This window comes from Altericroceibacterium spongiae (assembly GCF_003610805.1).
Lineage (GTDB): Bacteria > Pseudomonadota > Alphaproteobacteria > Sphingomonadales > Sphingomonadaceae > Altericroceibacterium > Altericroceibacterium spongiae.
Genome location: NZ_RAPF01000006.1, coordinates 114,039 through 170,811, shown reverse-complemented (window position 1 = coordinate 170,811; position 56,773 = coordinate 114,039). Strand labels below are relative to the sequence as shown.

General features: G+C 58.9%; 55 protein-coding genes (2 of these 55 only partly in view). 21 read left to right on the top strand and 34 right to left on the bottom strand.

The window, feature by feature from the left end; all coding sequences use genetic code 11:
- The 3 genes from D6851_RS12670 to D6851_RS12660 all read left to right on the top strand — a co-directional run.
- A protein-coding gene (locus tag D6851_RS12670) for a glycosyltransferase family 4 protein (protein WP_120325247.1) crosses the window boundary here: on the top strand, positions 1 to 443 show its end. Its footprint begins 655 nt before the window's first position; only the last 443 of its 1,098 coding nucleotides appear in the window; its start codon lies off the left edge, out of view; it ends in the stop codon at positions 441 to 443.
- A 78-nt stretch (positions 444 to 521) separates the two neighbouring features.
- Complete coding sequence (gene purF / locus D6851_RS12665; protein WP_120325246.1) at positions 522 to 2,000, top strand: amidophosphoribosyltransferase; 1,479 nt, start codon at positions 522 to 524, stop codon at positions 1,998 to 2,000.
- Positions 1,993 to 2,715, top strand: coding sequence for an SDR family NAD(P)-dependent oxidoreductase (locus D6851_RS12660; RefSeq protein WP_120325245.1), 723 nt, complete (start codon positions 1,993 to 1,995; stop codon positions 2,713 to 2,715). The genes purF and D6851_RS12660 overlap by 8 nt, the downstream gene beginning before the upstream one ends.
- 15 nt (positions 2,716 to 2,730) lie before the next feature.
- Here D6851_RS12660 and D6851_RS12655 read toward each other — a convergent pair whose 3' ends face one another.
- Complete coding sequence (locus D6851_RS12655) at positions 2,731 to 4,125, bottom strand: cryptochrome/photolyase family protein (protein WP_120325244.1); 1,395 nt, start codon at positions 4,123 to 4,125, stop codon at positions 2,731 to 2,733.
- Positions 4,126 to 4,265: 140 nt separating this feature from the next.
- Between D6851_RS12655 and D6851_RS12650 the strand changes: the two genes are divergently transcribed.
- From D6851_RS12650 to D6851_RS12640, 3 genes are all read left to right on the top strand, one after another.
- Positions 4,266 to 4,937, top strand: a complete 672-nt coding sequence (locus D6851_RS12650) for a phosphatase PAP2 family protein (protein ID WP_147395475.1) — start codon at positions 4,266 to 4,268, stop codon at positions 4,935 to 4,937.
- A gap of 62 nt (positions 4,938 to 4,999) precedes the next feature.
- Entirely contained in the window at positions 5,000 to 5,938 is a 939-nt protein-coding gene (locus tag D6851_RS12645) for an alpha/beta hydrolase (RefSeq protein ID WP_120325379.1), read from the top strand.
- On the top strand, positions 5,938 to 6,420 hold the full coding sequence (locus tag D6851_RS12640; RefSeq protein ID WP_120325242.1) for an RNA pyrophosphohydrolase: 483 nt from the start codon (positions 5,938 to 5,940) through the stop codon (positions 6,418 to 6,420). Before D6851_RS12645 ends, D6851_RS12640 begins: the two co-directional genes overlap by 1 nt.
- A 66-nt stretch (positions 6,421 to 6,486) precedes the next feature.
- On the opposite strand, the gene D6851_RS12635 is transcribed toward D6851_RS12640, so the two are convergent.
- The 5 genes from D6851_RS12635 to D6851_RS12615 all read right to left on the bottom strand — a co-directional run bounded on the left by D6851_RS12635 (position 6,487) and on the right by D6851_RS12615 (position 10,806).
- Positions 6,487 to 6,990, bottom strand: a complete 504-nt coding sequence (locus tag D6851_RS12635) for a tetratricopeptide repeat protein (RefSeq protein ID WP_238474084.1) — start codon at positions 6,988 to 6,990, stop codon at positions 6,487 to 6,489.
- A gap of 64 nt (positions 6,991 to 7,054) precedes the next feature.
- Positions 7,055 to 8,233: an RsmB/NOP family class I SAM-dependent RNA methyltransferase gene (locus D6851_RS12630; RefSeq protein ID WP_120325240.1), complete on the bottom strand. Its 1,179-nt coding sequence runs from the start codon at positions 8,231 to 8,233 to the stop codon at positions 7,055 to 7,057.
- Positions 8,230 to 8,475: a hypothetical protein gene (locus D6851_RS12625; protein ID WP_120325239.1), complete on the bottom strand. Its 246-nt coding sequence runs from the start codon at positions 8,473 to 8,475 to the stop codon at positions 8,230 to 8,232. The genes D6851_RS12630 and D6851_RS12625 overlap by 4 nt, the downstream gene beginning before the upstream one ends.
- 9 nt (positions 8,476 to 8,484) lie before the next feature.
- Entirely contained in the window at positions 8,485 to 9,942 is a 1,458-nt protein-coding gene (gene guaB, locus D6851_RS12620) for an IMP dehydrogenase (RefSeq protein WP_120325238.1), read from the bottom strand.
- Between the two features lie 108 nt (positions 9,943 to 10,050).
- Positions 10,051 to 10,806: a 3-hydroxybutyrate dehydrogenase gene (locus D6851_RS12615; protein WP_120325237.1), complete on the bottom strand. Its 756-nt coding sequence runs from the start codon at positions 10,804 to 10,806 to the stop codon at positions 10,051 to 10,053.
- Between the two features lie 112 nt (positions 10,807 to 10,918).
- On the opposite strand from D6851_RS12615, the gene ypfJ reads away from it, so the two are divergent.
- Positions 10,919 to 11,794: a KPN_02809 family neutral zinc metallopeptidase gene (ypfJ, locus tag D6851_RS12610; RefSeq protein WP_120325236.1), complete on the top strand. Its 876-nt coding sequence runs from the start codon at positions 10,919 to 10,921 to the stop codon at positions 11,792 to 11,794.
- A 67-nt stretch (positions 11,795 to 11,861) separates the two neighbouring features.
- Here the strand turns inward: ypfJ and creD are convergent, their stop codons facing one another.
- The 4 genes from creD to D6851_RS12590 form a co-directional block, all read right to left on the bottom strand.
- On the bottom strand, positions 11,862 to 13,268 hold the full coding sequence (gene creD / locus D6851_RS12605; protein WP_120325235.1) for a cell envelope integrity protein CreD: 1,407 nt from the start codon (positions 13,266 to 13,268) through the stop codon (positions 11,862 to 11,864).
- Positions 13,269 to 13,424: 156 nt separating this feature from the next.
- A complete protein-coding gene (locus tag D6851_RS12600) occupies positions 13,425 to 15,101 on the bottom strand; it encodes a M56 family metallopeptidase (RefSeq protein WP_120325234.1) in 1,677 nt (558 codons plus the stop codon).
- Complete coding sequence (locus tag D6851_RS12595) at positions 15,098 to 15,487, bottom strand: BlaI/MecI/CopY family transcriptional regulator (RefSeq protein WP_120325233.1); 390 nt, start codon at positions 15,485 to 15,487, stop codon at positions 15,098 to 15,100. The genes D6851_RS12600 and D6851_RS12595 overlap by 4 nt, the downstream gene beginning before the upstream one ends.
- 114 nt (positions 15,488 to 15,601) lie before the next feature.
- On the bottom strand, positions 15,602 to 16,132 hold the full coding sequence (locus tag D6851_RS12590) for a group III truncated hemoglobin (RefSeq protein ID WP_238474083.1): 531 nt from the start codon (positions 16,130 to 16,132) through the stop codon (positions 15,602 to 15,604).
- A gap of 98 nt (positions 16,133 to 16,230) precedes the next feature.
- Between D6851_RS12590 and D6851_RS12585 the strand changes: the two genes are divergently transcribed.
- Positions 16,231 to 16,917: a peptidylprolyl isomerase gene (locus D6851_RS12585; RefSeq protein ID WP_120325232.1), complete on the top strand. Its 687-nt coding sequence runs from the start codon at positions 16,231 to 16,233 to the stop codon at positions 16,915 to 16,917.
- Positions 16,918 to 17,014: 97 nt separating this feature from the next.
- Here the strand turns inward: D6851_RS12585 and sdhA are convergent, their stop codons facing one another.
- The 3 genes from sdhA to sdhC are packed head-to-tail and all read right to left on the bottom strand — an operon-like array spanning position 17,015 to position 19,614.
- Positions 17,015 to 18,835: a succinate dehydrogenase flavoprotein subunit gene (gene sdhA / locus D6851_RS12580; protein WP_120325231.1), complete on the bottom strand. Its 1,821-nt coding sequence runs from the start codon at positions 18,833 to 18,835 to the stop codon at positions 17,015 to 17,017.
- Positions 18,835 to 19,221, bottom strand: a complete 387-nt coding sequence (gene sdhD, locus D6851_RS12575) for a succinate dehydrogenase, hydrophobic membrane anchor protein (RefSeq protein WP_120325230.1) — start codon at positions 19,219 to 19,221, stop codon at positions 18,835 to 18,837. The genes sdhA and sdhD overlap by 1 nt, the downstream gene beginning before the upstream one ends.
- A gap of 12 nt (positions 19,222 to 19,233) precedes the next feature.
- Positions 19,234 to 19,614 (bottom strand): succinate dehydrogenase, cytochrome b556 subunit, encoded by a 381-nt coding sequence (gene sdhC / locus D6851_RS12570; RefSeq protein ID WP_120325229.1) that lies wholly within the window; start codon positions 19,612 to 19,614, stop codon positions 19,234 to 19,236.
- A 132-nt stretch (positions 19,615 to 19,746) separates the two neighbouring features.
- Between sdhC and D6851_RS12565 the strand changes: the two genes are divergently transcribed.
- From D6851_RS12565 to D6851_RS12545, 5 genes are all read left to right on the top strand, one after another.
- The gene (locus tag D6851_RS12565) at positions 19,747 to 20,463 is read left to right on the top strand and encodes an SDR family NAD(P)-dependent oxidoreductase (protein ID WP_120325228.1); all 717 of its coding nucleotides are present in this window, start codon (positions 19,747 to 19,749) and stop codon (positions 20,461 to 20,463) included.
- Complete coding sequence (bla, locus tag D6851_RS12560) at positions 20,453 to 21,385, top strand: subclass B3 metallo-beta-lactamase (protein WP_120325227.1); 933 nt, start codon at positions 20,453 to 20,455, stop codon at positions 21,383 to 21,385. The genes D6851_RS12565 and bla overlap by 11 nt, the downstream gene beginning before the upstream one ends.
- 91 nt (positions 21,386 to 21,476) lie before the next feature.
- On the top strand, positions 21,477 to 22,388 hold the full coding sequence (locus tag D6851_RS12555; RefSeq protein ID WP_120325226.1) for a 50S ribosomal protein L11 methyltransferase: 912 nt from the start codon (positions 21,477 to 21,479) through the stop codon (positions 22,386 to 22,388).
- Complete coding sequence (locus tag D6851_RS12550; protein ID WP_238474082.1) at positions 22,361 to 23,059, top strand: TIGR02117 family protein; 699 nt, start codon at positions 22,361 to 22,363, stop codon at positions 23,057 to 23,059. The genes D6851_RS12555 and D6851_RS12550 overlap by 28 nt, the downstream gene beginning before the upstream one ends.
- Before the next feature lie 85 nt (positions 23,060 to 23,144).
- Positions 23,145 to 23,594: a carboxymuconolactone decarboxylase family protein gene (locus D6851_RS12545; protein WP_120325225.1), complete on the top strand. Its 450-nt coding sequence runs from the start codon at positions 23,145 to 23,147 to the stop codon at positions 23,592 to 23,594.
- A 59-nt stretch (positions 23,595 to 23,653) separates the two neighbouring features.
- Here the strand turns inward: D6851_RS12545 and ligA are convergent, their stop codons facing one another.
- From ligA to D6851_RS12520, 5 genes are all read right to left on the bottom strand, one after another.
- The gene (ligA, locus tag D6851_RS12540) at positions 23,654 to 25,837 is read right to left on the bottom strand and encodes an NAD-dependent DNA ligase LigA (protein ID WP_120325224.1); all 2,184 of its coding nucleotides are present in this window, start codon (positions 25,835 to 25,837) and stop codon (positions 23,654 to 23,656) included.
- Between the two features lie 37 nt (positions 25,838 to 25,874).
- Positions 25,875 to 26,591, bottom strand: a complete 717-nt coding sequence (locus D6851_RS12535) for a DUF4396 domain-containing protein (protein WP_120325223.1) — start codon at positions 26,589 to 26,591, stop codon at positions 25,875 to 25,877.
- Between the two features lie 81 nt (positions 26,592 to 26,672).
- Positions 26,673 to 28,337, bottom strand: coding sequence for a DNA repair protein RecN (recN, locus tag D6851_RS12530; protein WP_120325222.1), 1,665 nt, complete (start codon positions 28,335 to 28,337; stop codon positions 26,673 to 26,675).
- A 168-nt stretch (positions 28,338 to 28,505) separates the two neighbouring features.
- Positions 28,506 to 29,315: an outer membrane protein assembly factor BamD gene (locus D6851_RS12525; protein ID WP_238474081.1), complete on the bottom strand. Its 810-nt coding sequence runs from the start codon at positions 29,313 to 29,315 to the stop codon at positions 28,506 to 28,508.
- 124 nt (positions 29,316 to 29,439) lie between these two features.
- Positions 29,440 to 30,348 (bottom strand): CmcJ/NvfI family oxidoreductase, encoded by a 909-nt coding sequence (locus tag D6851_RS12520; RefSeq protein WP_120325221.1) that lies wholly within the window; start codon positions 30,346 to 30,348, stop codon positions 29,440 to 29,442.
- A 108-nt stretch (positions 30,349 to 30,456) separates the two neighbouring features.
- Between D6851_RS12520 and D6851_RS12515 the strand changes: the two genes are divergently transcribed.
- Together D6851_RS12515 and D6851_RS12510 are read left to right on the top strand one after the other, a co-directional pair.
- A complete protein-coding gene (locus D6851_RS12515) occupies positions 30,457 to 31,065 on the top strand; it encodes a TetR family transcriptional regulator (RefSeq protein WP_120325220.1) in 609 nt (202 codons plus the stop codon).
- A gap of 338 nt (positions 31,066 to 31,403) precedes the next feature.
- Positions 31,404 to 32,447 (top strand): choice-of-anchor A family protein, encoded by a 1,044-nt coding sequence (locus tag D6851_RS12510; RefSeq protein WP_120325219.1) that lies wholly within the window; start codon positions 31,404 to 31,406, stop codon positions 32,445 to 32,447.
- Between the two features lie 107 nt (positions 32,448 to 32,554).
- Here D6851_RS12510 and lepA read toward each other — a convergent pair whose 3' ends face one another.
- The 8 genes from lepA to D6851_RS12470 all read right to left on the bottom strand — a co-directional run bounded on the left by lepA (position 32,555) and on the right by D6851_RS12470 (position 42,333).
- Complete coding sequence (lepA, locus tag D6851_RS12505) at positions 32,555 to 34,357, bottom strand: translation elongation factor 4 (protein ID WP_120325218.1); 1,803 nt, start codon at positions 34,355 to 34,357, stop codon at positions 32,555 to 32,557.
- A 67-nt stretch (positions 34,358 to 34,424) separates the two neighbouring features.
- Positions 34,425 to 37,175: an EAL domain-containing protein gene (locus D6851_RS12500; protein ID WP_238474080.1), complete on the bottom strand. Its 2,751-nt coding sequence runs from the start codon at positions 37,173 to 37,175 to the stop codon at positions 34,425 to 34,427.
- 155 nt (positions 37,176 to 37,330) lie between these two features.
- Positions 37,331 to 37,795 (bottom strand): hypothetical protein, encoded by a 465-nt coding sequence (locus D6851_RS12495; RefSeq protein ID WP_120325217.1) that lies wholly within the window; start codon positions 37,793 to 37,795, stop codon positions 37,331 to 37,333.
- A gap of 43 nt (positions 37,796 to 37,838) precedes the next feature.
- Positions 37,839 to 38,966: a DNA polymerase III subunit beta gene (gene dnaN, locus D6851_RS12490; RefSeq protein ID WP_120325216.1), complete on the bottom strand. Its 1,128-nt coding sequence runs from the start codon at positions 38,964 to 38,966 to the stop codon at positions 37,839 to 37,841.
- Positions 38,967 to 39,147: 181 nt separating this feature from the next.
- Positions 39,148 to 39,900: a 3-oxoacyl-[acyl-carrier-protein] reductase gene (gene fabG, locus D6851_RS12485; protein ID WP_120325215.1), complete on the bottom strand. Its 753-nt coding sequence runs from the start codon at positions 39,898 to 39,900 to the stop codon at positions 39,148 to 39,150.
- Positions 39,901 to 39,905: 5 nt separating this feature from the next.
- Entirely contained in the window at positions 39,906 to 40,505 is a 600-nt protein-coding gene (locus D6851_RS12480) for a class I SAM-dependent methyltransferase (protein WP_120325214.1), read from the bottom strand.
- Between the two features lie 38 nt (positions 40,506 to 40,543).
- Positions 40,544 to 41,479 (bottom strand): ACP S-malonyltransferase, encoded by a 936-nt coding sequence (gene fabD / locus D6851_RS12475; RefSeq protein ID WP_120325374.1) that lies wholly within the window; start codon positions 41,477 to 41,479, stop codon positions 40,544 to 40,546.
- A 26-nt stretch (positions 41,480 to 41,505) separates the two neighbouring features.
- The gene (locus D6851_RS12470; protein ID WP_120325213.1) at positions 41,506 to 42,333 is read right to left on the bottom strand and encodes an LD-carboxypeptidase; all 828 of its coding nucleotides are present in this window, start codon (positions 42,331 to 42,333) and stop codon (positions 41,506 to 41,508) included.
- Between the two features lie 85 nt (positions 42,334 to 42,418).
- Here D6851_RS12470 and D6851_RS12465 point away from each other — a divergent pair, with 85 nt between their 5' ends.
- The 6 genes from D6851_RS12465 to D6851_RS12440 all read left to right on the top strand — a co-directional run bounded on the left by D6851_RS12465 (position 42,419) and on the right by D6851_RS12440 (position 47,567).
- A complete protein-coding gene (locus D6851_RS12465; RefSeq protein ID WP_120325212.1) occupies positions 42,419 to 43,843 on the top strand; it encodes a glutamate ligase domain-containing protein in 1,425 nt (474 codons plus the stop codon).
- A 194-nt stretch (positions 43,844 to 44,037) separates the two neighbouring features.
- Positions 44,038 to 44,535: a hypothetical protein gene (locus tag D6851_RS12460; protein WP_238474079.1), complete on the top strand. Its 498-nt coding sequence runs from the start codon at positions 44,038 to 44,040 to the stop codon at positions 44,533 to 44,535.
- A 226-nt stretch (positions 44,536 to 44,761) separates the two neighbouring features.
- On the top strand, positions 44,762 to 45,118 hold the full coding sequence (gene rpsF / locus D6851_RS12455) for a 30S ribosomal protein S6 (RefSeq protein WP_120325211.1): 357 nt from the start codon (positions 44,762 to 44,764) through the stop codon (positions 45,116 to 45,118).
- Between the two features lies 1 nt (position 45,119).
- A complete protein-coding gene (gene rpsR, locus D6851_RS12450; RefSeq protein ID WP_120325210.1) occupies positions 45,120 to 45,344 on the top strand; it encodes a 30S ribosomal protein S18 in 225 nt (74 codons plus the stop codon).
- A gap of 12 nt (positions 45,345 to 45,356) precedes the next feature.
- Entirely contained in the window at positions 45,357 to 45,971 is a 615-nt protein-coding gene (rplI, locus tag D6851_RS12445) for a 50S ribosomal protein L9 (protein WP_120325209.1), read from the top strand.
- 156 nt (positions 45,972 to 46,127) lie between these two features.
- Entirely contained in the window at positions 46,128 to 47,567 is a 1,440-nt protein-coding gene (locus D6851_RS12440; RefSeq protein WP_120325208.1) for an AMP nucleosidase, read from the top strand.
- Between the two features lie 54 nt (positions 47,568 to 47,621).
- On the opposite strand, the gene D6851_RS12435 is transcribed toward D6851_RS12440, so the two are convergent.
- From D6851_RS12435 to D6851_RS12400, 8 genes are all read right to left on the bottom strand, one after another.
- On the bottom strand, positions 47,622 to 48,458 hold the full coding sequence (locus D6851_RS12435; protein ID WP_120325207.1) for an HpcH/HpaI aldolase/citrate lyase family protein: 837 nt from the start codon (positions 48,456 to 48,458) through the stop codon (positions 47,622 to 47,624).
- Positions 48,455 to 48,907 (bottom strand): MaoC family dehydratase, encoded by a 453-nt coding sequence (locus D6851_RS12430; RefSeq protein ID WP_120325372.1) that lies wholly within the window; start codon positions 48,905 to 48,907, stop codon positions 48,455 to 48,457. Before D6851_RS12430 ends, D6851_RS12435 begins: the two co-directional genes overlap by 4 nt.
- The gene (locus D6851_RS12425) at positions 48,907 to 50,784 is read right to left on the bottom strand and encodes an acetyl/propionyl/methylcrotonyl-CoA carboxylase subunit alpha (protein ID WP_120325206.1); all 1,878 of its coding nucleotides are present in this window, start codon (positions 50,782 to 50,784) and stop codon (positions 48,907 to 48,909) included. Before D6851_RS12425 ends, D6851_RS12430 begins: the two co-directional genes overlap by 1 nt.
- On the bottom strand, positions 50,781 to 52,394 hold the full coding sequence (locus tag D6851_RS12420) for a carboxyl transferase domain-containing protein (RefSeq protein WP_120325205.1): 1,614 nt from the start codon (positions 52,392 to 52,394) through the stop codon (positions 50,781 to 50,783). Before D6851_RS12420 ends, D6851_RS12425 begins: the two co-directional genes overlap by 4 nt.
- Positions 52,395 to 52,396: 2 nt before the next feature.
- On the bottom strand, positions 52,397 to 53,509 hold the full coding sequence (locus tag D6851_RS12415) for an acyl-CoA dehydrogenase family protein (protein WP_210210355.1): 1,113 nt from the start codon (positions 53,507 to 53,509) through the stop codon (positions 52,397 to 52,399).
- 264 nt (positions 53,510 to 53,773) lie between these two features.
- Positions 53,774 to 54,187, bottom strand: coding sequence for a Cu(I)-responsive transcriptional regulator (gene cueR, locus D6851_RS12410; protein WP_120325203.1), 414 nt, complete (start codon positions 54,185 to 54,187; stop codon positions 53,774 to 53,776).
- Entirely contained in the window at positions 54,184 to 56,556 is a 2,373-nt protein-coding gene (locus tag D6851_RS12405) for a heavy metal translocating P-type ATPase (RefSeq protein WP_120325202.1), read from the bottom strand. The genes cueR and D6851_RS12405 overlap by 4 nt, the downstream gene beginning before the upstream one ends.
- Before the next feature lie 104 nt (positions 56,557 to 56,660).
- Positions 56,661 to 56,773 carry the final stretch of an alpha/beta fold hydrolase gene (locus tag D6851_RS12400; protein ID WP_120325201.1) on the bottom strand. The gene runs 655 nt beyond the window's last position, so only the last 113 of its 768 coding nucleotides appear in the window; the start codon falls outside the window, past its right edge; the stop codon is at positions 56,661 to 56,663.

Here is a 56,773-nt window from a genome sequence, read left to right as displayed (position 1 = left end):
GCTGCGGCCAGATCGATTATCACCCCCGCGAAACAGATGGGGAATACCGCCAGATCTCTGCAATGGACATCGCTCTGGCCCCCTTGCAGGATAGTCAGTCGGAACAGGGAAGCTGCGGCTATGCCGTTCTGCGGTATATGGCCTGCGGTATTCCCGTGATCGCTTCGCCACTAGGGGCCCAGGCCGAAATTATCGAACATGGGGTAAACGGCTTTCTCGCTTCGACCGGGGAAGAATGGCGCAAGGCATTATCCGATTTGCTCGAAAATCCCGCTTTACGGCAACGGATCGGCACAGCCGGACGGACAACAGTGGAAAACCTTTATACACCTGACCGTCTTTCCCCGAAAATGGCTTCACTCCTTACTCAGGCGGCTGGTAAAAAGTCCCGGCAAGAGCAGGAACATAGGTTTGAAAACGGCCCTGCGCTCCTCCTCAAATGACAAATCCGTTCACTGCACTTGTAATTTCACTGCAATATCGCCATTGGGAGGCCTCGTTCAGCGACCCCAGCGGGACTCATGAATCTTACCCATCCTTTTTGCGATCATGACGGCGACAAGCTGCACGAAGAGTGCGGTGTATTCGGCGTAATCGGCGCGACCGACGCGGCCGCCATCTGTGCACTTGGCCTCCACGCCCTGCAACATCGCGGGCAGGAAGCTGTCGGCATGACAAGTTTCGACGGAGCGGAATTCTATACGCGGCGTGGCATGGGCCAGGTGGCGGAGAATTTCTCCTCCGGCGAAGCGATTGCCGAACTGCCCGGCAATATGGCTGTCGGCCATGTGCGTTATGCCACAACGGGCGGCTCAGGTCTGCGTAATGTGCAGCCGCTTTATGCCGAACTGGCCAGCGGCGGTTTTGCAGTGGCGCATAACGGCAATATTTCCAACGCGATGAATTTGCGCCGCGACCTCGTGCGCAAAGGGGCGATCTTCCAGTCCACCTCGGATACGGAAGTCATCATTCACCTCACCGCGACGAGCCGCTATCCCACTATCCTCGACAAATTCGTCGATGCCCTGCGGCTGGTGGAAGGAGCCTACTCGCTTATCTGCACCACGCCCGAAGGCATGATTGCCTGCCGCGACCCGCTGGGCATCCGCCCGCTCGTCATGGGTCAGGTCGGCGATGCAATAGTTTTTGCCAGCGAAACCGTAGCGCTGGATGTGGTCGGAGCCGAATTTCTTCGTCAGGTCGATCCGGGCGAGCTGGTCAGTGTCGATTTTGACGGCAATATCACCTCCCATCGCCCTTTCGGCACCAACCCTTCACGGCCGTGCATTTTCGAACATGTCTATTTCAGCCGGCCGGATTCGATCTTCAACAAGCGCTCAGTCTATGAATCGCGCAAACAGATCGGCGTTCAGCTCGCGATAGAGAACCCGGTGGAGGCCGATCTTGTCGTGCCTGTGCCCGATAGCGGCGTGCCCGCTGCCATCGGCTATTCACAGGAATCGGGCATTCCGTTCGAACTCGGCATCATCCGTTCGCATTATGTCGGGCGGACTTTCATCCAGCCATCGGACGGTGCGCGCCATTCCAGTGTAAAACGCAAGCACAATGCCAATCGTCTGCTGGTCGAAGGCAAGCGGATCGTGCTGATCGATGATTCCATCGTACGCGGCACCACCAGCCTGAAAATCGTGCAGATGATGCGCGATGCAGGGGCCAAAGAAGTGCATTTCCGTGTAGCCAGCCCGCCTACCGGCTATGGCTGCTATTATGGCGTAGACACGCCCGAACGGTCCAAACTGCTGGCCGGACGCATGGATGTGGACGCGATGCGCGATTTCATTCAGGCGGATAGTCTCGCTTTCGTATCGATTGACGGGCTGTATCGTGCAGTTGGCCTTGAAGAACGCAATAACGGGTGTCCGCAATATTGCGATGCCTGCTTCACGGGGGATTATCCCACCCGGCTGACCGACCTGACCGAACGGGAAGAGCACGGCGCCCAGCTTACCCTTCCAGTGGGAGAGAAAGCCCATGGCTGACACATCCACATCCAGACCCTTTGAAGGCCAGATCGCTCTGGTCACCGGCGCAAGCCGCGGTATCGGTGCGGCCACGGCCAAAGCGCTGGCCACACGCGGCGCGCATGTCGTGCTCACCGCACGTAAGGCGAGCGATCTCGAAAAGGTCGAGGAAGATATTTTCAATGCCGGCGGAACGGCAACCATCGCACCGATGGACCTCACCGAAAGTGAGAGCATTGCGCGGCTGGCACAGGCGGTGGGCGAAAGGTGGGATAAGCTGGACATGCTTGTCATCAACGCTGCCAATCTGCCCGTTCTGACGCCGGTCATCCAGATCGAACCCAAAGGCTTCAATCAGGCGCTGACACTGAATGTTCTGGCGACGCAGGCTTTACTCGCTGCTTTCGATCCGCTGCTCAAGCGCGCTGAAAAGGGGCGGATCGTTGGACTGACCAGCTCGGTCGGTGCTGAGCCACGGCCCTATTGGGGCGCTTATGGTGCCACCAAGGTGGCTTTCGATACGCTGCTGTCCTGCCATGCGCAGGAAGCGGAGCGGATTTCAGATGTCCGCGTGGCGATTGTCGATCCGGGTGCCACACGCACGCAAATGCGCGCCAAAGCCTATCCCGGCGAAGACCCGGAAACGGTCAAGGACCCTGATGTAGTCGGAGAGAGAATCGCCGAAATTTTCGGGGAGGATTTCCCGACCGGCCATCGCGAACGGGTTGAATAAAGAGCGGGAGGCCGATCAGCTTTCGGTCTCTCCTTTCATATCCCGATAGGCGCTGAGCGCCCTTTCTCTGCCCTCACGATGCTCGATCAAACGTTCAGGATAATCTTCCGGCCATTTCGACGGAGGGGGATCATGAATATCGGCATCCGGCAAATGAGCCAGCTCCGGCACCCATTCGCGGATATAGTCCGCAGCCGAGAACTTCTCGCTCTGTAACAATGGCGCCATCACGCGTGTAAAGAGCTGCGTATCCACGCCTGTGCCGGACACCCATTGCCAGTTCGTGCCGTTACTGGCGTAATCGGCATCGACCAGCGTATCCCAGAACCAGCGTTCACCGTGCCGCCAGTCAATCAGGAGGTGCTTGGTCAGAAAGCTGGCAACGATCATCCGCACGCGGTTATGCATCCAGCCTGTCGCCCATAATTGCCGCATCCCGGCATCGATAATCGGATAGCCGGTGCGGCCCATCTGCCAGGCTTCCAGCTCCCCGGCGATCAGATGGCCCCGATTGGGATTGCGCCAGGGGAAATCGCGATAGGCCTGGCGATAACTTTCTTCCGGATAATATGGGAACTGACAGAGGATATTCTGCGCAAAATCGCGCCAGATCAGTTCGGAGCGGAATGCCTGAACGCCCTGCCCCCGTTTTCCTTCCAGTGCCTTCCAGATCTGCGCGGGAGAAATCTCTCCCCAATGGAGATGCGGCGATAATCGCGAGGTGCCTTCGCAGGAGGGAAAATTGCGGTCATCCTCATAAGCGCTGACCCGGTCGACAAAATCCGTCAGCCTGTCTTGTGCCGCAATTTCTCCGACATCCCATTGCTTGCGAAAGCCGTCCGCCCAGTCCGGTTTTGTCGGCAACAGGCCCCACTCGTCCAGATCGTCAGAATGGGGCCACTCATCCGGCAGAGAAAGGGCAGGCTCTTCCAGCGGATCGCGCGGTGGCATCATTCGCGACAGGGCGCGATAGAAAGGTGTGAAAATCTTATAAGGCGTGCCCGAGCCGGTCGTGACCGAACCGGGCGGCATCAGATAATTGCCGTCATACAGAGCAAGGTCGCAATGACCCGTCAGCTCCTCCTCCGCATCTTTCCACCATGGTTCGTAGTGCTGAATAGCATGAACCGTTTCGGCACCTGTTTCTTCCGCCAGCCGTGCCAGCCCGGCCACACAATCGCCGCGCAGCAAAATCAGTTTCGAGCGATGCCGCCCCAGACTTTTGCCGAGCGATTCAAGACTGTGATGGAGCCACCAGCGCGACGCACCACCCGGCTTGCGGTTTCCGGCACGCTCATCATCAAGCACATAAACGGGAATGACCGGCCCTCTTGCCGCCGCGGCACAGAGTGCCGGATGATCCTGCAAACGTAAATCCCGTCTGAACCAGACAATTTGTGGACTGGACATGAAAGCTCCCGAAAGGCGACATAGTAGCTGGCTCGCAAACGCTTCCATCACCCATTTAAACGTTCACGGTTTACAGGAACGACGGAGCCCTTTGCGCAGTTCCTCACATGAATGCCCGAACAGAACGGAAGACGGTATAATTGCCTGATCGAACAGCATCACATAGGGGATTATGGTTTACCGCCCTTACCTGTCTTGCCTTTTTCACGCTTCTTGCAGGGCTGGTTATGGCGGGACATAGCGGAGCTGTCGATGGCTGGGGGGCGCACTGGTTGCGTCCCGCTTCTGCCCCCATGCCGATCGCACAGGAGGCCATGCGCGATATAACAGCGCTCGGCGGAGTCACATTGCGCAATTTGCTGCTCCTGTGCGTGGCGGCTGCGCTTATGATAGCACATCACAAACAGATCGCCCTTTGGCTGGTCATTGTCGCACTCAGCGGCTGGCTGACCGAAAGCGTGCTGAAATATGGGGTGGCCCGGGCCAGGCCCGATATGGCGGATCACCTTGCTTATGCCGGCGGTCCCGGTTTTCCCAGCGGACACAGTTTCAACGCTACATTGATTGCACTGGCGCTCAGTTTTGCCATTCGCCCTTTCCTGCGTTCCGCAGGATTGCAATATTTTGCCTTTGCCGTCGCATTGATGGCGGGTCTGCTTGTCGCGTGGAGCCGTGTCTGGCTGGGCGTACACTATCTCAGCGATGTTCTGGCCGGATGGCTCGGTGGCACGGCCTGGGCCTTGTTCGGTGCCTTGCTGGCCCCCAGACACGTTCTGCCCCTGCCCGGTGCCGGAAACGAAACCGGTGCATGACGGATGGAAAAGCCACCCAAACCCGCCTATTCCTCCATAATCGATCGACAAGGATGCCTGCCATGACCGCCTATATCCGCCCGGACGTCGCCGAAATGCTGCGCATGCTGGAGGCGGCAGACCAGCCGCCACTGGACGAGATGCCGCTGGATGAAGCCCGCAAGGCCATGCGCGATATGCAGGATCTTGTAGAACGGCCTGCCCACGATCTGGCAGTGATAGAGGATCTGGCCTGTTCCGGCCCGACAGGAGATATTCCGCTAAGGCTTTATGACTGCCGCGATATTCGCGAGCCCGGTCCGATGATCCTGTTCATTCACGGAGGCGGTTTCGTTATCGGCGATCTCGATTCATACCACAATCTGTGCACTGAAATTGCCTTGCGGGCCGATCTGCCTGTTTTGTCGGTGGATTACCGGCTGGCTCCCGAACATCCTTTTCCGGCAGCGCCAGACGATGTGGAGGCGGCCGCTCGCTGGGCGGCCGGGAGCCCGGTGGCGCTGGGCCGGGTGGTAACCGGGCTTATCCCTATGGGAGACAGCGCAGGTGGTAATCTAACGCTGGTCACCACTCAGTCTCTGATGCTTCAGCCGGCAACCGTACCGGTTCTCATGCAGGTGCCGGTCTATCCGCTGGCCGATGACATTGCCGATCATCCTTCTTACGCCGAGTTCGGCGATGGCTATCTGCTCACGCGACGGGCGATGAAATGGTTTACCGACTGTTACAAGGCACCGCTAGACGACCGGCGCAATTATCCCATTCTCGGTCCGCTCGAAGGTACACCGCCAACCGTTCTCGCCACGGCCGGACTCGATCCGCTACGCGATTCCGGGCGCCGATTTGCGGCAAGTCTGGTTGAGGCAGGCTGCGATGTCACCTATCTGGAAATGCGCGGCAATATTCACGGTTTTGCCAATCTGCGCAAAGCCATACCCAGTGCGCAGGAAGATCTGCTGGTCATCCTGCAAGCAATGCAAACCACTTTGGAGCGCCTGTGATGAGCGACAGAAATCCTGCAGATTACCGACCCTGCGTCGGCGTGATGCTGGTGAATGAAGAAGGTCAGGTCTTTGTCGGCAAACGGATCGACAATAAGGAAGGCGACTGGTGGCAAATGCCGCAAGGTGGCATCGATGCAGGGGAGGAGCCTTCCGATGCAGCCTATCGCGAGCTGGGGGAAGAAACCGGCGCTACGCGCGACAATGTCGAACTGATTACCCGGCTGGATGAAGAGCTGTTTTACGATCTGCCGTCAGAATTGCAGGGCAAGTTATGGGGTGGCAATTATGTCGGCCAGCGTCAGACCTGGTATCTGGCGCGCTTCACCGGAACCGATGAGGACATCGATCTCAGAGCGCATAACCCGGCCGAATTCTGCGAATGGAAATGGGTTGCGCCGGACTTGCTGCCCGAACTGATCGTGCCCTTCAAACGCGATGTCTATGAAACCATTGTCCATGGTTTTCGCGACGATATCTGAATAATATGAGGCCTGCGGCGGGTCTTCATCCTGCCGCAGGCATACTGGCCTCAGCTTTGATCTGCTTCAGTTTTGAGCCACATCCTTATCGGGATCGACCGCTTCGGCTGTCATAACGGAGGGTTTGGGGCCGCGCTCAATAGCCGCAGCAAGCTGTTCTGTCTGGGTGCAACCGGTGCCGCACAGCGATTCCAGCTTGGACAGATTGCGCTTCGCTTTTTCCACCGCGCCTTTTTCGACCAGTGCTTCGCCTTCGCCCGATATGGCGGAAAGATTGTCCGGATCCTTACCCATGGCAACACGGTAATAATGGATCGCCTTGCCCTGCAAGTCCTGCTTGCGGGCCGCTTCCCCCATTTCGATATAGGCTTTGGTATAACCCGGATCGACGGCCAGAGCCGCTTCGAACATATCGATAGCACCCTGCACTTCACCCTGCTCCAGCCGGGCCTGCCCCTGTGACAGAAGCTTTTCGGCCTGCGGATCTGGCTTGTAATCTCCGGCATATCCCACGCTCGCCGTCACTGCGACAAGCAGCGAAAGGGCAATTGCAGCGGGGGTATAGCGCATCACGATCTCCTTGAAGGCGGGCAGCGATTGTTGGTGAGGGACTGCCATCGGAATGCTCAGACTATCATCTCTTTCCCAGACGCGCGATGAAAAATCCGTCCGTTTCGTCATGAAACGGGGATAATCGCCACCCTCTCTTTCTGGCACGACCCGCGGGCAAGGACAATAGCTCAGCATCCCATCCCTGATGCCTGGTCAGAAATGCGTCGATCTGATCGGCCCCTTCCTCATCCAGTAAAGAGCAGGTGACATAGACCATTCGCCCCCCCGGACGGACCAGCCGCACTGCCAGATCGAGCAAATATCGCTGTGTTTCGACATAGCGGCTCAGCTGATTTTCATCGAGCCGCCAGCGTGCTTCGGGATTGCGTCGCCATGTGCCGGTGCCCGAACAGGGTGCATCGATCAAAACCGCATCGGCCTGTTCTTCAAGAGCGGCCAGCGCTTCCATTTCCCTCCGGGGATCGAGCAGCAGCGTTTCGCTTATCAACGCCCCTGCCCGTTCGGCGCGCGGCGCCAGACGCGAGAGGCGTGAGCGATCCGTATCGGCGGCGATCAGGCGGCCTTTATTCGCCATCGCTGCCGCCAGAGCGAGCGTTTTGCCTCCGGCCCCGGCGCACAGATCAATAATCGTCTCACCCGGCGCCGCATTGACGGCTTCACAGGCGAGCTGGCTGCCACCATCCTGAATTTCAATCAGGCCTTCGCGAAAGGCAGCGCTCTGCTCTACCTGCGTCCCCGCAGCAACCCGCACACCGTGACGGGTGGCCAGCGGCATCACCTCGAAAGCCCATGCGATACTGTCTCTGTCCGCTTTGAGGCTGTTGACCCGCAGATCGAGCGGCGCGCGGCCCAGCAAGGCCTGCCCTTCTTCCCCGGCAATATCCGAGGCGCGCAATCGCTCCACCAGCCATTCCGGTGCAACACCGCCTTCTGCAGGCCGCTCATCCTCACCGACCGGAGAGGGACCATACTGAGACCCGTCAAACAACTGCCCGAGCACGGGATCATCTTCAGCCAGCCGCAGGGCGGCGGCGCGGCCACTGGCAGGAACCGGCCCGCAGGCCCGGATCGCACGATAGACAAGCTCACGAATAGCCCGCCGATCCTTCGAACCGGCAAAGCGGTGCGAGCGGAACCACTCTGCGAGCAGACGATCCGCCGGAGCGCCCTTGGTCCGAGCCGCTCCGATCACATCGTCGAGCAATTCGATTGCCGTCTGGAGACGGGCCGCCGGTGTCACTTCAACTGCTCGAAAAGAGCGTCGAAATCTTCAGAATCCGGCGCCCGGACACAGAAATAGCGGAAGCCTTCCAGCCCTTGCGAATAGGCGGCCTCTTTTTCCTGCCGGTCCATAAAAGCCATTCCCTTCGCTTCGCATGCCTCTTCACTTTCAACGAGTGTCGAGCGCATTTCCATGCTGCCTTGCGGATCGGCAGTTTCCCACCCGACAAGGATCAGCAGGAAAGGCAAAAATTCGACCATGTGCCGAGCTCAGCGGGTGGGATAATTCGGTGCTTCGCGCGTGATCGACACGTCATGGACATGGCTTTCGGCAAGGCCCGAATTGGTGATGCGGATGAAACGGGCCTTGGTCTGCAAATCCTTGATCGTTGCCGATCCGGTATACCCCATGGCCGCTTTCACACCGCCGACAAGCTGATGAACCACATCGCGCGCCGGGCCTTTGAACGGCACCTGACCTTCGATCCCTTCGGGCACCAGTTTCATCTGATCCTTGATGTCCTGCTGGAAATAGCGGTCAGCACTGCCGCGTGCCATCGCACCGACAGATCCCATGCCGCGATAAGCCTTATAGGCGCGGCCCTGATAGAGGAAAGTTTCCCCCGGCGCTTCCTCGGTACCTGCGAGCAGCGAACCGATCATAACGGTCGATGCACCGGCAGCGAGCGCCTTGGCGGCGTCGCCCGAGGTGCGCAAACCGCCATCGCCGATAACCGGAACATCGCTCTTAGCTGCCTCGGCAGCTGCGCCCATAATCGCGGTGAGTTGCGGCACACCCACACCGGCGACAATACGCGTGGTGCAGATCGAGCCCGGCCCGATGCCGACCTTGATACCATCGGCGCCCGCATCGATCAGCGCACGGGTCGCCTCGGCGGTTGCGACATTGCCGGCAACAACCTGAACCGAATTGGACAGGTTCTTCACCCGGTCGACCGCTTTGGCTACATCCTTATTATGGCCATGCGCCGTATCGATAATCACCACATCGCAACCGGCATCGACCAGCGCTTCGGTCCGGGAAAAGCCCTTATCGCCTACCGTTGTCGCCGCTGCCACGCGCAGACGTCCCTGCTCATCCTTGGTGGCATCGGGGAACAATACCGCTTTTTCGATATCCTTCACCGTGATGAGGCCGATGCACTTATAGGCATCGTCCACCACCAGCAGCTTCTCGATCCGGCGCTGATGCAGCAGACGGCGGGCTTCTTCCTGACTGACGCCTTCACGCACGGTGGCGAGATTGTCCTTCGTCATCAGCTCTTTGACCGGCTGAAGCGGATTATCGGCAAAACGCACATCGCGATGCGTCAGAATGCCGACCAGCTTGCCGCCCGCATCGACCACGGGAATACCGCTGATACGGTATTTCAGCATCATTTCCTGCGCAGTGCCCAGCGTCGCATCGGGTTCGATGGTGATCGGATTGATCACCATCCCGCTTTCGAAGCGCTTCACCCGGCGTACGGCATCGCACTGTTCTTCAATGGTGAGATTACGATGCAAAACACCGATCCCGCCCATCTGCGCCATGACGATAGCCATTTCGGCCTCGGTCACCGTATCCATGGCAGCCGAGAGAACCGGAATGTTGAGTTCGATGCCGCGAGTCAGCCGTGTGCGGGTGTTGGCCTGAGAAGGGACAATGTCACTCTCGGCCGGCCTCAGCAGGACGTCATCAAAAGTGAGGCCGGTCTCGATTTCCATAATTGCCACCTTCCTGTCCAAGACAAATTGTGGCGGCCCATGTAACCGCATGCACACAGAGTCGCTAGTGGGGTGACGAATAAATACGCACGATTTTTCGCAAGAATCTTATTCTGCGGTCCATCCACCGTCGATCGAGTAGTTCGAACCAGTGATATTGCCCGCCTCTTCACGGCACAAGAAGACAGCCAGCGCCGCCACTTCCTCGGGCTGAACGAAGCGTTTGGTCGGTTGTTTAGCGAGGAGAACATCATTCATAACTTCCTCGCGCGTCATGTTGCGGCTCTTCATCGTGTCGGGAATCTGATTTTCGACCAGCGGCGTCCAGACATAGCCGGGGCTGATGCAATTGGCCGTCACCCCGCTGCGCGCCAGTTCCAGCGCAATGGTCTTGGTAAATCCGGCAAGGCCGTGCTTCGCCGAGACATAGGCCGATTTATAGGGCGATGCCGTCAGGGAGTGGGCGCTGGCAGTGGAAATAATCCGCCCCCACCCACTTTCCTTCATGTATGGCACAGCCAGACGTGTGGTGTGAAAAGCCGCAGTGAGGTTGAGCGCCAAAATCTTGTTCCACAGATCGACCGGAAATTCCTCCACCGGCGCAACATGCTGCATCCCGGCATTATTGACGACAATATCGACATCGCCGGCCCCTGCCATCAGCTCTTCAGCCCCTTCGGCCGTGGTCAGATCGGCCCCGACATGGGTAGCACCGAGTTCCTTGCACAAAGCGGCAATTTCATTCTTATCGCCGAAACCGTTGAGGATCACTTCGGCCCCTTCGGCCGACAGTGCTCTCGCTATGGCAAGGCCGATGCCCGAGGTCGATCCGGTAACAAGGGCACGTTTTCCGGTAAGAAACATTCTCAACTCCTGAAATCTGGTGCAAGGACATGCATGGCAGGGGGCCGATCATGGTCTGTTATATGCGCCTTGCCCTGTCTGAAAAGCGCGGAAAGCAGCGGGGAGTTCCACAATGCGTCTCAAGAGGTTCGATCCCTCCAATATTCGGGTGCGAGGAAGTGGAGGCGGCGGCCTTCCCGGAGGCACAGGCGGCAAGCTGGGCTGCGGCGGGCTGGTGATCGTGCTGATCGGGGCAGTCCTGTTCGGAATCGATCCGGGGCAAATGCTCGGCACGATGGACGCCATTCAGCAGAGCAATAACGGGCAGGCTTCCATGCAGGGTCGACCGCAGGGCCAGACCACCGAAGAATTATGCACCTCCAACGATTATGCACTGGAAAGCTGCAACGCGCTGGATTCGCTCAATTCCACCTGGGAACCGCTGTTTCGGCAGGCCAATATCCGTTTCGAACAGCCAGTTTTGAATTTCTATCGCCAGCAGACCCGTTCCGGTTGCGGTGTAGCCTCCAGCGCAATGGGGCCCTTTTACTGCCCCGCCGATCAGGGGATCTATCTCGATACGAGTTTTTACGAGCAGCTTCACCGACAACTCGGTGCCGGAGGTGATTTTGCGCGCTATTACGTAGTGGCGCATGAATATGGCCATCACATTCAGCATCTGACCGGTATCGACACGCAAATTCGCCGCCTGCAACAGCAAAATCCGCCGCGCGCCAATGCAATGCAGGTCCGGATGGAATTGCAGGCCGATTGTTATGCCGGTGTCTGGGCAGGCAAAAACCGCAATCTGATCGAACCGGGCGATATGGAAGAAGGCCTCACCGCTGCCAGCGCCATTGGTGACGATACGCTGCAACGCAATGCAGGCCAGCGCGTCAGTCCGGAGAGTTTCACCCACGGCACCAGCGATCAGCGAATGCACTGGTTATCGGTCGGGCTGCAAACCGGCGATGAAGACCGGTGCGATACATTCGCCGATTTGCGATAAAGCAGTCGGGACCCTGCCCCTGAGGCCGGCCTGAGAGCCTCCGGCCGGAACCGGAGGCTCTTCTGTGTCAATTGTCGCTTTCGGCCATGTTTTCATCCTGTCTGCCCACGCTCGACCAGTCGATCCTGCGCGTCACGAACATGACTCCGGCCAGAGCGACGAAGAGCAGCACCGCACCGATCACCAGCGAAAGCGCTTCAAGGCTCAGCAGGACATAGATCAGCGCATAAAGCCCGATCAGCAGCGCTCCGATAAAGCCCGCCCTGCGCCAGCCCTTGAGAATCGCCGCGCTATAACTTGTCAGCAGACCGATAATTGCCGCGCTTGCGACGATATAAGACCAGGTGAAGCCGATCATCTCGGCAAAGGCCAGCAGCAGCACGAAAAAGAGCACCAGCCCGGCGCCGGTCAGCAAATATTCCGCTGCGGCCACACGTGCACCGCCAACAATGTCGAACATGAAGAAGGCCAGAAAGGTAAAGCCGATAAAGAGGAAACCATATTTCACCGACCGGTCAACCTGACTGTAGAGATTGACCGGTTCGAGCAGGCTGATGCTCGCCCCCATTGAAGGGCCGCCCGGCTGACTGGCCTGGCGGACATAATAGTTTTGCGAAGACACATTGCCTGAGAAGATATCCATCGGTGCTTCCGGGTCCTGCTTGAGCAGCAGCGACTGACCCAGAGCGAGATTGGTAATCGCATAATCGGCTTTGAAACCGCTATCGCTCATATCCTTGCTGTCTGGCAGGAAACTGCCGCCGAAGCTCGGATGCGGCCAGAGGGACTCCACATGCCAGGTAGTCTTGCCACCGCGTGGCACCAGCGCAATGCCATGGCTCCCGCGCAGGCTATAGGACCATGTGATGTCGAGCGTTTCAGCCCCGCTCCAGTCGACAAAGCCGAAAAAGCCCGAATTGCCGCTGCTCGCCAGCCCCTTGCCTGGTTGCAACGGCAAGGTGGTGTCGTCGATCTTTACCGTCGCACCTTCCTGCAAACCGCGGGGATCGGAGACACCGAAGCGCAATTCCGCCTGATCGAGCAGCAACTGATCGCGGCTGACACCCTGCCGCTCCAGATCCTCGGGCAAGGCGAAACGCGCCTTGCCTGACAATTCTGCGGCATAGATCACCGATTTATAAATCGAATAAGAGCGTGTCTGAGGGGAGAGGCTGGTGTGCACATCCTGCTGCTGCGGCGCGAGATAGAGCTGATCGCGTATCATCTGGGTGTGCGTAACGCTCTGCCCCTTTACCGTTTCAATCTGCGTTTCCTGATGCATATAGGGAATGACCAGAACCGGCCCGGAAATGACCTGCTCCCCGCCCCAGCCCATCGTCACGGCATCGCGTGCTCTGGTCGATTGATCCTGCCGGTCCTGAACCAGAAAATAGACCATCAGCAGCGGCACAATCAGGACGAATGCCACCAGCCCGACCATCAGCAATTTGAAACCGGGGCTTCGTTTTTTCATGATATTTCTGTCCCTGTTGCAACGAAACCGGATTTCTGCGCATGACCGCGTGAATTTCGCTTGAACATGAAAACGGGAGCAGATCAGGCTGCCCCCGTTCCGTTACACCTGCATTTCCGGCCGGGACTGTGTCGCCAGCCAGATAGCAGGCGCCGCTCAGACTTCTTTCGATAATTCGATAATCTGCCGGTCTATCTCGCTCAACGCTTTGCGCCTTTCCGAAGCAGGGATATTTCTATTCGATGCGATCGATTGGCGAGCGGTTTTCAAACCCTCCACCGCAGTGGCCATGGCACCTGACTGACAGATCGAAATCGCCGTGCCGCCATCGACAATACTGGTCTGAACGACGCTGTCTCCCTGCCCGGAGCAATTCCGGCTCACACTGACAGAATGGGCACTTGCAGCACTCGCGCTTGCAAAAGCCGTCGCTTGTCTTGCCTCAGCTCGCTCCTGCGCCTGTTCTGCACGCTCCATAGCACGTTCGGCCTGTGCTTCAGCGCGCTCTGCGGCTCGTTCACTGCGACGTTCAATAAATTCAACTTTTGCGTCCAGACGGCGCTGCATGACCTCCATATCGCGTTCGAATTTCTCTGCTTCGTCTTCGCTCCAGCCGTTACGGGCATAGGTAGCGCGCATCGCTTCGGCGGATTTGCGGCTGTTTTCCAGCAGGCGCCGTATATCCTGCTGAGTTTGCTGATCCAGCCCTTCGAAAGCCCCGTCGAAACCGTATGATGCAGGTATAGCAGGCGGAGGCGGAGGGGTGTCCGGTTCACCGGGCATCGAAGCGGGTGGCGCAGCAGGGGCTGGCGGTGCTGCCGGTACAGAGGCTGACTGCAAATCCGGCGCAAGCGGTGCAGCAGGCACCGGCGGAACAGAAGAGGCATCGGCATAGGAAATCGAAGCGGTCAGCGGCAAGGCAAGTACCCCTGCTCCGATCAGCCCGCGTGCTAGCCACCGGCGGTGGTCCGAGACATCGTCGCGCGTCAGATTGCGCAGACGATGGATAATGGACTTCTCTCCTAGCACCGGGCAGGCCATGGGCGCCGTTAGTGCGAAATGTTGCCCCTGTGGAAAACCGGCTATCACCGCGGCATAGGCGGCGCGTTCCTCACGCCCCCGCCCTTGTATCACCCGCGCATCGCAGGCCGCTTCCTGATCGCGGCGCATGGCACGCCAGCCTAACCAGGCAAGCGGGTTGAACCAGTGCAGTGCCAGCAGCGGCTGCGCCACAATATTGGCCAGAAGATCGCGCCCGCGATGATGTGCCAGCTCATGCGCAATGGCAAGATCGCGCGCCTTGCGGTCCGGATGCACCATGAAAAGTTCAGGCAAGGCCACTACCTGATCGCGCACACCGAAAGCCACCGGAGACTGTATGGCAGGCGTTTCGACCAGCCGCACCCTGCCCGCATCGCCTACCGGCCGGGCTTCAGCCAGCAACATTTCACGCATCCGGCGATAGCTGATCCAGCGCCACACCAGAAAGCCAACCGCACCCAGCAGCCAGAGCGGGATCAAAATTTCGCTGGCAGACCAGTCTGCAAGCAGGCCATGCGCACTCACCACCGGCTCCACGACCGGTATGGGATCTATCTGCCCGGTTTTTACGGGCGTAAGCGCAATATCCGCTGGCTCCGTCGCTGGAGCGAAACTTGCGGGAAGCAGAATAGGCGGCATCAAAAAACGCAGCAGCGGTATAAGCCACAAGGCATAGGCATAGGATGCGCCGAAATAACGGGCGACAGGCCGCCTCAGTACCAGCACCAGAGCGATAAGCGCCCCGGAATAAAGCAGCGTATCGAACAGGAAATCGAGCAGTTGGGCCATCATTTCCGCAACTCCTTCAAAAGCCTTTCCATTTCATCGATGTCGTCTTCGCTGAGCGCTTCGGCTTCGGCCAGATGCGCCACCAGCGGGGCAGCGCGGCCGCCAAACAGACGATCCACCAGCCGGCGGCTTTCACTGCCGGCATAATCACTGCGGGCAATCAGCGGCGAATAGAGAAAGCGCCGACCATCGGGTTCGGTCGCCACAGCCTCCTTGCTGACAAGGCGGGACAGCAGCGTCTTGACCGTAGCAATGCTCCAGCCGCGCGCCGCGCAGACTGCGTTACAGACATCGGCAGCGGAGAGCGGTGCCTTGTTCCACAAGGCCTCCATCACTGCATATTCGGCGTCGCTGATCCGTTCGGTCTGGTTCTTATCCGGCCCGCTCATAGCAACTCCCTCAGGCTATCGGCTTAATGACTACAGATGTAGTCGATTCGTTTACATCTGTAAACAGAAAAGCGCGATCACGCCGGAGCGGGAGACGGAAAACATCCGCGAAAGTCAGAAATGCGGGAGATTTCCTCCCGCTTTGACTCCGGATATGCCGAAACGCTGCACGGCAATGCCGGTGAGGAAACTGTCCGCGATAGCGCGCGCTCTGTCGCCCACCACACGGCCCCCTTCGCCGCTCAGCCCCAAGTCACGCAGATTGCGATAGAAGAGATTGAGCCAGCGATTGAAATGCGCCTCTTCGAGCCCCTCGATCACGATATGTTTTCGCATCGGCGCACCTGAATATTCACCGCTGCTGTGCAGAATCGAGCGCCAGAAACGCTTCATCTGTGCCAGATGAGCCGGCCAGTCGGCAATCCGCGCTTCGAAAATCGGACCGAGCAGCCCGTCCTCCCGGATCATACCGTAGAACCGCTCCACCATCGCATCGATGAAAGGTTCGTCCAGTCCCAGAGTTTCGGCCATGGCGCGCTTGGCCTTGCGTGCGGCTTCGGCATCGGACGAAGCGCCTGTGGAGCTTGGGGAAGAACCGGTCTTGTGCAGGCGAGCGGGGCCGCCAGAATGCGAATTGTCTGCCATGATGGCGTGTATGTCGGGTGGACGATGTGCGGAATCAATGGGGCATTTCATCCCATTTACCGGTCGACAGTCACAGACGGACTTGCCATCATCGGGCCATGCCTAAATTTGTTCTTTTCGCCGCGCCGCTGCTATTTATCGCGCATAGCGCTTTCGCGCAGGATGTGCCTGCCGAAACGCCTGCTCCCGCTCCGGAAACAGCGCATAAACCCGCCACGCAGCGCGTAATCATCGAGACGACACGCGGCGACATCACCCTCGCGCTCGAAACCGAGCGCGCACCGATCACAGCGGCCAATTTCCTGCGCTATGCCGATGAAGATCGTTTCGATGGCACGGTTTTCTATCGCGCGATGAAAGTGAACTGGGGCGATCAGCCCAACGGTCTGCTGCAAGGCGGCACGCAGAACGACCCCAAGCGCATTCTCGATCCTATCGAGCATGAACCGACCACCGACACCGGCCTCAGCCATACGCGCGGCGCCATTTCCATGGCCCGCTTCGCTCCCGGTACCGCAACAGGCGATTTTTCCATTATGCTGGGTGAGATGACAGGGCTCGACGCCCATCCCGAAGCGGATAATGACGATGCCAAAGCCGGTTTTGCCGTATTCGGTCATGTGGTCGACGGCATGGATGTGGTTGAGAATATTTTCAATTCCGCCATCGATCCGGAAAAAGGCGAAGGGTTTCTGAAAGGGCAGATGCTGGCCGAACCGGTCGAAATTCTCGATGTCCATCGGGTAGAAACCGATGAGGCGGACGAAGACCAACCCACACCCTGATCTCTCCCTTTCGCTGCCCCCCGCAATAGACTGACCCACGAAAAAGGGCCGCTCTGCACTATACAGAGCGGCCCTTTTGGTCAGCCTGGAAACCCGCTTAGTAAACGCGCTTCTTCGGCTTGATATATTCTGCATCATCGGTGAGCGTGAAGTCATGCACCGGGCGATAGCCGATGGTGACATTGCCGCCCTTGCCACCCCAGCCTTCGAACCACACCGAAGTGTGCTTCATCCATTCGGCGTCGTTCCGATCGGGATAGTCCTCATGCGCATGGGCGCCGCGGCTTTCCTTGCGGTTATGCGCGGCATGCATGGTCACCTGTGCCTGTGCCATCAGATTATCGAGTTCCAGCGTTTCGACCAGATCCGAATTCCAGATCATCGAACGGTCGGACACATGGATATCCTGCATCTGCTCATACGTATCGTGCAGCTTGGTCTTGCCTTCGGCCATCAGCTCGTCCGTGCGGAACACGGCGGCGTGGGCCGACATGGTGCGCTGCATTTCGGTGCGCAGCTGCGCCGTCGGGCGCGAACCCTTGGCGTTGCGGAAATGATCGAGACGGCCTAGCGCAAAATCGGCGCTGTCCTTGGGCAGTTCGTCATGGCTCGAATGCGGCTTGATGAGTTCCTTGAGCCGGTGGCCGGTGGCACGGCCGAACACGACAAGGTCGATCAGCGAATTGGAGCCGAGGCGGTTCGCACCATGCACCGACACACAGGCCGCTTCACCCACGGCGAAGAGACCCGGAACCACGCGTTCGGGATCGTCCGGGGTCGGGTTCACCACTTCGCCATGATAATTACAGGGGATACCACCCATATTGTAATGGACTGTCGGCACCACCGGCAAAGGCTGGCGGGTCAGGTCAACCCCGGCAAAGATCTTGCCGCTTTCGGTAATGCCCGGAAGACGTTCGGCCAGAACGGCAGGGTCGATATGGTCGAGATGCAGGAAGATGTGATCCTTATTCTCGCCTACACCGCGCCCTTCCCGGATTTCCAGCGCCATACTACGTGACACAACGTCACGGCTGGCCAAATCCTTAGCGGAAGGCGCATAGCGTTCCATGAAACGCTCACCTTCGGAATTGGTCAGATAACCACCTTCACCGCGCGCGCCTTCGGTAATCAGCACACCGGCGCCGTAAATGCCGGTCGGGTGGAACTGAACGAATTCCATATCCTGCAGGCCGATTCCGGCACGCAGAACCATGCCGCCGCCATCGCCGGTGCAGGTATGTGCGGAAGTGGCGGTGAAATAACACCGGCCATAACCGCCTGTCGCCAGCACAACGGCATGCGCGCGGAAGCGATGAATCGTACCGTCATCGAGGCACCATGCGATCACACCGCGGCACTTGCCGTCTTCCATGATGAGATCGATGGCGAAATATTCGATGAAGAAATCCGCATCATATTTCAGGCTCTGCTGATAGAGCGCATGAAGCATGGCGTGGCCGGTACGGTCCGCCGCGGCGCAGGTGCGCTGCACGGGCGGGCCTTCACCCATATTCTGCATATGGCCGCCAAAGGGGCGCTGATAGATCGTGCCGTCATCGTTACGGCTGAACGGCACACCGGCATGTTCCAGCTCGTAAACCGCCTGAGGTGCTTCGCGCACCATATATTCGATCGCGTCCTGATCGCCCAGCCAGTCCGACCCTTTGACGGTGTCATACATGTGCCAGGACCAGTGATCGGGCGTGTTATTGCCGAGCGAAGCGGCAATACCGCCCTGCGCGGCAACCGTGTGCGAGCGTGTGGGGAAAACCTTGGTAATACAGGCAGTCTTCAGACCGGCCTCTGCGGCACCCATAGTGGCACGCAGGCCCGAACCACCCGCGCCGACAACCACCACGTCATAAGTATGGTCGACGATCTTGTAAGCGGATTCGGAATTTGCGGAAGTGGCCATCAGGCGGCTCCTCCAAAAGCGAGGCGAAGAATGGAAAAGACGCCGAAAGCGGCGCCACCGAATGCGGCGAGGTTCAGTGCGGTGATTGCAGCGAAATAATTGCCGCTTTCATGAACATAATCCTCGATCATAACCTGCAGGCCGAGGCGGGCATGCCAGAAGACCGAGAGGACCAGCAGCGCCATGGCGGTCGCCGGGACGGGCCGGGCGATCCATTCGCTGACCGTGCCGTAGCTCAGATCCGGCAAAAGCAGGATCGAGACGACGAAGAAGCCCACCAGCAGAAGATTGCCGACGGCGGTGAAACGCTGCACCAGCCAGTGATCGGTGCCGCTCTTGGCAGAGCCGAGGCCGCGAACGCGGCCGATAGGAGTTCCGTTACCCATTGTGAGAGATCCTTAAAGCAGCAGCAGCGCGGCCCAGAAGGCGGCTGTCAGCACAAAGGCGATAGCAAAGGTAGCAATCGAACCGGACCGGTTGGCCTTCAGTTCGAAACCCGCACCCATGTCCAGAATGAAGTGACGGATACCCGATGCCATATGATGAAAGAAAGCCCAGCTGATCCCTACCAGCACAACATAACCGATCCATGATGTCGCCACGGCGGTGAATGTTGCATAGGCTTCGGGTCCGCTTGCCAATGCGCCGAGCCACCAGAGAAGAACCGGCAGCGCGACGAAGGACATGCCGTCCCCGGTAACGCGGTGGAAGATGGAGGCCGCCATATGCGGGCCCCATTTATAGACTTGAAGATGCGGTGAGAGCGGACGGTTCGCCATGTTTCGCCTAACCCAGAAATAAGACAACGCGCGCCAGCCACGCGCCTGATCGATGGCTCTCCCTTAACGAAATCCAGCCCTGAGGCAAGCCAACGACTTGGCGCGCGGCCACTCTGCGCCTATCCCGGTGCTATGGAACAGCCAAGAATACTGGTCACCGGAGCAAGCCGTGGAATCGGCAAGGCAACCGCAGAAATGCTGCAATTGCGAGGGGCTCAGGTGCTTCGCCATGCCAGCCGGACGCGAGGAACCGACATTATTGCAGCCGATTTCAGCGAGCCCAGCGCAGCGCAGATTCTCTGGCAGGAAGCGCTCGCGCGCAGCAATGGGCGACTCGACGTGCTGGTCAATAATGCCGGATATTTCGCCGCCAATCCCGTCGACTCGTCGGATATTGAATGGCTCGACCGGTGGGAAGAGACGCTGCGAATCAATCTGACCGCCGCGGCACAGCTCAGCCGTTTTGCGATACGACACTGGCAGGAAACCGGCACGCCGGGCCGGATCGTGCATATTGCCAGCCGCGCCGGCCATCGCGGCGACTCGCCGGACCACTGGCATTATGCCGCCGCGAAGGGAGGTATGCTGGCCATGCACAAGACCATCGCCCGCGCGTATGCCGGACAGGGCGTTATGAGCTATGCCATCACACCGGGCTTCACCGACACGTCGCTGAACGATGATTTTCTCGACAGCCGGGGCGGCCCGGCGCTGCTTAACGACATTCCACTGGGCCGCGTCGCCCGGCCCGAGGAAATTGCCAGAATAGCTGTTTTTTGCGCATTGGATGCGCCCGAAAGCATGACCGGAGCCACTCTCGACGCCAATGGAGCAAGCTATGTCCGTTAAAAGGCTTATTCCGGCTGCTGCCGCTTTATTCCTGACCAGCCTCTCATGCCCCGGTGCCGCCATAGCGCAGGATAAACAGGATGCCCCCTCGCAGGAGGGGCCCGGCTGGGATGCCGAAGCACAGAAAGCCTGGGCGCAGCAATGCGAACAATGGGACGAATGGAGCAAAGCCGGCCCGCCTTTCCGCATTTACGGCAATAGCTATTATGTCGGCACTTGCGGGATTTCCTCGATCCTCATTACCGGCGATCAGGGCCATGTGCTGATCGATGGAGGTACCACGGCAGGTCCCGATATTATCGCCGCCAATATCGAAAAGCTCGGTTTCAAACTGTCCGACGTGAAATTGCTGCTCATCAGCCACGAACATTACGATCATGCCGGCGGCATTGCCGAATTGCAGCGCCGCAGCGGAGCGAAGCTGCTGGTGACGCCCGAAGCGAAACCGGTAATGGAAAGCGGTATTCCGGCAGAAAACGATCCCCAAAAGGCCGATCTGTTGCCGTTCCCGGCGGCACGCGTGGATGGCACACTGGAAAACGGCAAACCGGTACGGGTCGGTTCGCTTTTGCTTATTCCGCATGTCACGCCCGGCCACACTCCGGGTGCAGTGAGCTGGCAATGGCGCTCCTGCGCAGGCAGAACCTGTGCCGCCATGGTTTATGCTGACAGTCTGTCTCCTGTCTCCAGCGGATCCTATCGCTTCAGCGATCATCCCGCCTATGTCGCGGCCTATCGCAAAGGTCTGGCTCATCTCGCGCAGCTCGACTGTACCATTCTGCTCACGCCGCACCCTTCCGCCAGCCATATGTGGAAGCGTTTTTCTTTTGGCTCACCCTTCGGGGAGCCTTCCTGCCGTGCCTATGCGCGGGATCTGTCCGAAAGGCTCGACGGTAAGCTGGGGCACGAAAATCCGCGATGAGCGACAAATTTGTAGCGCTAATAAATTGCAAAAATAAGCCATTTATGCGCATGGCTGATACCGGGCCGCCGATAATATGAATGGACACACTATGCCGGTAAGTTGGAAGATCAGCCTCTTCGCTCCGAAGCAGATCGTGCAAGATGCGTTGCTGGCACATGACGACGTGCCCGACTGGGATTACGAGATCGTTATTTCGGGCCGTGAAGTCGAAGAAAGCCGCCCGCAGGACTGGGTGCTCGAAGCCTGGGTACCCCGCGAGCCGGACGAGGCAGACAAGGCTGCGATTGCCGCCCTGTTCGGCGGGGATGCGCCTGACATGGCGGTGGAAGCCCTTCCCGAAACCGACTGGGTCACCGAAAGCCAGAAAGGCGTCGAACCCATCCGTGCCGGACGGTTCCATATCCGCACCCCGGACCATCCCGTTCTGGAAGAAGCGGGTGTCACCGATTTCGCGATTCCCGCCAGTCAGGCTTTCGGTACCGGTCAGCATCGAACCACTGCAGGCTGCCTCGCCATGCTGACCGAAATGAAGAAGCGCGGTGTCTTGGCACGCAATATTGCCGATATCGGGACCGGTACGGGATTGCTGGCCTTTGCCGCGCTCGACCTGTGGCCCGCCGCAAAAGCCACTGCAAGCGATATCGATGCGGTCTGCGCACAGGTCGTTGCCGATAATGCACAGATGAACGGGCTGACGCTGGGCGCCGGTGCGGGCGAGACGACCATGGTCATCGCCGATGGTATGGACGATCCGCTGCTGCAATCGCGCGGGCCATACGATCTGCTGATCGCCAATATTCTGGCCGGTCCGCTGATCGAACTGGCACAGGATTTTGCCGCCAGCGTGAGCCCGCGCGGCCATGTGCTGCTCGCCGGCCTGCTCACCACGCAGGAACCGGCGGTGCGCGACGCCTATCGCCGGGCGGGTTTCCGCCTTTCTGCCAGACTGGTGAACGGAGACTGGTCGATCCTGTGGCTGCGCCGCCGCTTCTCCCGCTGAGCCGGCTGTTCCGTGCGCTGCGCGCCGTTTTCATCGGCGCGATTGCCGCATTGCTGCTGTTTCTGCTGGCGAGCTGGATCGGCTCTTCCATTCCTCGCAATCGCGGCTGGCAGGAACCGCAGAGCGGCGTGACGATCATGGTGGAAAGCAACGGCATCCATACATCGCTGATCGTGCCGCTGGTGAACGGTATCAAGGACTGGCGCAGCGATTTTCCCGCGCGCGATGTCGATCTGACCGGGCGGCCCTATACTCATCTTTCGATCAGTTGGGGCGAGCACGAAGTTTTCATCAACACGCCGAGCTGGAACGATCTTTCTCCCCTCACTGTTATGCGCATTATCGGTATGGGCGGTGAGGGAGCGCTGCATGTCAGCCATTATGTCCGCCCGGCCGCGTCCAATTATGTTCGCCCGATCACGCTGACAGGCAGCCAGTACGCCCGGCTGGTGAAGGCAATGGAACGCTCAATCCCGCCCCGCCCGCGCATCCGCCATCACGGTTATGGCCCGCAGGATGTCTTTTATGACGCACCGGGCCATTATACTGCCAGCAATACCTGCAATCAGTGGACCAGCAATATGCTCGCCGAGGCGGGTGTCAGAACCGGCTGGTGGACGCCCTTTTCCGGCGGCGTGATGAAATGGATCGATACGCCATCGGAGCGTTAGGCTCAGGACGCAGGGCAGACAGATTGTCATCTTGTTTTCACAGGTCCGCAGCATTATTGCCTGAACGAACAAAAGGAGAACTACGATGCAGTCACGGCTCAATTATCACACGGTTATCCCTGAGGGCATGAAGGCTCTGGGCGGAGTCCATCAATATGTCGCCAATTGCGGTTTGCCGCGTATTCTCACCGAGCTGGTTTATCTCCGGGTCAGCCAGATCAATGGCTGCGCCTTTTGCATCGACACCCATATCGCCGCGCTGCTCGAAGAAGGCATGGAGCAGACCAAGATTAACCTCGTTTCGGTGTGGGACGAAATGGGCGAGCTGTTTTCCGAACGCGAACAGGCTGCGCTCGAATGGGCCGAAACGGTCACCTATGTCGATGACACCCATGTGCCCGAGGAAGCTTTCGAAAATGTCCGTGAAGTGTTCGATGAAAAGGAAGTGGCCGACCTGACCATGGCGATCGGTATTATGGGCGCCTATAACCGCATGGCGGTCAGCTTCCGCACCGTCCCCAAAAGCGTCAGATGAGATAAGCGCTCACCCGCTCTCCGCCTTCCCGAAATATGAGAAGGCGGAGAGCGGGCGCTTTATCCTGCCGCCCTGACGATGTCGGCCCAGGCGGCCTCATCGATCACTTCGATACCCAGTTCAGCGGCTTTCTTGAGTTTGGAACCGGCCCCCGGCCCTGCCACCACAAGATCGGTCTTGGCGCTGACCGAGCCCACCGCTTTGGCGCCCAGCGCTTCGGCCTGCGCCTTGGCTTCATCGCGGCTCATAGTTTCGAGCTTTCCGGTGAAAACCACTGTTTTTCCTGCAACTTCGCTGTCCTTCACGTCCACTTCGTAAAGCGGCGGATCCAGCTCTGCCATCAGATCGTCCCACACCTCACGGTTATGCTGTTCATGAAAGAAGTCGGCCAGCGCTTCGCCCACGGCAAGGCCGATCCCGTCCGCCCGCACTTCGAGAATCTGCTTCACTGTATCGGTCAGCCTTTCGCGAAACTTATTATCGGATTCGCCTTCGGCCCGCGGATGCTCCGCGAAATAGCGATGAAGTTCGGCGGCTTTTTCAGGGAGCCTGTGGATATCCGTGAGCCCTTTCATCAGATCGCGCGCCGTTACCGCCCCGACATGGCGGATTCCGAGGCCGAACAGCAATCTGGCGGCATCCGGACTGCGCTTGGCTTCCACAGAGGCTAACAGGTTGTCCACAGACTTTTCCTGCCAGCCTTCCAGCTCCAGAATATCCTTGCGCCGCTTGCGCAGGCGGAAAATATCGGCCGGACTTTCGAGCCAGCCCAGCGCGAAGAATTGCGCAATGGTCTTTTCTCCCAGCCCTTCAATATCGAGCGCGCCACGGCTGACGAAATGTTCGAGCCTCTCGGTTCGCTGGGCAGGACAAATGAGTCCGCCCGTGCAGCGCACATCCACTTCCCCTTCCTCGGCAACCGCTTCACTGCCGCATTCCGGGCAATGATCGGGAAAGGCAAAGGGCTCACGGCTGTCATCGCGACTGAGATTATCGACTACCTGGGGGATCACATCGCCCGCCCGCTGGATCACCACGCGATCGCCGGGCCGCACACCCAGCCGGGCGATTTCATCGCGATTATGCAAGGTAACATTGGTGACGGTGACACCCCCCACCAGCACGGGGGCAAGCCGTCCCACCGGCGTCAGCTTGCCCGTGCGGCCAACCTGAATGTCAATCGCCTCCAGTGTGGTCTGCGCCTGCTCGGCAGGGAATTTATGTGCCATCGCCCAGCGCGGTGCCCTGGCCACAAAGCCCAGCCGCTCCTGATAATCGAGCCGGTTGACCTTGTAGACCACCCCGTCGATTTCATAACCCAGCGCTGCCCGGCGCTCCGCAATATCGCGATAATGGGCCAGCATCTCTTCGGTGCTGTCACATAATTTCAGATCGGGCGAGATCGGCAGGCCCCAGCAGGCGATCTGCTGCATCACATCAAATTGCGTATCCCCCGGAAGGCCACCTTCGCTCACGGCCCCCCAGCCATGCGCCCAGAAGCGCAAAGGGCGTCTGGCCGTGACAGCGGCATCCTTCTGCCGCAGCGATCCTGCCGCCGCATTGCGCGGATTGGCAAATTGCCGCGCTCCTGCCGGATCGAAAGGATCGCCTTTCGCCTCCGCCTTTGCCTTCGCCTCTTCGAGAAGTTCTTCATTGAGCTTCACAAAGCTTTGCTTTTCCATATAAACTTCACCCCGAACTTCGAAAAGATCGGGCCAGTTTTCACCGGAAAGCCGCTGCGGAATATCGGCGATATGCGTAACATTGGCAGTGACATTTTCACCCACCTGCCCGTCGCCCCGTGTGGCTGCCAGAACCAGCTCCCCCCTCTCATAACGCAGTGAACAGGACAGGCCGTCAATCTTGTCCTCCGCCGTAAAGCTGAGCGGTTCATCCGTACCTATTCTCAGAAACCGGCGGATACGGGCCACGAAATCGGCCACCTCATCATCGTCGAACGCATTGTCGAGGCTCATCATACGAACCTCATGCGACACCTTGGAAAGCGGCGAGGCGGTAATATCATGCCCCACCGCCGCGGACGGCGAATCCTCGCGCACCAGATGGGGAAACTGCGCTTCCAGTTCGGCATTGCGCCGAACCAGTGCATCATATTCCTGATCGGTGATCTCCGGCGCGTCTTCGGCGTGATAGAGCCGGTTATGCTTCCTGATCTGCCGGGCAAGCCGCATCAGTTCATTGGCGGCTTCGGCTTCGCTGAAAGGGTCTGTATCCTTGGGCATGGCGTTCCTATGGCCCGAAAACCCATGAGAAACCAGCTTACATCCGCTCTTTCACACCACTTTCGATAAGCCAGTAATTGGTCGGCCAGGCGGTACAGAATCCGGCCAGCATGGCCACCTGCATGGCGAACCAGAATTCAGGCGAGGCGACATGCGCCACCGCGCCATAAGCAGGCTTGAACCAGACGAACTGGGCGATAGCCATCAGCCCGTACATGCCCACCTGCCAGCTTGTAATCGAAGCGAAGTCGGCCTTGACCGCCTGCCGGATTCCTTCCCGGCGAGTGAGATCGCGCATCGGCTTGATAGTGAAATACTGAAAGGCCACACCAAGGATGAAAGCCACGATATAGTCGAGTATCCAGACCGCAAAGATCTTCTCGGCGAAAAGCGAATGCCAGCCCAGCCAGACAGCGATTTGCGGCAAGGCAAAAGCGGCCCATTCGGCGATGATATCGCCCAGCGTGCAGCCGGCGCCGCAATGGCTCGCACCCTTGGTCACAGAGACCCAAAAAGGCGTATCGTCCTCCCGTTCGGCCGTATCTTCCGCTTTCATCCGGCCAAAGCGGAAATAGAGCGCCAGCCAGATAACCGAGCCGAACAGAGCGGTCAGAGGCCAGACCCAGTTCATGATGGTCATTTTCTGCGGATGGCGCGCAATATCGACAAGGACGATAAGCGCACAAACCGCGCCCAGAAGCAGGGAAAGGATCGCAAGGGTATGAAGCCAGTTCGGAAAATCGGCATGGTGCATAGGGCAACGCCTCCTCTGATTGCCCCTTATCAATGGTACACTGCCCCAATTGTTTCGAAACAGTGCGTTACATCAATAAGCTCAAACGCCTTCGAGTAGCCGATCAGCCTGAGCGCGCGCTTCTGCGGTGATTTCGGCGCCTGACAGCATCCGCGCGATTTCCTCCTGCCGTCCCGCTGCGTCAAGCAGTGCCACGCCAGTGCGGGTCACCGTACCTTCGGAGCTTTTGGCAATCATGTAATGCGTCCGCCCGCGCGCCGCGACCTGCGGACTGTGCGTGACGGCGAGCAATTGCCCGCTATCGGCCAGCCGCGCGAGCCTTTCTCCGATGGCCGAGGCAACCGCCCCGCCCACGCCGCGATCGATCTCGTCGAAAATTACCGTCGCCGCACCGCCCTGCTCGGCCAGCGCGACTTTCAGCGCGAGAATGAAACGTGACAATTCGCCGCCGCTGGCAATTTTGGCAAGCGGCGCGAAATCCGCACCGGGATTGGTGGCAATGAGAAACTCTGCCGCATCCATGCCTTGCATGCCCCAGCGCTCCTCAGGCAGCAGCGTCACCGCTGTCTGGAAACGGGCGGCATCGAGTTTGAGCGGAGCGAGTTCGGCGGCGACCGCCTTGTCGAGCCGGATCGCGGCTTTCACGCGCTGCTCATGCAGTTTTTCGGCAAGCTTACGGTAGCGTTCACCGGCCTCACTGGCGGCCTGCTCCAGCTTCGTCAGCTCCGCTTCTCCGCCTTCGATGGAAGCCAGCGCCTCACGCATTTCGGCCAGCCTTGCCGGGAGATCGTCAGGCTGACAGCCATGTTTGCGGGCGAGAGCGCGCATTTCGAACAGGCGTGTCTCGATCCGGTCGAGTTCTGCCGGATCGAATTGCAGCGCATCGGCGGCCGCTTCCAGCTTCTCTTCCGCTTCGCCCGCCTCGATCACCGCGCGGTCGAGCGCAGCCAGTGCTTCGGCCAGCAATTCATGCTCCGAAGCGATGCGATCAAGCCGCCGCGCCGCGCCGCGCAAGATGGCGAGTGCGGAATCGGAACCGTCCCATAAATGGCGCAGATCTTCGAGATCCACTGCCAGCTTCTCGCCCTTCTGCATATCGGCGCGGGCGAGCGCCAGCTGCTCTTCCTCACCGGGCTGCGCATCCAGCGTTTCCAGCTCGGCCAGATGCGCGCCGAGCAGGTCCTCTTCGGCTCTGGCCTGTTCGATCGCTTCGCGCGCAGTGGCGAGCCTGCTTTCCGCTGCCCGCCAGTTTGCCCAGGCGCGTTCCACACTGGCCAGGTCGATCCCCGCATACCGGTCCAGCAGCGCGCGGTGCCCTCTGGGATTGACCAGCCCGCGATCGTCATGCTGGCCATGCAGTTCCACCAGAGCGGGCGCGATATCGCGCAGCAACGCAACCCCCACCGGCTGATCGTTGATGAAAGCCTTGGACCCGCCATCAGCCTTCACCCGGCGGCGGATAATCAGCGGTTCGCCCGTCTCCAGCTCGATTTCCGCGTCGGCCAGCGCCTTGCGGATCAGGTCCGGCATAAAAATGAAGTCGAATGTCGCCGTGACGCTCGCCTGATCCTCCCCGGCGCGCACCAGCCCGCTATCGGCCCTGTTGCCGAGAATCAGGCCCAGCGCATCGAGCAGAATCGACTTGCCAGCCCCGGTTTCCCCGGTCAGCACGCCCAGACCCTGCCCGAAAGACAATTCGAGCGCCTCTATGAGGACAATATTGCGAATGGTCAGCGCGGTCAGCATCGGAATGGATGATTAGCCCAAGCAAAGCCCCGCGTCACCTCTTGTCAGCATCGCAGCGGGCAAAATGTTCACGAAATGTACCACTTCATTGCGCTTCTTCGCCTCCCGCGCAACAAAAAAGCAGCCCGAAAGCTGCTTTCCTGCATCATTACTGTCCGGCCCGGTGGCTCAGTTGGCGGCGAAAGTCGGTGCCTTGTCTTCCATCAGCTCATAGGCCCGCTTGTACCATTTGCTGCCCGGATAGTTCGATCCGAGCACCGCGGCATATTTCTTCGCTTCACTCGGAATACCCAGGGCCAGATTGGTTTCGGTCAGACGGAAAAGCGCTTCGGGCGTGTGGCTGGTGCGCTGATATTTCTCGATGACATTCTGGAACCGGATCTGCGCGCCGAGCCAGCGGCCCGAACGTTCATAAAAGCGGCCAATCTCCATCTCCTTACCTGCCAGATGGTCATAGACGAGATCGGTCTTGAGCCGGGCATCGGCGGCATACTGGCTGTCCGGAAAGCGCCTCTCGACCTCCTGAAGCGCGGTCAGCGCCTGTTCGGTGATTTTCTGGTCCCGCTCGACATCGCTGATCTGCTCATAATAGCACAGGGCGATGAGATAATAAGCATAAGGCGCATCCTTATTGCCGGGGTGAATCGACAGAAAGCGCTGCGCCGACTGGATCGACTGGTTGTAATCGCGCGACACATAATAGCTGAAAGCGCTCATTAACTGCGCACGGCGCGCCCAGGGCGAATATGGGTGCTGCCGCTCGACTTCATCGAACAGCGCCGCCGCCATTTTGGCATTACCCTGATCGAGACGGTCTTTCGCCGCCGTATAGAGCGATTCCACATCGCGGGCGACATAAGCCATTTCTTCACGATTCTGGCCTCCGCCACAGGCAGCGGTGAAAACAGTCGCCAATGCGGCCGTAGCCATCATCACGGGGCGAAGGAGCGAGCGGTTGTTCGTGGTCAGCGCGGACATGCCAGAGCCTATAGCCAGCCTCGGGATGAACGCCAAGTGAAGTTGCACAGCCATACCCGCTTTTGCCGATCCGATGCCGGCGGGAGAGGCGAAGAGCACCGGCTTCCCCCTCCCCGGCCGGAGATCATTCGAAAAAGGCGATCGAGCGCAATTCGATGCTTTCGCGCGGCTTTGCATCGGGAAAGCTGGAATCGATAAAGGCCGTGTGCGGGCACCGCCATGTAGTGCTTTCATCGGAATCGTAGAATTTGAAGAACAGCACGTCATCGACATTCATATTCGAGAAATACCACCAGCGATGATTCGGATTGTAACGGAAGATCGTCGCTGCAATCATCTCTTCTTCACCTTCGACCGGCGCGGTCAGCGCGTCGCCCGTCGGAAATTCATCGACCACGAAGAGCGTATTGGATTCCTCATCGCCCAGCGGTGCTGAGCGCCCGTCGCACACAGCGAGCGGCACATCCTGCGGCCCCGGTGAGAATGTGCGCCAGAAACTGGTTGCAATGAACCGCCTGAAGCCCGGACCATCGGGAAAATGCTCACGATAGGTCGCTTCGGCCACCGCACGTGCCGTGCGCGGATTGAAGTCGATATGCGCTTCGCCAGCGGGCGGCTGCACCCCACCCGAATGCTGATAATTTTCCTGCTTCTTTTTAATATGCTCGCTGAGATCGAGCGAGGTGCGGATCATCCAGCCACGCGCGACGACCTTGTCCGCCCCCGTCAGACGCCTGATCGCATCTTCGGTTTCACGCTCATATTTGGCGGTCACTTCCTCCTTATCGTGGAAATCACTCACCGCACTGGGGGACCGGGCCAGCATAAAGCCATGCGTATCGAATTCGAAATGGTCGCGGATCGGCATACCGTCGCGCACAACCATTTCATAATCCGCATAGTCGCCCGTATTCATCTCTTCCCCTTGTGACACATAGCGGCGGGTCACAAAGTCGCCCGGCGCGAGGTAGCGGATCATGGTTCGCGTTTGCCGGGCGGTTTCTTCAATATCGGTCTGGGCCAGACTTGCCATCACACTCTCTCCTCTTATGCGGCTTATACCGTGGTTTTCCGACTTGTATAAATCGCCGATTCCGTGAATTTATGCAAGCGATTAAATTTTAGAGATGGTAACGAGGATATGACCGGAAAGAGCAAAGCCAGACTTCTCGCCGCAGCCGAGCGGATCGTCATCGAACATGGGGTGGGTTATCTGACCGTGCGTCGGGTGGGCGATCTGGCAGGACTGAACTCTGCCCTGATAACTTATCACTTTGGCGGGGTGGCAGGGCTGCTCGAAACATTATGCGATCATAACCTCATGCCCATGCGCGAAGCGTGGAAGGCTCTGGATGAGCCCCTGCCCGATGATGATGCAGCCCTGCCGGTGCTGTTGCGCCGCTGGCTGGAGCCCCTGCTGCTGCCCGGCGCCTTTACGCCCGGCGGCCGCGCTCTGGCGGTAATCGATGAAATCGCCTCACGCGAAAGCGGTGAGCTGAGCGAGCGGCTGACCCATGAAATGGCCGCAATCGCCCGGAATGTCATGCGGCTTGCGCAACCTCATCTGCCGCATCTTTCACCGGAAGAACTGATGGCCCGGCTGCGTTTCATTGCCGGGGCAGCGCTCGGCCCGCCGCCGCGCACGCGCCTGAACCGCGAAGGCATATTCGCCAATACGGGCGAGGAAGGAACGAACCAGCTTGTCCGCTTCGCCTATGCCGCCCTGTCGGGCCCCGGCGATGGGGAATGACGGGATGATTCGTGCTGCAAGAGTAAGGGAAAGGCTTTCAGCTTTTTGACCTTTCGCACACTCTCTCGCGCCCTCACCCTGCCCAATTTCCGACCATCACTCGAAACGAATTCCACTTTCCAACTATTTATCATGCGCTTGCCAGACAATTTACCCGGAATCCCTTGCTTTAAGCAAAACTGACTAGTCTCCGTTAGGCGTTTCGAAATGAAACGAATGCAAAGCAACCCTGCCCGTTCGACAGCATCCGGCTATGGGACGAGCCTATCAGGATCTGAATTGAGAGAGAGATTGCTATCGTGTCGCTGACTTGCCGAACTTCGCTTTCCCTTGCTGCCATGGCGGTTACGCTGGTTGCTGTACCGGCTTCGGCCTCGTCTTCGCTGATCGCCGGCACGGACGTTCTGCGGACATGGAACCTTGTGGTTCTGGGTGATCTCAATTCCTCCTCGGAAGTGGAAGGACGCACTTTTGTCGGCGGTAACCTGAACGGCAATTCGTCGAACTACAATATCCGCACTATTCCCGCTTCACCGACTGGCACGCCCGGCCTCACCGTGGTGGGCGATGTGAATGGCGGTCACAAAAACCTCAATAACGGTTCGGGTGCGATTGTTGGCGGCAATGTCAATAGCGGCTTCAATCTCAATGGGTCTCCGCAGACCGTTCTGGTGGGCGGCACAATCAGCAACACGAATGTGAACAGCAACACGGTGAATGCGGGTCTCGCCAATTCCGATCCGGGCTTCACACAGAATCTGACGCAGCAGAAGAGCCTCATCGAAACTTCGATGGGCAATCTCTCTTATGCAATGAGCACGCAGAGCGCGAACAGCGATTTGTCCATCAATGGTAATCGCGGCACTTTCAATGCCAGGCCCGATGCCGATGGCGTGGCCGTGTTCAACATCGATGCGTCCGATCTCGACAAGATCGGTGAAATTCAGTTCAATCTGAACGGTGCCGATACAGCGATTGTGAATGTCTCGGGATCGACGATCAATCTGAACGACAATTTCCTCGGCGGCACCAATAATCTGGGCGAGCATGTCATCTGGAACTTCCCCGATGCGGAAAATCTCTCGCTCTCCACGGCATGGGGCGGTTCAGTGCTCGCGCCCGAGGCCCATGCGATGACATCGAACTATATTCAGGGCTCCGCTGTCTTCGGCAGCATGGACCAGAATGGCGAAATGCATGTCGGCACCTATAATGGCGGTTATTACCCGCCTGAAGATCCCGGTAATTCGACAAGCTCGGGCGGCAGCTCCTCCAGCGGCGGCGGCACGCCGGTTCCGGAACCGGGCATGCTGACCCTCTTCGGCGCAGCGCTGGCCGGCCTGTTCTTCTGGCGCCGCCGACGGACTGCCTCCGCCGCCTGATCGGGCATATCTTTACTCTTTACCGCATATAGAAACGGGGCCCCGCAAGGCCCCGTTTTCTTTGGCGTTTACAGATCCGGTCAGCACATCGGAATGCGCCCTGGCGTTTATTCCTCGCCCATCCGCAAGGCGGCGATGAACGCTTCCTGCGGAATCGACACATTGCCATATTCACGCATCCGCTTTTTGCCTTCCTTCTGCTTTTCGAGCAGCTTCTTCTTGCGCGTGATGTCGCCGCCATAACATTTCGCGGTCACATCCTTGCGCATGGCGCTGATCGTCTCACGGGCAATAACCTTGGCACCGATCGCCGCCTGAATCGGAATCTTGAACATATGGCGCGGGATCAGATCCTTCAGCCTTTCGCACAGAGCCCGTCCGCGGCCTTCGGCCTGACTGCGATGAACGATCATCGACAATGCATCGACCGGTTCATTGTTCACCAGAATATTCATCTTGACCAGATCGCCTTCGCGCAGACCGATCTGTTCGTAATCGAAGCTCGCATAGCCGCGTGATATGCTTTTCAGCCGGTCATAGAAGTCGAACACCACTTCATTGAGAGGCAATTCGTAAACCACCTGCGCCCGCCCGCCGACATAGGTCAGATCGCGCTGAATACCCCGGCGGTCCTGACACAGTTTGAGGATCGATCCGAGATATTCGTCGGGCGTATAGATAGTGGCCTTGATCCAGGGTTCTTCCATCGTGTCGATCTTCACCGGATCGGGCATATCGGCCGGATTATGCAATTCCTGCGTGCTGCCATCGGTCATGGTCAGGCGATAAACCACCGAAGGGGCGGTGGTAATCAGATCGAGATCGTATTCGCGACTGAGACGTTCCTGAATGATTTCCAGATGGAGCAGGCCGAGAAAACCGCAGCGGAAGCCAAAACCCAGCGCTGCGGAATTTTCCATTTCGAACGTAAAGCTCGCATCGTTGAGCCTGAGCTTGCCGATGCTTTCGCGCAATTTCTCGAAATCGGCGGCATCGACCGGGAAGAGGCCGCAAAACACCACCGACTGCACTTCCTTATAGCCGGGCAACGGCTTATCCGCCCCGCCCTTCACCGTGGTGATCGTATCGCCGACCTTGGCCTGTTCGACTTCCTTGATCTGCGCGGTGATGAAGCCGATCTCGCCGGGGCCGAGTTCGGGAAGCTGTTCGATTTTCGGGCGCATACAGCCCACCCGGTCGACCAGATGGGTCGTGCCGCCCTGCATGAATTTGATCTGCTGCCCTTTCCTGAGCACGCCGTCCATCACACGCACCAGAATGACCACGCCGAGATAGGGATCGTACCAGCTATCGACCAGCATGGCTTTCAGCGGCTCGTCGCGCTCGCCCTCGGGCGGCGGGATACGCCTGACCAGCGCTTCGAGCACATCTTCGATCCCGATACCCGATTTGGCGGATGTGAGCACCGCATCGCTGGCATCGAGGCCGATAACTTCCTCAATCTCATTCTTGACCTTGTCGGGATCGGCGGCGGGCAAATCGATCTTGTTAATGACCGGCACGATTTCATGGTCATGCTCGATCGACTGATAGACATTGGCCAGCGTCTGCGCTTCCACGCCCTGCGCCGCATCGACCACCAGCAGCGCGCCTTCGCAGGCGGCAAGACTGCGGGAGACTTCATAAGCGAAGTCCACATGGCCCGGCGTGTCCATCAGATTGAGCTGATAGGTCTTGCCGTCCGATGCCGTGTAATCGAGCCGGACGGTCTGCGCCTTGATGGTGATCCCGCGTTCGCGCTCAATATCCATATTATCGAGCACCTGCTCTTTCAGCTCGCGCTCTGTCAGGCCCCCAGTGACCTGAATCAGACGGTCGGCCAGCGTGCTCTTGCCATGGTCGATATGGGCGATAATCGAAAAATTACGGATCAGCGAAAGGTCGGTCATTCCGGCCCTCTAGCCTGCCCGATGCGCGCTGTCAGCATAGCAAATGCACGCGGCAAGCGGTTTTGGCTCACCCTGCCGCGCGTATCGCCGCCGTTCCCTGCGGAACATCCGGCGGAGCACCGTCGACAAATGCCGGCCTGTTGCCGTCACGCTCGACCGGACGGCCGAATTCGACGCCCATCTTGTCTTCCTGACACCAGCGGGCCTGCGCCTCGACCCGGAGTCCCTCGGGGAATTGCAGATCGAACACGGTATTCGCCGGGACGTTCCACAGCCCTTCTATCAGGGCGCCATTGCGCGAAATATTGCGGATCGTGGCATTATAGCGCTGTCCGCCATGCTCCAGGACCACCCGGCACAGCACGGATTCGCGCGGGGAGCGTGCAACTCTTTTCCCCTGCGCCATGGCATTCAGCCCGCCTGCCAGACGTTGCAACGCCGCTTCGGGGCTGAGAGCGGGTTCATAAATGAAACCCTGCACATGGCTGCAGCCATACCGGCGCACCAGCTCCAGTTCATCGAATGTTTCGACACCCTCGGCCGTCGTTTCCATGCCCAGCGCGACGGCCAGACTGGTAATCGAGGAGATAATCGCCCCGTTGCGACTACCCTCGTGAGTGGCTCCGCGCACGAAACTCTGATCGATCTTGATCCGGTCGAAAGGGGCACGCTCTATATGGCTGAGCGAGGAATAACCGGTCCCGAAATCGTCCAGCACCAGCCTGACACCGATCCGTTTGAGCGTGGCAAACATCGCTGCGGCTTCGCCATCATCATTGAGGAACACGCTTTCGGTGATTTCCAGTTCGAGCCGCGACGGATCGATGCCGGCCTGCGCCACCGCATTCATCACGATCGAGGGCAAATTAGCATTGGCGAATTGCAGCGGCGAGACATTCACCGCCACCCGAATATTCTCCGGCCACTTCGCCAGATCGTGGCAGGCCGTCATCAGCGCCCATTCACCGATCAGCGTAATCAGCCCCTTTTCCTCGGCCAGAGGCACGAAAGTCCGGGGTGAAATCCACCCATGTTCGCGATGCTTCCAGCGCAGCAGCGCTTCGAAGCCGGTAATCTCCTCGGTCGCCACCGATACGACCGGCTGATAGAAAAGCTGCAATTCGCCCGAGGAAATCGCGCTGCGCAGATCCTGCTCCAGGGCAGTGCGTGCCTCGGCTTCGGCATGAAGATCGGTCTCGTAAAAATAATAGCCGCCACGCCCGGCATCCTTCGCGGCATAAAGCGCCAGATCCGCATTGCGCACCAGCGTATCGCGCGTAGCACCGTCTTGCGGCGAACAGGCTATGCCGATGGAAGCGCCGATTACGACACGCTGCCCTTCCACAATATAGGGTTCGCTCAGCACACGGATGATCTGTTCGGCCAGCACGGCAAGGCTTTGCCGTTCGACCTGGCCCGGAATGATGAGGGCGAATTCATCACCGCCCAGCCGGCCGGTCTGCCCGATCCTGCCGGCCGTATCTTCCAGCCTGCTCGCCACCTGTTTCAGCAGCGCATCGCCCGCCGGATGGCCCAGCGTATCGTTGACCTGCTTGAAACGGTCGAGATCGAGCAGCAGAAAGGCGCAGCAACGATCTGTCTGATGCGGCATGGAAAGGATTTTTTCCAGCGACTGCGAGAGCTGAAAACGGTTGGCGAGCCCGGTCAGCGAATCGTAATGCGCCAGCCTTGTCGTCCATTGCTGGCTGCGTTGCTTTTCCGTGAGATCGGTGCCCGAACCCCGGAAGCCGGTGAAGTTATGCTGTTCATCGAAAGTCGGTCGGCCACTGATCGACCACCATCGCTCTTCTCCCACAATCGCCGCACGCACCGGCAATTCATGGAAAGAGGAGCGCGCCGCCAGATGAAACATCAGCGTGCGTTCTTCCGTCTGGCCGTAATCCCCCAAATCGAAAATGTCGGTCAGCGGGCGGCCGATCAGATCGTCGGAAGACCGGCCCAGCATCCGGGCCACCGGTTCGGACAGATAGGTAAGCTGCGCCCGGCGGTCGGTTTCCCAGAACCAGCCCTGCCCGGTTTCCTCGTAATCGATCAGAATATCCTGCGCCCGCTGCCGCAGCCGGTCTATCGCAGCGAGCTGCTGCGCTTCGTAGCGGTCGATCACCGCCTGGCGTTTGGCCACGACCAGCGTAATCAGCATGGCCAGTGCCAGTGCCGCAAGAGCCGACCAGTTCGGAAAAGCAATGATGGCAGGAAGCCACAAGGAAGCGGACACCGTATAGATCAGTGTTGGAAAGCGCCGGAGACAGATGGCTGCCGAAGTGCCCAGACACGCCATGACCGCAATCGCCACCGGCCAGGTCAGTCCGCCGGAAGACACCCAGGCGGTGAGACCGAAACCATAGAGCAGATTGGGCAGAACGATGGTCAGGCCGATAGCGGAATATTTCGCCATTCTGCGCCCGTCACACTCGCCTATTGCCATGAAGGCGACCTGCATGCCCGCCCCTGTCAGCACAGCCAGACCCAGCGGAAGAGCAGCGGCTACGGGGGGCAGAGAGGCCGTCACCACAATGCAGACAAACAGAGCCAGCGTCATGATAATCACCACGACAGGCCAGGAACGCGGCACCCATGATCTTTTGAACAGACCGCCGGCCGGGCCGGGATCGAGTTCGCGCCTCCGGACCCGGCGGCGGTCATGGAAACGGCGTTCTCCTTCCGGTGGCAGAGGTACGGTGGCGACACCCATCACCGGGTCAGCGACCTTGCTGCCGCTTTCATCCACGGAATCAGACTGAGTGACAGGAACCGCAAAGCGCCGGCGGGCACGTTCTTGCGAAACCTGTTTTTTCATCTGATTCTGGAAGGGTTTAACACCACTTTTCATAGTGCTCTGGTGGACTAAGCCGCTTGAAAAAGCGTTAACCGCCGGGCGTGTTCTTTACCGTCCGGACCATAAAAGCACGATATTGCGGCTTCATTGCAAAGCCCGATAATAAATTAATTCAACTAATCGGCTGCATTATTGTATTTTATTCGCCCTTTTGCCCTGTCACGCAAGCGAACAGCCGCTGGCCCGGACATCCACATGCCCCCGCTTTCCGACTTCCCGAAAGCGAGAAAGGCCCCGTTCCTAAGCACTTTATCATCATCCCGCATTTCCAGCGCGCGCCAGGGAACAAAAAAGGGTTTGGCGAAAGGACCGAACAGTCGCCAGATCATAAAGCGCATCCCGCCGGGACAAATATCGTAACGCAGGCAAGCGCTGAGCGCGATACGCCGCTTTGCGCTCATCCCGATCATGCCCGACTGCATACGGAATATCACCTCAGGCCTTTCGTCACGGTCGGGAAAAGCCTTTTCGAGCTGCGGCCAGCCCGCCACTCGCTGCAATACTGTAGTGACAAGCAGCCAGAACAGCAGGAAGACCAGCAGAGCCGCGCCGATCAGGAGAAACAGAGTCGAAAGGGGCATGGCGAATAAGCGGTAAAGATGCTGTCTCCACCGCCAGTCTGTCTCAGACCCGCATCGGCATCAGAACATAGAGCGCCGGGCTGGCATCGTTCTGACGGATCAGCGTGGGGGCACCCGGATCGGCGAGATGCAGTTCCACGCTGTCCCCTTCGATCTGGCTGAGAATATCTTTCAGATAATTGGCGTTAAAGCCGATCTCGAACCCTTCGGCAGAATAATCGGCCGGGACTTCTTCGGCCGCCGTGCCGTTATCGGGCGAACTGACCGAGAGCGTTACCCGGTCCTGATCCAGCCCCATCTTGACCGCGCGGGTCTTTTCGGTGGCGATGGTCGCGACACGGTCCACCCCGTCATACAGGCTGCGCGGATCGAGCTTCAGAAGCTTGTCATTCCCGGTAGGGATGACGCGGCTGTAATCGGGGAAAGTTCCGTCGATCAGCTTGGAGGTCAGCACCACGCCGCCTTCACCGCCGAGCGAGAAACGGATCTTGCTGGCCGACAGATCGATCGCGACATTGCTGTCCAGCGCTTCTTCGAGCAGCTTGCGCAATTCGCCCACGGCTTTGCGCGGCACGATCACATCGGGCATCCCTTCGGCCCCCTCGGGGCGTGGCAGGGTGAAGCGGGCAAGGCGGTGGCCGTCCGTGGCCGCGGCCTTGAGAACCGGCTCGGCATCGTCGGCAACATGCAGAAAAATGCCATTGAGGTAATAACGGGTCTCTTCGGTCGAGATCGCAAAACGCGTCCGGTCGATCAGTTCGGCCAGCATTTTCGCCGGAAGCTGGAAGCTGGTCGGCAGATCGCCTTCCACGATCACAGGGAAATCGTCCCGCGGCAAAGTAGGCAGCGAGAAGCGGCTGCGCCCGGCCTTCACCGTCATGCGGTTATCGGCCGTTTCCATGCTCACCTGGCTGCCATCGGGCAATTTGCGGGCAATATCGAACAGCAGATGCGCAGAAACGGTAATCGATCCGGCCACATCCACCGAAACGGCGGAGAGGCTTTCCACCACCTGCAGATCGAGATCGGTGGCCATGATTCTGAGCGTTCCGTCCGCGCTCGCTTCGATCAGGACATTGGAAAGGATGGGAATGGTGTTGCGCCGCTCCACCACCGACTGGACGTGAGACAGGCAGCGAAGCAGCGTCGCGCGTTCGATGGTGGCCTTCATAATATTCTCATTCCCCTCACGCGCCCCTCGCGGAATCGCCCTGGGCGCCGGATAAAACGTCGCATAATCCTTACCGCCAGTGCTTTATGCGGCAAGAGCGAACCGCGCGACATAAAGCGAATCTGGGGATAAAACCGGGCAAAAATCCTTAAACAGGCCTCTGCCCGGCTTCAATTGGAAATCAGGCGAACATCGCCATGCCACCATTCACATGCAGAGTCTGGCCGGTCATATAACCAGCTTCCTTAGAGGCGAGATAAGCCACGGCAGCCCCGATATCCTCTCCTTCACCCATGCGGCCCATCGGAATTTTCGCATTGAGCGCTTCCTTCTGGGCATCGGGCAGAACATCGGTCATCGCCGTGCGGATAAAGCCCGGCGCGACGCAGTTCACCGTAATGCCACGGGCAGCCAGTTCCTGCGCCATGCTTTTAGACATGCCGACCAGCCCGGCCTTGGCCGCTGCATAATTGGCCTGCCCCGGATTGCCGGTCGCGCCCACAACACTGGTGATGTTAATCATCCGGCCGAAACGCGCTTTCATCATCGGTCGGGTCGCCGCCCGCATCAGGCGAAAGGCGGCTTCGAGATTGATTTTCAGAACCGCTTCGAAATCTTCGTCTTTCATTCGCATGGCGAGACTGTCACGCGTGATGCCGGCATTATTTACCAGAATATCGAGTTTGCCGAGCGTATCGACCGCCGCCGGAACCAGCTCATCCACCTGCTTGTCATCGGACAGATTGCAGGTGATCTCCACATGGTCATGGCCGAATTCCTCATTCAGCTCTTCCCTGAAAGCCCGCAGCTTGTCGGCATTGGAACCGGACAGCGCCAGCCGGGCACCCTGGGCGGCCAGACTGCGCGCAATCGAAGAGCCGATACCGCCGCTGGCGCCCGTCACCAGAGCCGTCATTCCCGTAAGATCGAACATTGCTTTCATTCTCCTTCAGGCTTGCGGGCAATGACCTGCACCACCGCACCTTCACCCCGATGATATTTACCTTCGTTCACATCGCGCCGGATTTCCCGCCCGACACGAAATTCGAGACCCTGCAATTCCTCGCGCAACGATTCCAGCGTCATCAGCAGATCCGGCTCTTTCGGACCGCCCATGCCGGAGGTTTGCAGCGTTTCCGGCGTATAGGCTTCGAGCAGGAAGACCCCGCCCGGCTTCAGCCCCCGCGCAACACGGCTGTGCAGCGCCTTGCGCACTACCGAGGGCATATGCGCAAAGATCGAGACCATATTGTCCCATCGCGCTTCCCCGAGATCGTAATCCGCAAGATCGGCCACCTCCGTCCGGATAGAGACACCGCGCTGCGCGGCGAAATCGCGTGCGGCGGCGAGCCCCGTCGCCGACTGGTCCACCGCCGTAACATCGAATCCCTGCTGCGCCAGCCATGTGGCATTGCGCCCCTGCCCTTCGGCAAGACACAGACAATTGCCGGGCTGCAACGCGCTCACCTGCTGAACGAGGAAGTCATTGGCGGCGTCGCCATAAGCGAGCCCTTCTTCGGCATAGCGTTCATCCCACATGGCTCATCCTCATTTTACAGCCTTACTAAGCGGGGTTTTCAAAGCGCCTTGGCCAGCGCCTCGATCTGATCCATCGTCACGGCGCTGGTAATCTGCACATCCTTCACCGTGCGGCCGATCATCGGCCCCAGAACCTTGCCGCCCAGTTCGACGAAGTCCTCGACCCCGGCTGCGTGCATCGCGATCACGCTTTCGCGCCAGCGGACCCGGCCGCAAACCTGCTCGACCAGCAGGTCCCGCTCCACCATCGGTTCGCTAACGATCGAGGCAGTGACATTGGCATAGACCGGCAAATGCAGCGGTTGCAGCGGCGTTTTCTCCAGCGCTTCGGCCATGGCATCGGCCGCAGGCTGCATCAGCTCGCAATGGAACGGTGCGGAAACCGGCAGCAGCACGCCGCGCTTGATCCCGTGATCCTTCACCATGGCGACAGCGCGTTCGATCGCTTCGCGGTGGCCCGACAGCACAACCTGCCCCGGATCGTTATCATTGGCGATCTGGCATACCTGCCCCTGGGCGGCAGCTTCGGCGAGCGCAGTCGCCTTCTCGATATCGGCGCCGAGCAGCGCCGCCATCGCCCCCTCGCCCACCGGTACGGCGGCCTGCATCGCCTGCCCGCGCAATTTGAGCAGCCGTGCCGTATCGGCCAGAGAGAATGCGCCGACAGCACATAATGCCGTATATTCACCGAGCGAATGGCCTGCCACGCAATCGCCCTTATCGGCGAGCGACACGCCGCATTCCTTTTCCAGAATGCGCAAAACCGCCATGGCATTGGCCATGATGGCGGGCTGGGCATTTTCGGTCAGAGTCAGCGCATCCTCCGGCCCTTCGCGCATGATGCGTGAAAGATTCTGGGACAGGGCCTCATCCACCTCTTCGAAAACTTCGCGCGCTGCCGCGCTGGCTTCGGCAAGATCGGCACCCATGCCGACTTTCTGGCTGCCTTGCCCCGGAAATACGAATGCTCGCATGGTCATCTCCTCATTTGCCGCGCCGATTATGAGGCCCGGCTGCGTCCCGCAAGGCCGAATGGCACGATTTTATTACCAAGATCATGCCCGATATCGGCTTTTCCGAGATAGGGTATGCCTTCGCGCCCGCACCAATAGCGCGCTATTTGTTCCGGATCGGCACCGAAAGGCCGGGCATTTTCGGGCACATCGGACACACGCCCGAGCCGCAATCCGGCAATGCCGTGCAGATGCTGCGTGATGTGAAAGAACAATCGGTCCACCGCATAGAGATATTCGGACACCTCCTCCACCATCACCACATGGTCGGTGAGATCGGGCATCATTTCGGTCCCGCATATCATCGCCAGCGTCATCAGATTGAAGGCCACTGCCGGGCGGCCGTCCAGGCTTCCTTCCAGCCCGTCTCTGGCCCCGTTCAGATAGTTTATGGCCCTGTTCAGTCCGTCTGTGCGCCCGCTCGCAGATCCGTCGATAACCATCGGTCCATGAACCGGATTGCCAATCCCCGCGCGATATAATGCGGCCAGAATATAGCCATTATCCGAATAGCCGATATAGGTTTTTTTAAGAGCAGAATCATGGAGTTGATCGACTGCCAGCGCTGCAATCCGGTTGCTGCCATACCCTCCTCTGGCAAACCATACCGCATCGCAGGACGGATCGTTGGCGCATTCCAGCAAGGCTGCCAGCCGCACCGCATCGGAACCGGCGAAATGTCCTTCCTCCGCGAAACATTGTTCGTGAAACAGCAATTCCACCTGCGGAAAAGCGGTTTTCGCATAAGCATAGACCCAGCCAGCCCTTTCGCGGGTAATCGGAGTGGCGGGCGCACAGATGGCAATTCGCGTCATCCCTCCTGCCTAATGCCCCTGGCGCTTCCCGTCACCTGTGAAACGTGTGTTGATCCCCCGCAGCAAAGCCCTTAACCCTCCCATTATGACCTCTGAAAACGCCGCTGCGCTCACTTCTCATCCCTGGTTCTTCTGCGGTATTGGCGGCTCCGGCATGTTGCCGCTGGCGACCATCCTGAAAGCGCGCGGAGCGGAAGTGGCAGGGTCGGACCGGAGCTACGATCAGGGCCGCACACCGACCAAGTTCGACTGGCTGAAAGCGCAGGGTTTCCGCCTTTTTCCGCAGGATGGCAGCGGTATCACATCACCGGGTCAGACATTGGTCGCCTCCGCCGCTGTCGAAGATACAGTGCCCGAAATGGTCCGCGCCAGAGAGCTGGGCTGCGAGCGGATGAGCCGGGCGGAACTGCTTTCAACCCTGTTCAACACCGCCCCCTATCGCATTGCGGTAGGCGGGACTTCGGGCAAGTCGACCGTGACCGGCATGCTGGGCTGGATTCTCTATCGCTGCGGTGAAGATCCCACCATCATGAATGGTGCAGTGATGAAAAATTTCGTCTCGCCCGACACGCCTTTCGCCAGTGCAAGGGTGGGTGAAAGCGGCCTGTTCGTCAGCGAAGTGGATGAAAGCGACGGCTCGATCGCGCTTTACAAACCGTCCGTTTCTCTGCTGCTCAATGTTAGCCTCGACCATAAGAGCATCGAACAATTGCGTGTTTTATTTGGCAATTTTGCGCGGACCGGCGACAAAGCCGCGGTCAATTGGGACAATGACGAAGCGCGTTATATCGGCGAAAAACTGCCGAAAAAACTGTCCTTCGGCATCGCTCATCCCAAAGCGGATATCGGCATCGAACCCGGCACGATAGAAGATGAACCAATGGGCATTTCCGCGCTGATGGTCGACCGCCGCAGCGACACCGGCTATCCCTTGCGCCTTCGGATGCCGGGGCGGCATAATCTTTCCAATGCCCTTGCCGCCATTGCCGCTGCCGTGCAGGCCGGAATCGATCCGGGCGAAGCGACCAATGCACTGGCGAGCTTTACCGGCCTTGCCCGTCGGTTCGACATTGTCGGCACCAGCAGCAATGCCATCACGGTGATCGACGATTTCGGCCATAATCCCGAGAAATGCGTCGCAACCTTGCGTACGCTGAAACAGCATCCGGGCCGGGTCATCGCCTTCTTTCAGCCTCATGGCTACGGGCCGCTCAGGCAAATGGGACACGAGCTGGCGAAAGTTTTTGCCAGATTACTCGGGCCTGAGGATCGCACGATATTGTGCGATCCGGTCTATTTCGGCGGGACGGTGGACCGCTCCGAAGGCAGTGCCCGGATCGTCCGGCTGATCGAAGAAGCCGGCGGAAAGGCGGAGTATATCCCCGAAAGGGAGGCTTGCGGGAGCCGGATCATCGACATTGCCGAGCCGGGAGACCGCATCGTTATCATGGGCGCCCGCGACGATACTCTGACGCTTTTTGCGAAACGCATTCTCGAACAGCTCGGTTAATTCCACCCTGTCGCCCGCATAGCGGACACAGCCTGCCGAACGAACTATCGCCGTAAACAACGGGTTCAGTTGCTGCACCGACAAGACGGACCGAGTCAGGCTTGCGGTATAGCGATTCCTGCGGAGTTTCGCAGGATTCCGCTCCTACGTAAGAGAGCATTGATCGACCGGAAATTATGTGAGGAGAATATTCGATGAAATCGCGCACAGCAATTGTCGCGGCGGCTCTGGCGGCAGGTACCGTTTTCGGAGCCTGCCCGGCGGCGGCGCAGGTGGCGGTGGATGCCGGCGTTGCGAAGGAGGATGGTGACTGGGGCGGTGAATTCGGCGTCAATTATTCGCTCGTCCAGTCAGGCGGCTTCGCCGTTACACCGGGCGTCGGTCTGTTCGTTCACGATGACGACAATCCGCGCTATTTCGACGATGACGATGGCATGAACAGCGGCTGCCGCGATGGCCGCACAGGCAACTTCGTCGATGACGACAAATGCGACGATTCCGCGGTCAGCTTTTATGGCAAGGTCGAAGCGACCTATACGGTTCCCATGTCCGTAACACTGGGCGTCGGCGCCCGACTTGACGACGATCTGCGCCCCTATGGTACGATATCCTATCCGCTGCTACCGATGCTCAATGTAAAGGGTAATATCGGAGACGGCTATTATGCAGCCGGATTACAGGCCAAGTTTTGATGAATATCCCCCCGCTCTGTATAAAACAGGGCGGGCTGCTTCACAGGGATAAAGCCCATTACAGGCGCTTGCGCGCTTGCATTTGCATGTGAATCGCGTATGAGCGCCCCTTCCTTGGAAGTATGGACTCGAATGCGCCTGCTCGAGGGATTTTAAAGAAAGCCGGAGGGGCCTCTCGCGATCCGCGCGAAGGTCAGCGATCGGCAGAAGTGAAAGGACATGAAGCATGGCTCTTTATGAGCATGTTTTCCTGGCGCGCCAGGACCTGAGCCAGAGCCAGGTCGATGCACTTGCTGCAGCCGCCACGGAAATCGTCGAAAAGAATGACGGCAAGGTCACCAAGACCGAGACCTGGGGCGTAAAAAGCCTCGCCTACAAGATCGACCGTAACCGCAAGGCGCATTTCGTCCTGCTGAACATCGAAGGCCCCGGCTCTATTGTCGCGGAACTCGAACGGCAGAACCGCATCAATGAAGATGTCATCCGCTGGCTGACCATCGCCGTGGAAGAGCATGAAGCTGGCCCCTCGGTGATGATGCGCAAGAATGACCGTGACCGTAAGCGCCGCGGAGGAGATAATTAAGATGGCACGTCCGTTTTTCCGTCGCCGCAAATCCTGCCCCTTCTCGGGCAAGAATGCGCCGAAGATCGACTATAAGGATATCCGCCTGCTGCAGGGCTTCATGTCCGAACGCGGCAAGATCGTCCCGAGCCGCATCACCGCCGTTTCTGCCAAGAAACAGCGTGAGCTGTCCAAGGCGATCAAGCGCGCCCGCCACCTGGGCCTTCTGCCCTATATCGTGAAGTAAGGAGAAGCCTCCATGGATATCATTCTCCTCGAACGTATCGAGAAGCTGGGCTCGATCGGTGACGTTGTTACCGTCCGCGACGGCTATGCACGTAACTTCCTTCTTCCCAACAAGAAGGCTCTGCGCGCTAACGAAGCCAATAAGAAGGTTTTCGAAGCAAACCGCGCCCGTCTCGAGCAGGAAAATGCCGAGAAGCGCGACGCCGCCGAAGCACAGGGCAAGGGCGTGGAAGGCACCGAGATCGTTCTGATCCGCGCCTCTTCCAATGCCGGCCACCTTTACGGTTCCGTCAATGTTCGCGATATTGCTGAAAAGCTGGTCGAAAAGGGCCACGAAATCAACAAGTCGCAGATCATTCTGGAACGCCCGATCAAGACCATCGGCATGTTCGATGTTCGCGTTGCGCTGCACCCGGAAGTTCATGTGACGGTGAAGGCCAATGTCGCACGTTCGGACGACGAAGCCGAATTGCAGAGCCAGGGCATCGACGTGATGGCCCAGATGTTCGAAGAAGAACAGGCTCAGAGCGAAGGCTTTACCGAAGAAAAAGATCCGAATGCCGAGCCGGGTGAAATTCCCGAAGAAATGCTCGAAGAAGGCGCAACGGAAGAAGAACAGCAGGCCTGAGCCTCGTTTTTCTGTCCGGACGCCGTTCGGCTCCGATGCAAAAAGGGCGCAGTTTCCGCGAGGAATCTGCGCCCTTTTTGCATCGCTCGTTCGGAACAATCATGTGACCGGTTCTTTGCCTTTGAAATGTCAGAAAAGATCGCTTAATTGCTCAAGATGAAAACGAGCAAAAACATAATCGCCGAACTCACGGCCATTCATATTCAAGCTGTCGAAACTCTGCGGCAGGACATTCTCGCTTACGGTGAACATGGCACACTGCCCCCGCCTGAAAGGCGCAAAGATGGCAGCTATTGCTATCCGGAATTGCTGATCCATTATAATGGCGAAGCCGGTAAAACGACCCGCTCACGCGCTTTTGGACGGCTTATAGATGCCGGCACTTATGCCACCACCGTCACTCGCCCGCAGCTATTTGCCGATTATCTCACCGAACAGCTCGATCTGCTATTGAGCGATTACACAATAGATGTGGAAGTGCGCCGTTCTCGGCAGGAAATCCCTTTTCCCTATGTTCTGGACGGCGCCGAAGGTGCGGCCATGGCCCGGATCAGCCCGCCCGAACTGGCGCAATATTTCCCGTCCACCGATCTTGCGCTGATCGGCGATGAACTGGCCGATGGAATGGAACTGGGCGAAGACGGTGATCCGATACCGCTATCGCTCTTCGATGGCTTGCGGACCGATTTCTCGCTTGCCCGCCTCGCCCATTATACCGGTACGCGGCCAGAGCATTTCCAGCGTTTTATCCTGTTCACCAATTACCATCGCTATGTCGATGAATTCGTTGACTGGGGTGCCGAACAGGTTGGACAGGGCCGCTATACCGCCCTTGCCGGCGCGGGCGGATTGTTCATCCAGGAACAGACGCAAAATGCCCGCACACAGCTTTCGGACACAGCATGGCGGCGCCACCAGATGCCGGCCTATCACCTGATTGCGGAAGACGGCATGGGGATCACGCTGGTCAATATCGGGGTCGGCCCGTCCAATGCCAAAACCATCACCGATCACCTTGCCGTGATGCGTCCCGAAGCCTGGTTGATGATCGGCCATTGCGGTGGTCTGCGCCCCAGCCAGAAGATCGGCGATTTCGTGCTTGCCCACGCCTATCAGCGGGACGATCATGTGCTCGATGCCGTTCTGCCTCCGGAAATTCCGCTGCCCGCCATCGCAGAAGTGCAGCAGGCCCTGGCCGGAGCGGCCGAAGAAGTGAGCGGTGCGCGCGGTTTGGACCTCAAGCAACGTATGCGAACCGGTACCATCGTAACCACCGACGACCGCAACTGGGAATTGCGCTACAGCCACACGGCTCAGCGCCTGTCGCAGAGCCGTGCAGTGGGTATCGAAATGGAAAGCGCGACAATCGCCGCGCAGGGTTATCGCTTCCGCGTTCCTTACGGAACATTGCTCTGCGTCTCGGACAAGCCGCTCCATGGTGAAATCAAACTACCGGGGCAGGCCAATAAATTTTATGAAGAAGCGATTGGTGGCCATTTGCAGATCGGAATCCGGGCCTGTGAAATTTTGCGGGCTGAAGGCCCCGGCCTGCACAGTCGCAAATTGCGCGCCTTTAACGAGCCACCTTTCCGGTAAATAAAGCCCGTTTCGCTATGACGGGGCCTCCCCGTCATAGCCCCTCCTTAGCGGTCAGACTGGAGACCGTTCGATCAACCGTCTGGCCTGCAGCAAATGCGGACGATCCACCATGCGACCATTGATGCTCAGCGCCCCTGCCTGTGGTTCACGCGCAAAGGCATCCACAATTGCGCGGGCATCGGCCAGCTCTTCCTCTGTCGGCTGAAAGGCCGCGTTAATAATCGACACCTGTGCCGGATGAATTGCCATCATGCCGCTAAAGCCATCGCGCCGCCCGCGCGCAGCATAGACAGCCAGCCCCGCTTCATCGCGAAAATCGGGATAAACCGTCTCTATCGCCGGAACACCGGCTGCATGGGCAGCGAACAGCGCCAATGAACGCGCCATTTCATAAGGCGGCGTATAACTGCCATCCACCTCGCGTGAAGTACTGGCGCCAATAGCGGCAGGCAAATCCTCCGCTCCCCAGGTCAACCCCAGCAGATGCGGCGCGACCTCGCGAAATGTGCCCAGCTCGAAAATCGCTGCCGGGGTTTCCGTCGCGATGGGCAAAACGGGAACATCCCGTTTCCATTCGCGGCCGGTAAGCTGTCGCACGCTGCCCGCGCCTTCAGCTTTGGGAAGCATAATTCCGTCGGGCTCATGGAGCAGCACGGCATCCAGATCATCCTGAGCCAGTGGCATATCCACCGGGTTTATTCGCACCAGCACCAGTGTTTCACGGGGAGCCTGCAGATAATCCGCCACAGCGTCCCGCGCCACAGATTTGCGCTCCGGCGCAACCGAATCCTCCAGATCGAGAATGATTGCATCTGCCCCGCTCCCGGCGGCTTTGGCGAACCGTTCAGGGCGATCTCCGGGCACGAAAAGCAGCGAGCGCAACCTCATTGCCCGCTTCCCTTGAGAAGCGCCATCCGCAAACATTCGCAGGCCACTTCGTCACGCTGATTGATGAGTGAATGACGAAAGGTAACGATTCCCGCTCCCGGCCGAGATTTGCTGGCACGCGTTTCCACCACCTCGCTCGTCGCCCGCAGTGTATCGCCGAGGAAGGTCGGTTTCGGATGCAACAACTTGTCATAGCCCAGATTGGCGATCAACGTGCCCAGAGTGGTGTCTCCCACAGACAGGCCCACCATCAGCGCGAAAGTGAAAGTGCCATTGACGAGAATCTGTCCGAACTCGCTGGCTCTTGCCGCTTCTGCATCGAGGTGAAGCGGCTGCGGATTATGCGTCATGGTGGAGAAAAACAGATTATCGGCTTCGGTCACCGTGCGACGGATCTCATGCGTGATCGTATCGCCCACCTGCCATTCGTCGAAAAAACGCCCTGCCATCATTGCTCCTCCAGTTCGATCCGCGCGAGCATGGTTTCCACCTGCACCTGCGCGCCCTGTCTGGCTTCCAGCTCCGCCACAATGCCGTCGAAGGGAGCAACCAGGGTGTGCTCCATCTTCATCGCTTCCAGCGTGAGAAGTTTCTGCCCTTCGCTTACCCGGTCCCCCTGCGCTACAAGAACCGAGACGATATTGCCCGGCATGGGCGCGAGAATGGCGCCATTGGAAGCCGCTGCACCGCCAGCGCTTTCGCCGCGTTTCAGCAACGCCGCCATGGTCCGTCCGTGGCGCGTCACCAGCACCCCGCGTTCCCGGAGCGAAATGACATGGCTACCGGGCGTCGGCGGAAGGTTTGCATCGGCTTCATATTCCACACCCTCAACATCGAACGTCACCATGCGTCTGACTGGCCGGTTGAGCCGGAAACCGGCCAGTTTTTCCAGTGATCCGCTATTCCAGTAGCGGCTGATCGCCCGCGCCGCGTCATTGAGCATGGCTTTGTCCGGCTCGCCTGTATGCACCAGTTCATCCTGATGCGCTTCCAGAAAGCCGGTCGTCATCGCACCATCGGCGAATACCGTGTGCCCCAGAGCCGCATGGAGAAAGCCTGCATTGGTTCTGACCGGCCAAACGGCAAGCCCGTCAAGCCCTTCCTGCATCGTAGCGATAGCCTCCTTCCGCGTCGGCCCATGAGTCACCAGTTTGGCAATCATCGGATCGTAAAAGGGGCTGATTTGCGCACCTTCTTCCACTCCGGTTTCCACGCGGACTGCATTTTGCGGGAAACGGCAAACCTCCAGCCGTCCCGTGCTTGGGAGGAAACCAGAAGCAGGATCTTCCGCATAAAGTCGCGCTTCCATGGCATGGCCGCTGATCGAAAGCTCCTGCTGCGCCAGCGGCAACGGCTCACCGCTTGCCACACGGAGCTGCCATTCGACCAGATCGACGCCGGTAATTTCTTCGGTCACCGGATGTTCGACCTGAAGCCGGGTGTTCATTTCCATAAACCATACACGATCGGCTTTCAGCCCTTCGGAACCGTCAGCAATGAATTCCACCGTACCTGCACCGACATAGTTGACCGCCTGACCTGCACGGACGGCCGCCATGCAAATGGCTTCGCGAGTCAATTCGTCCATGCCGGGGGCAGGCGCCTCTTCGATCACTTTCTGATGGCGGCGCTGAAGCGAACAGTCGCGTTCGAACAGATGCACCACCTGCCCATGTGTATCCCCGAAAATCTGCACTTCGATATGGCGCGGGCTTTCGATCCATTTTTCGATCAGCACCACATCATTGCCAAAGCTGGCGGTCGCCTCTCGGCGGCAGGATGTGAGTGCATCGGCGAAATCAGCAGGATCGTCTACCTTGCGCATCCCCTTGCCGCCGCCTCCGGCCACGGCTTTAATCAGTACCGGATAGCCGATACTATCCGCTTCTCTGGCGAGAAAATCGGGGTCCTGATTGCTACCGTAATAACCTGGTGTAACCGGTACACCTGCTTCGGCCATCAGCGCCTTGGCGGCGTCTTTCAGACCCATAGCGCGAATACTGTCCGGCTGCGGGCCGACCCAGATCAGTCCGGCATCAGCCACACTTTGAGCAAAACCGGCATTTTCAGACAGAAAACCATAGCCGGGATGAATCGCTTCAGCTCCGCTCTCTTTGGCAGCAGCGATGATGACATCGCCTTTGAGATAGCTTTCAGCGGCCTGAGACGGACCGATATGGATGGCCTGATCGGCCATGCGAACATGCAGCGCCTGCGCATCCGCATCGGAATAGACCGCGACTGTACGCACACCCATGGCGCGGGCCGTGCGAATGATCCGGCAGGCGATTTCGCCGCGATTGGCAATAAGCAGAGACTGAATCACATCCGGAACACCCCGAAGCGGGGCGCCTCCTCGATAGGGGTATTGAGACAAGCGGCGAGGCTGAGCCCAAGCACATCGCGCGTCTGAACGGGGTCGATCACCCCGTCATCCCAGAGCCGCGCCGTGGCGTAATAGGGATCGCCCTCCTCTTCGAATTTCTGCCGGATCGGCGCCTTGAAAGCCTCCGCTTCCTCCTCGCTCCATTTCCCGGCATCGCGATGGACCGTGGCAAGCACACTGGCGGCCTGTTCGCCCCCCATCACACTGATCCGGCTATTGGGCCAGGAGAACAGGAAGCGCGGATTATAAGCGCGACCGGCCATGCCGTAATTTCCCGCACCGAAAGAACCGCCGATCAGAATTGTGATCTTGGGTACCTGTGCGGTCGCCACCGCTGTCACGAGCTTGGCCCCGTGCTTGGCAATCCCTTCGGCCTCATATTTCCCGCCGACCATGAAGCCGGAAATATTTTGCAGGAACAATAGCGGTATACCGCGCTGACAGGCGAGCTCGATGAAATGCGCGCCTTTCACGGCGCTTTCGGAGAAGAGCACGCCATTATTGGCAAGGATCGCCACATCCATGCCCCAGATTTTCGCGAAACCGCAGACCAGCGTATTTCCGTAAAGCGGTTTGAATTCATGGAATGCACTGCCATCGACCAGACGGGCAATTACTTCATGCACATCGTAAGGCTGGCGAACATCTTCCGGAATCAGCGAATACATATCTTCCGCAGCATAAAGCGGCGGCTGGATATCGCCTTGCGCCGCATTCGTACCGGGACCGCCATTCCCGGCATCCCCCAGATTGCTGACAATATCGCGCAAAATGGTCAGCGCATGATCGTCATTCTCGGCCAGATGATCGACCACACCCGACTTGCGCGCATGCAAATCGCCGCCACCGAGATCTTCAGCACTGATTTCTTCACCCGTTGCAGCCTTCACCAGAGGCGGTCCGGCGAGAAAAATCGTCCCCTGCTCGCGCACGATCACGCTCTCATCGCTCATCGCCGGAACATAGGCACCACCTGCCGTGCAACTTCCCATGACACAGGCAATCTGCGGAATACCCTGCCCGCTCATATTGGCCTGATTGTAGAATATACGCCCGAAATGGTCCTTGTCGGGGAAGACTTCGGCCTGATTGGGCAGGTTGGCGCCGCCACTATCGACCAGATAGATACAGGGCAGCCGGTTTTGTTCGGCAATTTCCTGTGCCCGCAAATGTTTCTTCACCGACATCGGAAAGTAAGTGCCGCCCTTCACCGTGGCATCATTGGCAAGCACCATCACCTGACGCCCCGATACGCGCCCGATCCCGCCGATCAAGCCGGCACCGGGGATCTCATCCCCATACATGCCGCCAGCAGCGAGCTGGCCCAGTTCGAGAAAGGGCGAACCGGGATCGAGCAGCCGCTCCACCCTGTCGCGCGGCAGCAATTTGCCACGTCCTACATGGCGCTCACGCGAGCGCTCATTGCCGCCTTGCGCCGCTTTGGCGACCTTCTCATGCAGTTCGGCCGCCAATGCACGATTATGCCCGGCCCGGGCCTGCGCCTCAGGGGCCGCAAGGTCGAGTTTACTCGGAATAACAGCTCCGCTCATACTTACCCCTTGAACAGTTCGCGGCCGATCAGCATCCGCCGCACTTCATTGGTGCCCGCGCCAATATCGAGCAGTTTGGCATCGCGCAGATAGCGCTCGACCGGCCAGTCTGTGGTATATCCGGCACCGCCCAGCGCCTGCACCGCTTCGAGCGCGACCTTCACCGCATTCTCGCTCGCCAGCAGAATAGCTCCGGCGGCATCGTAACGCGTGGTCATGCCGGCATCGGCAGCCCGTGCCACGGCATAAAGATACGCCCGGCTGGAATTAAGCGCGACATATATGTCGGCAATCTTGGCCTGCATCAGCTGGAATTCGCCGACCGGTGTGCCGAATTGCTTGCGGTCGCGCACATACGGCAGAACTACGTCGAGACAGGCCTGCATGATGCCGGTCTGCACACCGGCCAGAACGGTCCGCTCATAATCGAGTCCGCTCATTAAAACCGCCACGCCCTTATTCACGTCACCCAGCACGTTTTCTTCGGGAATTTCGGCATTGTCGAAAACAAGTTCGACCGTGGGCGAGCCGCGCATTCCCATCTTCTCGATCTTCTGACCGATAGAGAAGCCCGGCATACCCTTTTCGACGATAAAGGCTGTAATGCCATGCGGTCCGGCATCGGGATCGGTCTTGGCATAAACCACCAGCACATCGGCTTCCGAACCGTTGGTGATCCAGTATTTCGTGCCGTTCAGAATATAGCGGTCCCCCTTCTTCGCAGCGCGCAATTTCATCGAAACTACGTCGGAACCGGACCCGGCCTCGCTCATGGCCAGCGCCCCGATATGACGGCCCGCCACCAGTTCGGGGAGATAACGGCGCTTCTGCTCCTCATTCGCCCAGCGATGGATCTGATTGATGCACAGATTGGAATGCGCACCGTAGGACAGGCCTATCGACGCCGAAGCGCGAGCCACCTCCTCCTGTGCGACGACATGAGCGAGATAGCCCATATCGAGCCCGCCCCATTCCTCGGCTACCGTAATACCATGAAGGCCCAGTTCGCCCATATCGGCGAACAATGCGCGCGGGAACCAGTCCTCTGCATCCACTCTTGCGGCAATCGGCGCCAGTTTCTCACGCGCAAATCGCTCGGTCGAATCGCGGATCATGTCCACGGTTTCGCCGAGGATAAAATTCAATCCACTCAAACCATTCTCTCCCAATTATGTTGGGCGTATCATATTTTTCGGAAACCGGATAGCAAGATCGGCGAAAATTCCAACCATATTGTTCTACAATCTCAACATAAATTGTAGAACGATATGGAGCTAAATACAGGGGAGCATACGCCGTAACGGCTCCGCCCTGACCGCAAAGCGATATCAGTCAACTATAAGAAAAAATGTACCCGGCGATGCGGACGGGCAGAAATGTCAATCGCCTTTGGACAGAGAGGCCGGATCGGCTGCAAGACCGTGCAGAATGGGGCAATCAGGCCGCTCGTCTCCATGGCAATGACGGGCAAGGTTGCGCAACGTATCGCGCATGGTTTCCAGCCGGGCGATCTTTTCATCCAGCTCATCTATATGGCGCAAAGCCAGATTCTTAACCTCGGCACTCGCTCTTTCGCGATTGGCCCACAGATCCAGCAGAGTCTTTATTTCGGGTACGGAAAAGCCAAGATCGCGCGCATTGGCGATGAAACGCAGCCGGTGGACATCCTGCTCGCCATAATCGCGATAGCCGCTATCGCGCCGGACAGGTTCGGGGATCAGACCGATCTGTTCGTAATGGCGGATCATCCGCTGCGAGACGCCACCCGCTTTCGAGGCTTCTCCGATATTCACAATTTCACCCGGTTGAGCCGAAGCGCATTGGTCACCACGCTCACCGAGGAAAGCGACATGGCCGCCGCTGCGATGATGGGAGACAGCAGGATGCCGAAGAAGGGATAAAGCACGCCTGCGGCAATCGGAACGCCCGCTGCATTATAGATGAAGGCGAAGAACAGATTCTGCCGGATATTGGACATGGTCGCATGGCTGAGATGGCGCGCTTTCACGATGCCGGTAAGATCGCCTTTCAGCAAAGTTACTCCGGCGCTTTCAATCGCGACATCAGTGCCCGAACCCATGGCAATACCCACATCGGCGGCTGCCAGAGCGGGGGCATCGTTCACCCCGTCACCAGCCATGGCAACGATCCGCCCTTCCGATTTAAGCCGCGCAACGACATCGCTTTTCTGATCGGGCAGCACTTCAGCTTCCACCTCATCGATGCCGAGACGACGGGCTACAGCCTGCGCCGTAGTGCGATTATCACCGGTCAGCATGACCACGCGAATATCGTCCTTGCGCAAGGATGCCAGCGCCTGCGGTGTGGTTTCCTTCACCGCGTCGGCAATGGCAATGATACCCGCAGGGGCACCGTCAATCGCAACGAAAATAGCCGTTGCACCGTCACCTCGCAGATCATCCGCCTGAGACTGCAGGGCCGAACAATCGACCGATTGTTCCTCCAGAAACCGTGCATTGCCAAGCGCCAGGCGGTGATTTTCCACCCGCCCCAGCGCACCCTTGCCAGTGGGGGAATCGAAATCCGCCACTTGCGGCAGGTCCAGACCGCGTTTTTCGGCTGCCGCTACAATCGCCTGCGCCAGCGGATGTTCGGATGCTCGCTCCGCTGCGGCAGACAGGCGCAAAAGCGTGTCTTCGGTCCACGGATCGAGGGTTACGATCTGTGTCACCGAAGGCTTGCCCTCGGTCAGCGTGCCGGTCTTGTCCACCACCAGCGTATCGACTTTTTCGAAGCGTTCGAGCGCTTCGGCATTGCGGATCAGCACACCATCATTGGCCCCGCGCCCGATCCCCACCATGATCGACATCGGCGTGGCCAGGCCCAGCGCACAGGGACAGGCGATAATCATCACCGAAACCGCTGCAATCAGCGCATGGGCGAAGCGCGGTTCAGGCCCCCATACGGCCCATGCGATAAAAGCAAGCAGCGCGATTATCAGCACAGCAGGAACGAACCAGCCAGCCACGCGATCGGCCAGCCCCTGAATTGGCGCACGCGAACGCTGTGCATCGGCCACCATCTGCACAATGCGCGATAGCATAGTGTCACGCCCGACCTTGTCGCATGTCACCACCAGAGCACCGCTCTGATTGATTGTGCCGCCGATCACCGTATCGCCCTCGCCCTTGGTAACGGGCATGGATTCACCGGTAATCATCGATTCATCGAGCGCGGAACGACCTTCCTCGACCACTGCATCGACCGGTACTTTTTCGCCGGGACGAATGCGCAAACGGTCACCGGTCCGTAAATCTTCCAGCGGAACTTCGGCTTCGCTGCCATCGGATTCGATTCGCCGGGCTGTCTTGGGAGCGAGACGGAGCAGCGCCTTGATCGCGCCGGATGTCCTTTCGCGTGCGCGCAATTCGAGCACCTGCCCCAGCAGGACCAGCACAGTAATGACCGCCGCTGCTTCAAAATAAACGGCTACGCTGCCTTCCTCCCCGCGGAAACTGTCGGGGAAGAGGCCGGGTGCGAGGGCGGCCACCATGCTATAGGCCCAGGCGACACCGGCCCCCATCGCAACCAGCGTGAACATGTTGAGATTGCGTGTGCGGATCGATGCCCAGCCGCGCTGGAAGAAAGGCGCGCCTGCCCACAACACCACCGGGGTTGCCAGTATAAGCTGAATCCAGATGGAAATGCGGGGCGGCACCAGATGATGCAGGGCAGGAAACAGATGCCCGCCCATTTCCAGCACGAAGACCGGCAAGGCCAGTGCCAGACCGATCCAGAAGCGCCGCGACATATCGACCAGCTCTTCATTCGGTCCGCTATCGAGGCTGACCATTTCCGGTTCCAGGGCCATCCCGCAGATCGGACAGGTGCCGGGATGGTCCTGACGAATTTCCGGGTCCATCGGACAGGTCCAGATCGTACCTTCAGGCACATCTTCCGCTTCGTTGGCGGGATTCAGATATTTTTCCGGATCGTTCTCAAATTTTGCGAGGCATTTGGGATTGCAGAAATAATAGGTTTCCCCCTGATAGGCCATGCTGTGTTTGGCCGTTTCGGGATTGACTTTCATGCCACAGACCGGGTCCTGAACCATATTGCCGGACTGAGCTTCGGCTGTGTGATGCGAACATGGCTGCCCGCCATGCTCATGGTCTTGATGGCATTGATGATCCTGCGTCATCCGGTATCTCCTCGCGTGACGCTCACATCCATGCACCCTGACATGATGTCAGAGTCAAGCCGGAAAACCGCTATCTGCCGTCAATATTGCGAGGCGAAGCGCCGTCAGACCAGCAAAAAGTCGCGAATCGCCTCACCCAGAGCAGCTTCCGTGACCGAACTCATATGCGTGCCCGGCACCTCTGCGAAACGCGCATCGGGCAAAGCATCGACCAGCT

Bases quoted from the DNA above. Each gene is read 5' to 3' on its own strand.
- purF (WP_120325246.1), top strand. From the start codon at position 522: ATGAATCTTACCCATCCTTTTTGCGATCATGACGGCGACAAGCTGCAC.
- D6851_RS12660 (WP_120325245.1), top strand. From the start codon at position 1,993: ATGGCTGACACATCCACATCCAGACCCTTTGAAGGCCAGATCGCTCTG.
- D6851_RS12655 (WP_120325244.1), bottom strand. From the start codon at position 4,125: ATGTCCAGTCCACAAATTGTCTGGTTCAGACGGGATTTACGTTTGCAG.
- D6851_RS12645 (WP_120325379.1), top strand. From the start codon at position 5,000: ATGACCGCCTATATCCGCCCGGACGTCGCCGAAATGCTGCGCATGCTG.
- D6851_RS12640 (WP_120325242.1), top strand. From the start codon at position 5,938: ATGAGCGACAGAAATCCTGCAGATTACCGACCCTGCGTCGGCGTGATG.
- D6851_RS12635 (WP_238474084.1), bottom strand. From the start codon at position 6,990: ATGCGCTATACCCCCGCTGCAATTGCCCTTTCGCTGCTTGTCGCAGTG.
- D6851_RS12625 (WP_120325239.1), bottom strand. From the start codon at position 8,475: ATGGTCGAATTTTTGCCTTTCCTGCTGATCCTTGTCGGGTGGGAAACT.
- guaB (WP_120325238.1), bottom strand. From the start codon at position 9,942: ATGGAAATCGAGACCGGCCTCACTTTTGATGACGTCCTGCTGAGGCCG.
- D6851_RS12615 (WP_120325237.1), bottom strand. From the start codon at position 10,806: ATGTTTCTTACCGGAAAACGTGCCCTTGTTACCGGATCGACCTCGGGC.
- ypfJ (WP_120325236.1), top strand. From the start codon at position 10,919: ATGCGTCTCAAGAGGTTCGATCCCTCCAATATTCGGGTGCGAGGAAGT.
- creD (WP_120325235.1), bottom strand. From the start codon at position 13,268: ATGAAAAAACGAAGCCCCGGTTTCAAATTGCTGATGGTCGGGCTGGTG.
- D6851_RS12600 (WP_120325234.1), bottom strand. From the start codon at position 15,101: ATGATGGCCCAACTGCTCGATTTCCTGTTCGATACGCTGCTTTATTCC.
- D6851_RS12595 (WP_120325233.1), bottom strand. From the start codon at position 15,487: ATGAGCGGGCCGGATAAGAACCAGACCGAACGGATCAGCGACGCCGAA.
- D6851_RS12590 (WP_238474083.1), bottom strand. From the start codon at position 16,132: ATGGCAGACAATTCGCATTCTGGCGGCCCCGCTCGCCTGCACAAGACC.
- D6851_RS12585 (WP_120325232.1), top strand. From the start codon at position 16,231: ATGCCTAAATTTGTTCTTTTCGCCGCGCCGCTGCTATTTATCGCGCAT.
- sdhA (WP_120325231.1), bottom strand. From the start codon at position 18,835: ATGGCCACTTCCGCAAATTCCGAATCCGCTTACAAGATCGTCGACCAT.
- sdhD (WP_120325230.1), bottom strand. From the start codon at position 19,221: ATGGGTAACGGAACTCCTATCGGCCGCGTTCGCGGCCTCGGCTCTGCC.
- sdhC (WP_120325229.1), bottom strand. From the start codon at position 19,614: ATGGCGAACCGTCCGCTCTCACCGCATCTTCAAGTCTATAAATGGGGC.
- D6851_RS12565 (WP_120325228.1), top strand. From the start codon at position 19,747: ATGGAACAGCCAAGAATACTGGTCACCGGAGCAAGCCGTGGAATCGGC.
- bla (WP_120325227.1), top strand. From the start codon at position 20,453: ATGTCCGTTAAAAGGCTTATTCCGGCTGCTGCCGCTTTATTCCTGACC.
- D6851_RS12555 (WP_120325226.1), top strand. From the start codon at position 21,477: ATGCCGGTAAGTTGGAAGATCAGCCTCTTCGCTCCGAAGCAGATCGTG.
- D6851_RS12545 (WP_120325225.1), top strand. From the start codon at position 23,145: ATGCAGTCACGGCTCAATTATCACACGGTTATCCCTGAGGGCATGAAG.
- ligA (WP_120325224.1), bottom strand. From the start codon at position 25,837: ATGCCCAAGGATACAGACCCTTTCAGCGAAGCCGAAGCCGCCAATGAA.
- D6851_RS12535 (WP_120325223.1), bottom strand. From the start codon at position 26,591: ATGCACCATGCCGATTTTCCGAACTGGCTTCATACCCTTGCGATCCTT.
- recN (WP_120325222.1), bottom strand. From the start codon at position 28,337: ATGCTGACCGCGCTGACCATTCGCAATATTGTCCTCATAGAGGCGCTC.
- D6851_RS12525 (WP_238474081.1), bottom strand. From the start codon at position 29,315: ATGTCCGCGCTGACCACGAACAACCGCTCGCTCCTTCGCCCCGTGATG.
- D6851_RS12520 (WP_120325221.1), bottom strand. From the start codon at position 30,348: ATGGCAAGTCTGGCCCAGACCGATATTGAAGAAACCGCCCGGCAAACG.
- D6851_RS12515 (WP_120325220.1), top strand. From the start codon at position 30,457: ATGACCGGAAAGAGCAAAGCCAGACTTCTCGCCGCAGCCGAGCGGATC.
- D6851_RS12510 (WP_120325219.1), top strand. From the start codon at position 31,404: ATGGCGGTTACGCTGGTTGCTGTACCGGCTTCGGCCTCGTCTTCGCTG.
- lepA (WP_120325218.1), bottom strand. From the start codon at position 34,357: ATGACCGACCTTTCGCTGATCCGTAATTTTTCGATTATCGCCCATATC.
- D6851_RS12500 (WP_238474080.1), bottom strand. From the start codon at position 37,175: ATGAAAAAACAGGTTTCGCAAGAACGTGCCCGCCGGCGCTTTGCGGTT.
- D6851_RS12495 (WP_120325217.1), bottom strand. From the start codon at position 37,795: ATGCCCCTTTCGACTCTGTTTCTCCTGATCGGCGCGGCTCTGCTGGTC.
- dnaN (WP_120325216.1), bottom strand. From the start codon at position 38,966: ATGAAGGCCACCATCGAACGCGCGACGCTGCTTCGCTGCCTGTCTCAC.
- fabG (WP_120325215.1), bottom strand. From the start codon at position 39,900: ATGTTCGATCTTACGGGAATGACGGCTCTGGTGACGGGCGCCAGCGGC.
- D6851_RS12480 (WP_120325214.1), bottom strand. From the start codon at position 40,505: ATGTGGGATGAACGCTATGCCGAAGAAGGGCTCGCTTATGGCGACGCC.
- fabD (WP_120325374.1), bottom strand. From the start codon at position 41,479: ATGCGAGCATTCGTATTTCCGGGGCAAGGCAGCCAGAAAGTCGGCATG.
- D6851_RS12470 (WP_120325213.1), bottom strand. From the start codon at position 42,333: ATGACGCGAATTGCCATCTGTGCGCCCGCCACTCCGATTACCCGCGAA.
- D6851_RS12465 (WP_120325212.1), top strand. From the start codon at position 42,419: ATGACCTCTGAAAACGCCGCTGCGCTCACTTCTCATCCCTGGTTCTTC.
- D6851_RS12460 (WP_238474079.1), top strand. From the start codon at position 44,038: ATGAAATCGCGCACAGCAATTGTCGCGGCGGCTCTGGCGGCAGGTACC.
- rpsF (WP_120325211.1), top strand. From the start codon at position 44,762: ATGGCTCTTTATGAGCATGTTTTCCTGGCGCGCCAGGACCTGAGCCAG.
- rpsR (WP_120325210.1), top strand. From the start codon at position 45,120: ATGGCACGTCCGTTTTTCCGTCGCCGCAAATCCTGCCCCTTCTCGGGC.
- rplI (WP_120325209.1), top strand. From the start codon at position 45,357: ATGGATATCATTCTCCTCGAACGTATCGAGAAGCTGGGCTCGATCGGT.
- D6851_RS12440 (WP_120325208.1), top strand. From the start codon at position 46,128: ATGAAAACGAGCAAAAACATAATCGCCGAACTCACGGCCATTCATATT.
- D6851_RS12435 (WP_120325207.1), bottom strand. From the start codon at position 48,458: ATGAGGTTGCGCTCGCTGCTTTTCGTGCCCGGAGATCGCCCTGAACGG.
- D6851_RS12430 (WP_120325372.1), bottom strand. From the start codon at position 48,907: ATGGCAGGGCGTTTTTTCGACGAATGGCAGGTGGGCGATACGATCACG.
- D6851_RS12420 (WP_120325205.1), bottom strand. From the start codon at position 52,394: ATGAGCGGAGCTGTTATTCCGAGTAAACTCGACCTTGCGGCCCCTGAG.
- D6851_RS12415 (WP_210210355.1), bottom strand. From the start codon at position 53,509: ATGATCCGCGATTCGACCGAGCGATTTGCGCGTGAGAAACTGGCGCCG.
- D6851_RS12405 (WP_120325202.1), bottom strand. From the start codon at position 56,556: ATGACGCAGGATCATCAATGCCATCAAGACCATGAGCATGGCGGGCAG.